This is a genomic window from Tahibacter amnicola (genome assembly GCF_025398735.1).
GTDB classification, from domain to species: domain Bacteria; phylum Pseudomonadota; class Gammaproteobacteria; order Xanthomonadales; family Rhodanobacteraceae; genus Tahibacter; species Tahibacter amnicola.
The window spans coordinates 4,259,116-4,316,786 of the sequence record NZ_CP104694.1; the positions used below are offsets into that span (position 1 = coordinate 4,259,116).

The following is a 57,671-nucleotide window of genomic DNA, read 5'->3' on the forward strand; positions in this document are numbered from 1 at the left end:
AGTGCGCCGGCACCGCTAATCATCCCACCCGGAGCCGCGGGCCATACCGAATGGTACCGGGGCGCCTATGACGTGCTGGCAGGTGGTGGCGTCGCAGACTGCCTGCGGGAGGGCCATACGGTTCACGTTCCGGTGGCGCCGTGGCTGCGTCACCGTCTCCTGCAGCAGGGCGACCGTCTGTACGGCTGGTGCGATCAGATGCTCGACGCCATCGGCCAGCACGGCGGGGACAACTCACCCGCCGTACCACTGGCCCCCTTGGAGAGGACGTTGGTCGACGCGCTGGATGCCTACGCGGCCCTCGACATCCCGCTGGCCCCGCTGGTGACGCCGCGGATCCTCAACTGGCATGCGACGGCGCGACGACGATCACGTGCTTAGGGAACTGGTCGCCGTCATCGAGTCCACTTCGTCGCGAATCAGCATGTAGTCGGCCGGAGTGAGCAGTCCGTCCCGCCACAGGGCGTTCGCGCGTTTGAAGATCTCGTTTCCGACGCGGTACTTCGCGCCTTGTTCCAGTTCCTTGGTCAGCTGGCGTCGCAGCATCATCAATTCCGACATTGTCTGAGCAGTTGCACGTGGCGATTGCATGGCGGCTTCTTCGATTGGATGAAAATTGGTTTCCCGTTATATACAACTACTTTTTTATCACTACTCCAACGTAAACAGCCCCAACACAACTGCAAGATCAATCAGGCCGGCAGTTGGCCGGAGCCAAACGCCGGCTTTCCGGTACCCGGGGAATGCTCGGACTGCAGCAGCAGATAGTCGATCCGGCGCACCATCGCGGCGGCAAACACGTCACCCCGGCTGAGGGCGAGCATCCGATGCAGCCGTGGCAGCATCTCTTCCAGGCCTGCGCGGGTCGTGCAACGGTCAAGCTTCAAGGTGAAGAAGAAGGCGCGCAGCCCCAGTGCCGCGTGGGCGATGCAGCCCATGAACTGCCGCGCCATCTGCAATGGCGTCGCAGTCGGTCCGATCACCTCCGCCACGCCCGCCATGGCGACGCAGGCCGTATCGAATCCGTCGACAAGGCGGACAAGGCCGCGTTTCTCGAGATTTCGCAACGCCTGCTCCACATCGCCCAGAGCCTGGAACTGTTCACGGACATCCTGCACGGTGAGACTGCCCTGCAACGAGAGCAACAGCGCGCGACTGGCCGGACGCAGGCGCTGGCGCCGGTTCATTGCTTCGCGCTGGCCTTCCACGGTGCGGATGGGAATCCACTGGCTGTTCATGGCGTCCTCCTGGCAGATGTCGCGTCGTCGTTCAGTCGGTCGGGAGGGTTTTCCGGCGCCGCCGTGCCGGTTTCCCGTCACCGTCACCCGTCCACCCGCCGAAATAGCCCGTCGTTTCAGCGGTTTAGAACCATCAACCCGACCGGGTCGGAAGGGATAGAGCATCAACAATGCCAACGGCCCAGCCCGCCCCTGGAGGTCCTTGTGGCCCCGCCCTGGGGTGGAGCGCTTCTTGCTCTGGCGGAGGAAGAGGTTCACTCTCGGGCCCGTGTGCGCCGAGTGTTTCGTTTTCCCGTTGTCTCGAATATGCAGGTAGACGATCCCGGAAAATAGCCACGATATGGAACGCCGACTGGTCCGTTTCGCCGCGCGACTGACGCCCGCGAGTGTCCTCGGGATTTCCGTGCCGGTCGCCCTGCTGGTTTTCATTCTGTCCTGGCTGCGTGCCATGACTGCACAGGACGCCATCGAGGATGCGTTGCTGCGCCATCAGCGCCTGATCCAGATCTGCCAGGAAACGGAACTGCAGCTGGTCCGCGCCCATTTACAGGACGCAAGGCCCTGGAATAGCACCACGGATGCCATCGAGCCACCCTCCGAGCGGCGCGCCGCGTCCTTCGCGATCGCGCCGCTGCGAGACGGACTACGGCACGAAGGCGAGTTCGCCACGCTACTGGAGCGACTGGAATCGCAACTGGCCGGTTACGAATCGAGCACGGCCAAGTCTGCTGAACTGTTGGCCCGACTGGGCGGCCGCGAGACGGGCATTGCCCAGGAACTGCGCCTGGCCTACGAGGCGCTGGAGTTGGCACTGCGCAGCGCACGTCACGATCGTCTGCTGCTGGATGCGTATCGTCTGCGCCGGGCCGAGCGCGATTTCGCGACACTGGGCGGCGATGCGTACGTGGAAGTTTTCCAGCAGATGCGGGCACAGTTGCTGGCCGACACCCAGGCCCCGGAGGTGCGCGACCTGGTACCGTCTGGTACGCAGCAGCTGCTGCAAACCTACTCGGATGCATTCGACCGCTATGTCGCTGTTTCTCTGCAACTGGCTGCCACTCGAACGGAGCGTGACGCACACGTCCGGGCTGCGGACGAGACGCTGCAGTCACTGGCTGGCTCACTGCGCGAGCGCGCAGGTGAACTCACCAGCACGCTGGCTCACGAGCGGGCCAATCTCCTGCCGGGTGCAGGGTTCGCCGGTCTGGCCACGCTCTGGGTTGGACTCGCACTGACCGGCCTGTGCGCCTGGGCGCGGCAGCGGGCACCGGCGCGGCGGATCATCGCCAGTGGCGAAGTGGCCGCACTGGGTCCACCACAGCTTGCCCCCCGCCAGGATCGGGACGAACCTCCCGGCAGCGCCAGCCGGGCGATGCAGCTGCTCTCGGAATGCAGCCACGCCCTCGTGCATTCGGTATCCGAGCAGGAGCTCATCACGGCGACGCTGCATCGTATCGTGCATATCGGCGGCTACGTCGCAGCGTGGTCCGGCGAGTGGTCCGGCGAGGGTGGCGCGTTCCGCGCGGTCAGCTACGTTTCTGCAAGCAATGACGCGCTGGCGGCCGATTACACGATCGACGTCCAGGATGACTACAGCACGAGTCCGACGGCCAACGCCATCCGCCGCGGGCAGTTCGTCGTCACCAGTGGCGTCGCGGCAGCAGTCGATACCGAGTCGTGGTTCGAGCGGGCGGCGCAGCACGGCATCCGCGCCGCGATCTCGCTGCCGCTGCGCCAGGCCGGCGCGATCTCCGGCGTGCTGGTGATCTATTCGCGCGACGCCGACGTCTTCACCACGACCGAGATCGAACTGCTCGCGGAACTGGCCGATGACCTGGCGTTCGGCACCCGCACCTTCCGGGAGCGCGAAGACCGCCAGCGTGTCGAGGCACAACTGGACTACCAGTCCCACTACGACGAACTGACCGGCCTGCCAAACCGCAACTCCTATGCCGACCGCATGCGCGAGCTGCTGCGCACCGCGAAAGCGGAAAACCGGCTGGTTGCCCTGCTCAACATGGGCCTGGAGAAGCTCCGCTCCGTCAATGACAACATCGGCGCCGAATCGGGCAACTCGCTCCTTCGCCAGGTCACCGAACGGCTCCGTTCCACGCTCGACCCGGACGCCTTCCTCGCGCGCATCGGGGGCGACCGCTTTGCCGTCGTACTCGACAACGTGCGCGACGAACAACAGGCCGCCGATATCGCGCGTCGCCTGCTGGCCGCCGTCATGGCGCCGATGCACCTGGGCGGTCGCGAGTACTATCCCAACGCCTGTGTCGGTGTCAGCCTGTTCCCGCGCGACGGCGAGGACGCGCAGATCCTGATCCGCAATGCCGCCAGCGCGATGCTCGCGGCACGCGAGATCGGCGGCGGCAGTGTAAGCTTCTACGATCCGCTCAGTGGTGACCGCGAATCCGCCGGTTTCGCGCTGGAAACGGCGCTGCGCGGCGCGATGGAACGGCATGAGTTCGTGCTGCACTTCCAGGCCAAGGCCGATCTTGCGACCGGCCGCATCTGCGGCGCCGAAGCGCTGGTTCGCTGGCAACACCCGACCTGGGGCATCCTGCTGCCCGGCAAGTTTATCGGACTGGCTGAAGAAACCGGCCTGATTGGGCCGCTTGGCGCCTGGATCATCAACGATGTGTGCCGTCAGATTGCCACCTGGCGCCGCATGGGACTGCCGGATTGTCCCATCTCGGTCAACCTCTCACCGCGACAGTTCCGCCAGGATGATCTGGTCCGGACCGTGCGTGAAGCGCTGGCGCTGCATCAGGTCGATGCACACCTGCTGGAACTGGAGCTCACCGAAAGCGCGGTGATGCACGACCTGGGCACGGCCATCGCGACGCTACGCGCGCTCAAAGCCGTCGGCGTGCGCTGTTCGCTCGACGATTTCGGCACCGGCCATTCTTCGCTCAACTACCTCAAGCATTTCCCGATCGATCGGGTAAAGATCGACCAGTCCTTCGTGCGCGACATCACCAGTGAGCCCGGTAGCGCCGCCATCTGCGGTGCCGTCATCGGCATCGCGCACAATCTGAATCTGAAGGTCGTCGCCGAGGGCGTCGAGACCGAGGCGCAGGCGAGCTATCTGCGCCGCTGCCGCTGCGACGAAATCCAGGGTCATTTCTTCAGTCCGGCTGTTCCGCCGGACGATTTCATCCAGCAGATGCGGCGCCGCACCTCGCTCAGCCTCCCGGTCTACAAGCCCGGTCCGCGCACCCTGCTGATCGTTGACGACGAGACCAACATCCTCACCTCCCTGCAGCGCGTTCTGCGCGACGAGGGCTATGACATCCTGATCGCCGACGGGGCTGCCAAGGGACTGGACATCCTGGCAACACGGGAAGTGCACGTCGTACTGACTGACCAGCGCATGCCCGAAATGAGCGGGACGGAATTTCTCTCACGTGTTCGCACGCTGTACCCCGGCACGGTACGACTGGTGCTGTCCGGCTATGCCGACCTCGACACGGTCATCGCCTCCGTCAACCGCGGCACCGTGTTCCGCTTCCTCACCAAGCCCTGTCGTGAGGATGTTCTTCTCAATCACCTGCGTGACGCCTTCCGCCACTACGAGCTGGAAGCGGCACAACGCGCCGTGTGAGCTGGCAACCTCGACAGGTACGGAAACTGCATATCGTCGAGGCCGCTGTCGCCGTATCGCGACCGATGGCCGAACGCCCTTCGATTCGTATAGATTTTGATCCACTGTGTCCTGGCCCTGCTGTCACCGGGTGTCATCGGCGACTGCAGGGGGCGGCGGCCCGCTGCCGAAGTATTCCCGTATCTGCTGTTGAGCACGAACGAACCCTAACCGAGGTCGTTGCATGCATATCTCAGCCTGGCGTGCCCGTCAATTTTCCGCCGCTTTCTGGCTCTTCCTGTTGGCAATACTGATTTTCGGTCCATCCGGTACCGCTTACGCCACGCTCACCGCGTCACCACTCACCTGGAACATCATCGGCCTCGACAGCAACTCGCCAACGAGCGGGCCGCGCCACTTTCCGGTTGGCGCTCGCGTCTGCAGCAATGTCGCAACCACCAATGTCTCGGTGAACTTCGTCTGGGATTCAGCCAACGCCAACGTCAACCTGCGCCCCGGCAGCCTGTCGACGATCAACCTGCCCTCCATCGCTGCCGGCGGCTGCGCTGACGCGTATTTTGAAGTCGAGGTCAACACCGTCGCCGCGGCGTACGACACGACGCGGCGCTACCACATCACCGCAACGGATGGATCCGGCACGGCGTCCACGCCAACGCCGCGCGAGCTGTATGTCGAGCACCTGATCTCTCAGAACCGCAACGCCATCACCGACGTGAAATATGGGCCGAACCCGCTGAGCCTCACCTCGGTGGCAGCGGGTGGCACGATGACATTGCTCGTTGGCAACACCTACACCATCGAGCTCGTCGGTGGCACCGCGACCCAGGGCTACGAACAGTTCGAAGCCTTCATCAATTTCCCGAACACGGTGTTCCAGGTTCTCGCTGTCACCACGACCTACGCCGCCAATTCATCGGTCTATGTCGCGAACCCGAACGACAAGCTGTACGCCGATGCCTGCCTGTGGGAGAACGATCCGAACAGCCCGAACTACCGGGCCTGTGTCGGTGTCGCCGGTAAGACGGGCGGAAGCCCGGTTACGACGCGCTACACCGTGCGTATCATCAGCGGCGGCGGTACCACGCAGACGCTCAATACGCTGCTCTACGATTTCTCGGGTAGCAGCTTCCACTACAACGCCGACTACACCACTGGCGCACGCATCGCTGCCATCGTCGACCCCGCCGCTTCGACGATCAGCAAGAGCTTCAGTCCCAATCCCGCCAATATCAACGGCGTGTCCGTCCTGACGGTCACGCTGACCAATCCCAACGGCGCACCGCTGGGCGGCTACAACTTCGTCGACAACCTGCCCGCCGGGCTGACCATCGCCAATCCTCCCTCGCCAAGCACGGCCGGCTGCGGGACGCCGACGTTCACGCCCGTCGCGGGCGCCTCCAGCTTCAGTTTTGCCAACGGCACGCTCGCCGCGAACAGCAGCTGCGTCATCAAGCTCAACGTCACGCCGTCGATGACCGGCACACTCACGAACACCACGAGCAACCTCTTCATCGGCTCGCTCGATACCGGGCACTCAGCGACAGCGAACCTGACCGTCAACACGGCACCCCCCAATGGTTCCGGCCTGTGCGGTGCATTGATGGCGCGCTGGAATTTCCCGACGGGAATGAGCACTACCGCCCCCGTTGCGACAACAGCCAATGTCACCGCTGCGGCATTTGCGGGCGCCGGAATCGCCCCTGTGTTCAGTTCCAACGACAACACCGTGACGCCAGCCGGAACGGGCTCGTGGGGTTCCAATGGTGCCATCGATACCAATCCCACGTTATCGACCAGCACGAACGACTATTTCGAATTCGCCCTGGACACGACCGGATTCACCTCGGTAAACCTGCAGTTCGACGCCTTGTACAAGACAGCGAATGGCCCGAAGGGACTGGCGGTGTACTACGGCACCTCCCCCACACCACCAGGCGCATCCGTCTTCAGCAACGCCACGGCGCTGTCGACGGCAAACGCCTGGTCGACCTTCGGCGCGGGCGGGACCATCGCCTTCAATTCCGGGCTCAACCCTACCGGCAACACGTACTTCCGGATCTATGCCTTCAATGCCGGCAACTCCAATTCCGGCTCTGATATCAATATCGACAATGTGATCTTCACCGGTTGTGGACCGGCCGTGAAACCCACGCTCAGCAAGGCGTTCTCGCCCAATCCGATCGCGGTCAATGCCGCCACCACGCTCACCTTTACGCTGACGAACACCAACACGACCGCCCTGACCGGCGCCAGCTTCTCCGACACCCTGCCGGCCGGCCTGCAAGTGGCCGCCACACCGGTAGCTTCGACAACCTGCGGCGGATCACCAACCTGGGCGCCGGCCGCCGGCGCAACCACATTGACCTTCGGCCAGCCGACGGGCGCCACTATTCCAGCCGGCAGCTCGTGCACGGTGTCGGTGAATGTCACTGCAACAACCGCCGGTCCCAAGAACAACGTCAGCGGCTTCCTGACCAGCACCGAGAGCGGTACCAACACCACCAGCGTCGCATCAGCCACACTCGGCGTCCTGCTGCCGCCCGTGCTGAGCAAACGGTTCAGCGCCTCGCCGATTCTCGCGGGAACCAGCTCGGTGCTGGTGTTCCACATCGACAATCCCAATCAGGACAGCGCGCTCAGTGGCATTGCCTTCAGTGACAGCTACCCGGCCGGGCTGACCAATGCCGCACTGCCAGCCGTCAGCAACACCTGCGGCGGCAGCGTCGTGGCAAATCCGGGTGGCAACAGCATCGCGCTGTCATCCGCCGGGCCCTTGGCCGGCGGCGCACGCTGCAGCGTGAGCGTGACGGTCACCGCCGCATCACCCGGCACGCTCAACAACACCAGCGGCAATGTCTCGCATGTGATCAACGCCACCACGGTCAACGGCAATACCGCCGCCGACACGCTGGTCGTCACGGCACCGGATCCGTCGATCAGCCTGATCAAGCAGGTGGGCAGCAGCGCTTCGGGCCCGTGGCTGACGTTCCTTCCGGTCACGGCGGGCGCGCCCGTGTACTACCGTTTCACGCTGGAGAACACGGGCGATGTGCCGCTGAGCCCCATCAGTGTCACCGACGACACGCTGGACGTTTCCAGCTGCAATGCGACGTGGGCCGCCGCTACGCTGCCCGTGGCCGTGGCGGCCAACGAAAACCATATCGTCAGCTGCGTCGTGGGGCCGGTGACGAGTACGGCGGGAAGTCACACCAATATCGCCACGGGTTCGGGCACCTACAGCGGCACGCCCTACGCCTCTGCACCCGATTCCGCCACTTACGGCACCACCGGGCTCACCCTCGCCAAGAGCGCGACCCAGACCGACTTCAGCGGCGTGGGCGACGTGCTCAGTTACACCTATCTTGTGACCAATTCGGGTTTTGCCCCGCTGGCGCAGCCGGTCACCATTACCGACGACAAGACCACTGCCACCTGTCCGGCCGTCACCACCGTCGGAGACCTGGATGCGTTCCTGGATCCCGGGGAATCAATCACCTGTACCGCGAGCTACACCGTGATCGCGGCCGACGTGACCGCCAAACAGGTGACCAATATCGCCACGGCCACGGCAGGCGGCGTCACCTCGCCCAGCAGCACCGTCACGGTGCCCCTGCGCCCGGACCTCACCGTCGCCAAGACGAACAACACCAGCGGAACCGGCAGCGTGGGAACGCCGTTCACCTGGGTGGTCACGGTCACCAACGCCGCCAGCGCCGGTGGCGTCACGATTCCAGCCACCACCACGCTTCTGGTCGATGACCTCCCGACCACCGGCGCGACCTATGGCGTCTCACCCACGGCGACGAACGCCGGTGGTACGACGGGAACCATCAGCTGCAGCGGCACGACGACGGTCACCTGCACCGCCAGCACCAGCGTCACGCTGCCCGCCGGCGGCTCCTTCGCCGTCACGATTACCGTCACCCCTTCGGCCACCGGTTCACTGGATAATCCGCGAAGCGGTGGCACCTGCCGGGCCGATTCGGGCTTGGCCGTGACCGAGATCAGCGACGCCAACAACGACTGCCCGCCCAACACCGTCACTATCGCGGCGCTGCCGCAGCTGTCGATCAACAAAGTCGCCAATGCAGCCAATTTCGTGGCCGGAACGCAGGGCAGCTACACGCTAACAGTGCATAACGGAGGACTGGCGGCGAGCAGCGGCACGATCACGGTCGCCGATGCACTGCCAACGGGCCTGAGCGTGCCGGACGGCGCCGTCGCCACCAGCGGCGCCCAGGGCGCAGACTGGACCTGCACCGCCAGCAGCAACGTGATCACCTGCACCAGCACCACGCCACTCGCTGCCAGCGCTGACAGTATCTTTGCATTCACCGTCGACGTGGCACCGGATGCGCCGGCAAACGTCACCAATCCGGTCACCGTCGCCGGCGGCGGCGATCCGGGCTGCCCGCTCGCCACACCGTGTCCGGACCCCACGCCCCCGACCACGCCGGTCACGCGCACCACGGCGTTGAGCGTGACCAAGTCCGACGGCTCGGCCACATATACGCCCGGCGCCGGAGCCACCTATGTCATCACCGTGACCAACCTGGGGCCGTCGAGCGCCGCCAGTCTCTCGGTGAGCGACACCCTTCCCGCAGGTGTCACGCTGTCGGGATCCCCCACTTGCGTGGTCACCGGAACGGCGGCCTGCGGCACGCTTGCCGGTTCCACGGGCAGCGGCACCTTCACGGTCAGCGGCGCCATCCTGGCACCGGGAGCCGGCAACAGCCTGAGCTATTCCGTGCCGGTGAGTTTCGCCGCGGGCCTGACGACAAATCCCCTTGTGAACACCGTGACCGTCAGCGATCCGGGCGACAGCACCCCCGATTCGGCCTCCGACTCGGACGCCCTCGACGCGGTGACAGGCCTGGCCGTGAACAAGACCAACGGCCAGGTGATCTACACGCCAGGCACCACGGCCACCTTTACCGTGACGGTCACCAATGCCGGTCCCAGCGACGCGACCGGCGTGACCGTGAGCGATCCGCTGCCGGCCGGCATCACGCTGACGGCAGCACCCACCTGCGTCGCTGCCGGCTCCGCCAGCTGCGGGACGCTCAGCGGAACCACGGGCGGATCGACGTTCGGCGCAACCGGCGCCAGCATCGCCGCCGGGGCCGGCAACAGCCTGACCTATTCGGCACCGGTGCAGTACGCCTCGGGCATGACGACCAATCCGCTGGTCAACACCGTCACCGTCACCGGCCCTGACAATCCGTCGGCCGTCACCGCCACCGACTCGGACACGCTGCTGGGTGTCAGCGGCCTGACCATCGCCAAGAGCGACGGCAGCGAAACCTACACGCCCGGCGGAACCGCGACGTACACCCTGGTTGTCGCCAACGCCGGACCGTCGGATGCCACGGCAATCAGCATCACCGACACGCTGCCCGGCGGTGTGACGCTCTCGGGCACGCCTTCGTGCTCCGCAACCGGTAGCGCCTTCTGCGGCACCATTACGGCCACCGTCGGCTCGCCGAACTTCGCGGTCGCCAATGCCATCGTCGTGGCGGGTGCCGGCAACAGCCTGAGCTATTCCCTGCCCGTGCAGTTCGCCCCGGACCTCACCACTAACCCGCTGGTCAACAGCGCCACGGTCAGCGATCCGGGCGATCCCACCCCGGACACGGGCACCGACAGCAATACGCCTGACCCGCTCACGGCACTGCAGTTGACCAAATCCGACGGCGCCACGCAGTACACGCCGGGCGCCACGGCAACCTACACGCTGGTGCTGACCAATGCCGGTCCCAGTACAGCCACCGCCGCAACAATTGCCGACAACCTGCCCGCGGGCGTGACCCTGACGGCGCCGCCCACGTGCAGCGCATCGGGCAACGCCACCTGCGGGACGATGAGCGGCACCGTCGGCGGCAGCGTCGTCGGCATGAGCAACGGCAGTGTCGGCACCGACGTGGGCGACCAGTTGACGATCACCGTCCCCGTGGCGTTTGCCGGCAATCTCACCGTCAATCCCCTGGTCAACACGGCGACCGCGACGGACCCGAACGATCCGGACGGCAGCTCCGCCATCGACAGCAATACCTTGCTGGGCCAGTCTGGACTGAGCATCACCAAGGACGACGCCAGCGCGACCTACACGCCGGGCGGCACCGCCACCTACGTGATCGTGGTGGGTAACGCAGGGCCGTCCAACGCCGGTAGTGTCAGCGTCACCGACACACTGCCGGCGGGTGTCGTCCTCACCGGCGCACCGGTATGCACGCCCAGCGGCGCGGCCACCTGCGGAACCGTCACAGGCACCGCTGGCAACACGAGCTTCAGCGTCGCGGGCGCGACGATTCCGGCAGGCGCCGGCAATACGCTGTCGCTCAGCGTGCCGGTCAGTTTTGCCTCGGACCTGACGACCGATCCGCTCGCCAATACCGCCACCGCCAGCGACCCGTTCGATCCGACGCCCGTTACCGCGACGGATTCGGACACCCGCGATGCGTCCGCCGCGCTCACCGTGACCAAGACCGACGGCAGCCTCAGCTATGTACCAGGCGCGACGGCGACCTATACCGTGGTGGTTGGCAATAACGGCCCCACCGACGCCGCGAATACGAGCATGACTGACACCCTGCCGGCTGGCGTCACGCTCACCGGCTCGCCCACGTGTGTCGCCGCGGGTGCCGCGACCTGCGGAACCATTACCGGTTCGGCGGGCGGCAGCCTGGTGGCAATGAACGCCGCGTCTATTCCCGCGGGCGCTGCCAATACGTTGACGCTGACTTTCCCGGTCGCGTTCGACCCGGCCATGACGACCGATCCGCTCGTGAACACAGTCGAGGTGACCGATCCGGCCGATGCCGACGGTGCGCAGGCGAGCGACAGCAACGTGCTCCAGGCGACGGTCGGCTTGACCGTCACCAAGGACGACGGCGTTCCGAGCTATTCGCCCGGCGGCAATTCGACCTACGCCGTCGTGGTGACCAACGCCGGCCCATCCGCGGCCGGCGCCGTCAGCCTTACCGACAATCTGCCGGGCGGCGTGACCCTGACCGGAACACCCACCTGCTCCGCATCGGGTAGCGCCACCTGCGGCACGATCAATGGCAGTGCGGGCGGATCGACGTTTACCGTTACCGGCGCCACCCTGCCACCCGGCGCACCGCACCAGCTGAGCTACAGCGTGCCAGTCGTGTTCAGCAGCAACCTGGCCGCCGATCCCCTGGTCAACTCGGTGACAGCCACCGATCCGTCCGATCCGATTCCCGCGGTGGGCAGCGACAGCAACGGGCGCACGGCGGCAGCGGCGCTGGCCGTCACCAAGTCCGACGGCAGCACCACCTATACACCGGGAGCCGGCGCGACCTATACGATTTCCGTCGTGAACAACGGCGTCAGCGATGCCCTGAACGTCAGCGTGAATGACACGCTGCCCGGTGGCGTCACCTTGTCCGCGCCCGCCACCTGTACGCCCATTGGCACGGCCTCCTGCGGCACACTGACGGGCGCCACGGGTGCGTCGAGCATCAGCATCAGCGGCGCCGGCATTGCGTCCGGTGCGGGCAACCGCATCGACATCACGGTTCCGGTCGCCTTCGACGCGAACATGACCACCAATCCATTGGTGAACACCGTGACCGTGGCCGATCCGGACGATCCCGACGGCGCCACCGACAGCGACAGCAACGGGCTGGATCCCCAGGCAGACCTGGCCATCGTCAAGAGCGGCCTCCCCACCGTGACAGGCGGCGGACCGATCAGCTACACACTGGTGATCACCAACAACGGCGTCAGCCCGGCACACGGCGCCACGTACAACGACCCTCTGCCGCTCGGCATAACGGGTGTGACCGCCAGCTGTGGTTCCGCCTCGGGTGGCGCGGTCTGCGCGTCACCGGGCGTTGCCGGCTCTGATGTCAGCGGCTATACCGTGTCTGGCACAGTTCCCACGTTGCCGCCGTCCGGCTCGGTCACGATCACGATCCAGGGCACCGCACCGGCAGGCCCCACGCAGATGCTCGTGAATACGGCCACGGTCAGCCCGCCGACCGGCACCACGGACCCGGTGCAGCCCAACAACACCTCGACTGTCACCACGTCCACGCCAGTCTCGTTGCTCCACTTCGAGATCCAATAGCCGAGCCCGTCAGCGACGGGACCCGTGGCGTGCAGTCCCTTGACGTTCGGGGATTGCACGCCATAGTGGACGGATCGGCCGGCCTGGCCGATCCGATGAGTTCCGCATGCACGCCGCTTCCCTCGACGCCTTCCATCCTGCCGTTTCCGCCTGGTTCCGCAGCACCTTTCCCGCGCCCACGCCGGCGCAATGCGAAGCCTGGGAGGCCATCGCCGGCGGCCAGCACACCCTGGTAGCCGCCCCCACCGGCTCGGGCAAGACCTTGGCGGCATTTCTGGCCGCCATCGACGAGCTGGTCCGCCAGGGCGTGGAGAACCCGCTGCCGGACGAGACCGTCGTCGTCTACGTTTCGCCGCTCAAGGCACTGTCCAATGACATCCGGGTGAATCTCGAGGCGCCGCTTGCCGGCATCCGCGAGGAGCTGGCACGTCGAGGCGATCCCGACGTGGAAATCCGCACCGCGGTGCGGACCGGTGATACACCCGACAGCGAACGCGAGCGCATGCGGCGCAAGCCGCCGCATATCCTTGTCACCACGCCCGAGTCGCTGTATGTGCTGCTGGGCTCCGAGTCGGGGCGCAGGGTGCTGGCCAGTACGCGCAGCGTCATCGTCGACGAAATCCATGCGCTCGCGCCGAACAAGCGCGGCAGTCACCTGGCGCTGTCGCTGGCGCGCCTGGAGTCGCTCGCCGGACGTCCGCTGCTGCGGATCGGTCTCTCCGCCACCCAGCAGCCCATCCAGGAAGTGGCCCGCTTTCTCGTCGGTAGCAAAGCGATCGATGCGGAAGGAAACGCCACGTGCCGCATTGTCGACCGCGGCTACTCGCGCGAGCGCGACCTCGCCATCGAGTTGCCGGATGCGCCACTGGAAGCGGTCATGTCTGGCGATGCGTGGAGCCAGGTGTACGCCCGCCTTGCGGCCCTCGTCCGCGCCCATCGCACGACCCTCGTGTTCGTCAATACACGACGCATGGCCGAACGTGCCGCCCGCCACCTGAGTGAGGAACTCGGGCATGAGCGCGTCGCCGCGCACCATGGCAGCCTGTCGCGCGATCACCGGCTGGAAGTGGAACAGCGCCTCAAACGCGGTGATCTTGCCGTGCTGGTGGCCACCGCGTCGCTGGAGCTGGGTATCGATATCGGCGACGTCGAACTTGTCTGCCAGCTGGGTTCACCGCGCGCGATATCCACCTTCCTGCAGCGCGTCGGGCGATCCGGTCATGCCGTGGGCGGGACACCGAAAGGTCGCCTGTTTCCGCAGTCGCGCGACGATCTCATGGAATGCACGGCGCTGCTGGATGCAGTCCGCCGCGGCGAGCTCGACACGCTGCAGATTCCGCCGCAACCGATCGATGTGCTGGCCCAGCAGATCGTGGCCGAAGTGGCCTGCGGCGACTGCCAGGAAGACACCCTGTACGCATTGACGTGCTCGGCGTATCCGTATCGCAGCCTGTCGCGTGATGAATTCGACGCCGTCGTGCGCATGCTGGCCGAAGGGTTTGCCAACCGTCGCGGCGCCCGCGAAGCGCTGCTGCACCGTGACGCCGTCAATGGCGAGCTGCATGCCCGTCGCGCATCCCGGCTGACGGCCATCACGTCCGGCGGGGCCATTCCCGATACAGCCGACTACGACGTGGTGCTCGAACCGGCCTCCGTCCGCATCGGCAGCGTGCACGAGGACTTCGCCGTGGAAAGCCTGGCGGGCGATGTGTTCCAGCTGGGCAATGCGTCCTACCGCATCCTGCGTGTGGAACGGGGACGCTTGCGCGTGGAGGACGCCCAGGGACAGCCGCCATCAATTCCGTTCTGGCTAGGCGAGGCGCCCGGCCGCACCGATGCACTCTCGACAGCGGTGTCTCGCCTGCGCGAGACGCTCAATCACCTGCTCACCGATGACGCCACGGCGGCCGGGCGGCACCTGGTCGAAGCCATTGGCCTGGACGAAGCCGCCGCCCTGCAGCTGGCCGATTACCTGGGCCGGTCACGCGAAGCGCTGGGCACCCTGCCGACGATGCGCGAGATCGTGATGGAGCGCTTCTTCGATGAATCCGGCGGTACCCAGCTGGTGATTCATTCCCCCCTGGGCAGCCGCATCAATCGCGCCTGGGGCCTGGCGCTGCGCAAGCGCTTCTGTCGCAAGTTCAATTTCGAGCTGCAAGCGGCCGCGACGGAAGACGCGATTGTGCTGTCATTGTCGACCAGCCACAGCTTTCCCCTGGAAGACGTCGCGCGCTACCTGCATTCCGCCAGCGTGCGCGATGTGCTGACTCAGGCCGTGCTGGATGCGCCCCTGTTCGGCGTGCGCTGGCGCTGGGTGGCCACCACCTCGCTGGCGCTGCCGCGTTTTCTCGGCGGATCGCGCGTCGCACCGCAACTGCAGCGGATGAAGTCCGAAGACCTGCTCGCCACGGTCTTTCCGGACCAGGTCGCCTGCGCGGAAAACCTCGTCGGCGAGCGCGAAATCCCCGACCACCCACTCGTCGCCCAGACCTTGTACGACTGTCTGCACGAGGCCATGGACCTGGACGGCCTGGTCACGCTGCTACGCCAGCTGGAGCGCGGCGAAGCCCGCGTCATCGCGCGCGACCTGCCCGCACCATCGCCACTGGCGGCGGAGATCCTGAGTGCCCGCCCCTATGCGTTCCTGGATGATGCTCCCCTGGAGGAACGCCGTACCCAGGCCGTGCAGGCAAGACGCTGGCGCAATCCCGAATCGGCCGAGGAGATCGGCCAGCTCGACGCCGAAGCGATCCGCGGCGTGGTCACCGAAGCCTGGCCAGATGCACGCGATGCCGAGGAACTGCATCACGCGCTGCAGATGCTTACCTTCCTGACGGCAGAGGAGGTACGCGCACAGGCCGGATGGCCCGCGTTCGCCGAGGCGCTGATACAGCGGCACCGCGCCGCGTGGCTGGAACGGCCGGGCGTGCCCTCGCCCCTGCTCGTCCCCAGCGAGCGCATTCCGTTGCTGCGCGGCGTCTTCGGCAACTGGGAGCCGCCGCACAGCCGCCACCTTCCTGCCGAATTCTCCGGAGCCGCCCCGGAGGACGAGGCACTGACAGAGATCATTCGCGGACGCCTTTCCGGTCTGGGCCCGGTCACTGCCGCCTCGCTCGGATATCCACTTGGACTGCCCGCCGAGATGGTCCTGACAGGGCTTCTGCGCCTGGAAAACGAGGGCTATGTCATTCGCGGCCGCTTCAGTGCCGATCACGAGCAATGGTGCGAGCGCCACCTCCTGGCCCGAATCCATCGCTACACGGTCGCACGCCTGCGCCGTGAGATCGAGCCGGTGGAGCCGCGCGACTTCCTGCGTTTCCTGTTCGACTGGCAGCATGTATCGCCGCAGTCCCGCCTGGAAGGACCCGACGCCGTCGCCGCCGTCCTGGCACAACTGGAAGGTTTCGAAGCCGGCGCCGGCCAATGGGAAGGCGAATTGCTGCCCGCACGCATCAATGGATACGAGATCGCGTGGCTTGACGACCTGTGCCGGGCTGGCCGCGTAGTCTGGGCGCGCCTGCGCGCCATGGCCGACAAGAGTCACGGCCGCGGCGGCCCCTTGCGCACCACGCCGATCAGCCTGCTGCAACGCCGCCAATTGCCCTTGTGGAAACTGCTCGCCCCACCGCCGGACGAATCAGCGCCACTCAGTTCGCGGGCCGAAGCAGTGCTGTCGCATCTGACGTCACACGGCGCTTCGTTTTTCGAAGAGATACAGGACGCCACGCGCCTGCTGCGCACGGAAGTGGAAGACGCCCTGGGTGAACTGGTCGCAACCGGCCGGATCAACGCCGACAGCTTTGCCGGGCTGCGCGCCCTGCTGGCACCGGCGGCAAAGAAGGCGTCGCCGCTGCGCCGACGGCAGCGTCCATCCTGGATGGGCGTGGAGGACGCGGGCCGCTGGGCGCTGGTGCGGTCCGCGCCGGCCGCTGACAACTCGCAAGCCCGGACGGAGGCAATTGAACATGCCGCGCGCACCCTGCTGCGCCGCTACGGCGTCGTCTTCTGGCGCCTGACCGAGCGCGAGGCCGATTGGCTGCCGCCCTGGCGCGAGCTGCTGCGCGTCTACCACCGCCTGGAAGCCCGCGGCGAAATCCGCGGCGGACGCTTCGTCTCCGGTTTCACCGGCGAGCAATTCGCCCTGCCCGAAGCAGTCGCCGCGCTGCGGGCGGTACGCAAGCGCCCGCACGACGGCACTACAGTCGTTGTCGCAGGAGCTGATCCGCTCAATCTGGTGGGGGCTGTGACGCCCGGAGAACGTGTCCCGGCCGTCGCCGGGTCACGCGTGCTCTATCGCGATGGCATTCCGATTGCCATCCATGCAGGTGGGAGTCTGCGGGTGCTGGCTGCCTCGCCCGGCGAGTCGGAAACCGAACTCAAGCGGCAGCTGCTGCGTGATCCGCGGCAGCCGCCCGCGACCGTCGGCGCGCTTCCATCCACCAGGCGGACCAGCGCCAGACCACCGGCCAGCCCGGACGCGCAGCTCGGCGCGGGACGAGTGGTCAAATAGACCGTCCATCCCAAAAATCGTACCGCCTGTCTGCAGAATACTACCACCTGTCGACATTTTTCCTCCTTGCTGGCACGGCGAGGGACAGTACACGGCAATCGATACCGACGCTCCGTAAAAGGGCAAGGCTTCCGGGCCGCGCAAAACCCATGGGCTGGTGCGACCAGCAGCCGGGTCGCCGCGACGTCGCAATCGGGAGGTGGAGGGAGCTCCATCGGCCGGTTGATTGACGGGGGAATTCCAGGGTTTTCCGCAGAGAGCGGCATCCCGTCGCTCGTCTCCGCAAACGATCGAAACCGTTGAGGCACAACCCTTCGAGGGCTCTCGTCAAGGGCACACCCGGTGCAAGCCGGCGTCGCAAAGCTTCGGATCCCACAGGGGGGATGGCCGAGCCGCCGAGTGCGACTGTCATGGGTCCGCGAGCTTGCAGTTCGCAAGACACGGACTCCATCCAGAGGGGACGGTCATGCGCACTCATCGTTCTGCAGGAGCACTATGCCCAGGATGGCTGTTGGCGCTGCCACTGCTTTCCATCAGCGGACTCGCCTACGCCGTTGATCCCGTATTTGTTCCGGGAAATCCGACCTGTGCCAACATCAGCGCCGGTAGCGTCGGGTTCTCCATTCCGGGACCGGACACCGCCGGTGTCCACACCAATCCGGTCGACGGCGCCACCATCACCATCACCAACAACGGCGACCCACGCAACATCAGCTGGAGCGCGGCCATCGGCAGCGAGCCGCTGGGCCTTGACGCGATCATCGTCAAGGCCGGCAATGGCGCCAATGTGTATTTCTACAATCCGGAAGCCACATCAGGCGCGAACCTCGTGACACCTTCCATCTGCGGGCAGAACAACAACTGGTGTGCCTTGAGCCACCTGGTGATCTGCTACGACTACGAGGTCTACGCGTCCAAGACGGCGCAAACCACCTACGACCGTCGCTTCGAATGGAGCATCGACAAATCCGCAACACCGAGTTCCCTCAACTTCTTCGTCGGCGACACTGGCGAAGTGGGCTATTCGGTATCCGTCCAGAAGAGCGCGCCGATCGACTTTGGTTTTACCGTCAGCGGCGATGTCACTGTCTACAACCCGTGGCCGGTCAGCGCCACGATCAGCAACATCAACGATGCCATGGACGGGGACTTCGTCGCGCTGGAATGCGGCGTTTCGTTCCCGTACGCCCTGGGCGCAGGCAGCAGCCTGACCTGCACCTACTCCACCACCGTGGAGGACAAGTCACAGCGCACCAATATTGCCACCGTCATCGCCAGCGGACAGGTCGGTGGCGCAGAAGCGACTGCGGACGTCATCTTTGGCGAACCGGCGAATGTTGAACTGGACTCGGTAAACGTCAGCGACACGAACGGCATGAGCTGGTTCTTCGGCAACAGCGGACAAGTGCAATACACACGGCTGTTTGATTGCGCCGATGTCCCTGGTCACGACAACACCGCCACCATCACCGAGACCGGAGCCAGCGACAGCGCCGGCGTCGGCATCGCGTGCTACACGCTGAGTGTCGGGAAATCGGCAACGACGGGCTGGCGCCGCACCTGGAACTGGGATCTGGCCAAGGCCTACATCTCGCCGGCACTGAACGCCGACACCAACAATGACCAGATACCCGACGCATTGCTGGTGGCGAGCGGGCAGACGGTCATGCTGGGTTACACCGTCACAGCCAATGCCACCTCCAGCGGCAGCGACTATGAGGTCAGCGGCATCATCACCGTGAGCAACAACAACCCGGTGCGCCAGGCCGATCTGATCAACGTCACCGATACGCTCAGTGGTGCCGGATCCCTCGCAGTAAATTGCCCGTCGCTGGTGGTACCGGCCGGAGGATCCCTGGTGTGCACGTACTCGGGCTTTGCGCCGGATGCATCCGAACGCACGAATGTCGGCCAGGCGTTGCAGCAGAACGTCCACTTTGCTGCTAATGGCGCGGGAACGGCGGAAGGATCGACCGCCTACTCCGGTACGGCAGCAGTGAGTTTCTCGGCCAACCCCAGCACCGAAACCGACGAATGTGTAAGTGTCTCCGACGGCTTCAACGGGCAGCTGCCCGTGACACTGGGCCAGGCCTGCGCCGGCCAGCTGCCCAGGACATTCACCTTCAGCGGAGCCTTCACGTATGAGGTGAGCATGCCGCTATGCACCACCTTTGGCGTGCGCAACGATGCCTTCGGTGCAGCGAACGACAGCGGGCGCACTGCGGGTGCGGATGCAACCGTCGTCATCACCAACCGGGATTGCACATCCGGTTGCACGTTGACGCCCGGCTACTGGAAGACGCATTCGAACTACGGGCCGGCACCGTATGACCCGGCCTGGGCGCTCGTTCTTCCCGGCGGCGCCAACACGACGTTCTTCCTCAGCGGCAAGAGCTGGTACCAGACACTGTGGACGGCGCCTGCGGGCAATGTGTACTGGACGCTGTCGCGTGCCTACATCGCTGCGGCGCTCAACCAGCACAATGGCGCCACTGTTCCCACCGGGGTGCAAGCGGCGCTTGACCAGGCCTCCGCCATCTTTGCGGCCAACACGCCCGCACAGATCGGCACGCTCAAGGGCAACGCCCCCTTGCGCAGCACCATCATCAACCTCGCGGCGACCCTGGACATGTACAACAACGGGCTGAACCCGGATGGTCCGGCCCACTGTACGGAGGACTCAACGTCCGGGAACTGAGCCCGGACGGTGACGGCACGGCACACGGACGTGCCGTGCCCGATTGGCGCCAGTGCCTGCCTACCCCTCGCACGCAGATACTGGTGCGCTGCAGCAGCGTTCGCGCCGCTTCACGGCGGCGCGACGTTGTTGAACGGCTCGCTAACAATCGCACGATGGTTGCCTTTTTCCCTCCGCCGGGCCATACACTTGGCACGGAGGCGAAAGGATGCCATGACCGATACGCTGACTCCGGAAATCGCGCGACGCGACGCTCCCGCCCGCTTGGCCGATCGGCGCGATCTCCCCACGCGCGTGGCCGTCAATCTCCAGCACCTGCTCGGATTGAGCACAACCGCACTGGAGCGTTCCGTGCGCGGCATGCTCGATGAGTTCGAGCGCCAGATCGTGCGACTGGCGGACAAGGCGCTCAACAACGAACAGGAAAATGCGTATTTTGACACTTTGTATATTGTCAAGCGTGGCCGTGAGGAATTCCTGTCGCGATTCATGGGTGTGATCGAAAGCGCCATCGCACGCTTTGACCTGCCGGTTCCGTTCAAGATCACCGCGTCTGCATCGCCATCCATCTCACGCAACACCTTGCGACTCATTGATGCCGACGACCTCGAAGGCGCCGTGGTGCTGGACGACGTCGCCACAAAGGCCGCCGTACGCTTCAGCGGCGAGCTCTACGAGCTGGGCCACCGCATGGGCGTTCTTGCCGGCTCGCCACGCATCTATGCCGAGCGCCTGCCGCTGGGCCCGGCATGCCTGGTGGAAGGGCTGCGCCACGCGGCCGAGCCACTGGCCCTGAGTGTCGAACACCGCAGCCTGCTCTACCGGGCCTTCGAACGCCTGGTCATGAGTGATCTCGGCGCGCTCTACCAGGTCCTCAATCGCAGCCTGATTGAACAGGGCGTGCTGCCGCGGCTGCATGGGCTCGTCGCGGCGGCGGCTGGTGACGGCGTGGAGTCGCCCAAACGTCCGGCCTCGCTCTCGCCCGTTCCGAGGCCCCGACCGGCCGACGCGCCGACGGTACCGCAGCCGGCGCCGGCCGCCGAGTCCGCACGCTCGCGCCCGATGGACGATTCGCGTTTGCAGGAGAGCCTGCAGACCCTGCGCAAGCTCCTCAAACAGCGACGCCAGGCGACTGTCCATTGGGTCGATCGCGTCGAGCTCGACCAGGCCCTGGCGGACCTGCAGCAGTCGCCCAATACGAGCAGCGACATCCGGCGCCTGGGTCACGCCAGGCTCAAGCGCATTGTGACCGAACAGCTGCGCGCGCGCGGCTGGGACAGCGGTATGCGCCTGCGCGGCGAAGACAGCGACCTGATTGAACTGTCGAGCATGCTGTTCGAGTACCTGTCGCGGGATGCGATCGAGGACGGCGTGACACGGCCGGTACTGATCAAGCTGCACGTTCCCTATACGCGACTGGCCCTCCATGATCCCCAGCTCTTTCTGCGCCGCGCGCAACCGGCCCGCCTGCTTCTGAACGGCATCATCGAGGCGTGTCGTTTCGGCATCGACGAGGTGGAAGGCGAAGTGGATTTTACCCTTAGTGGTCAAATCCACATGCTGGTTGATCGCATCGCCCGCGAGTACACCGGCAATCCCCATCTGGTGGACGAGCTGCTCGAAACCCTGTCGATGTACATGGCCAACCAGACCAAGCGCACCGATGCCGCGGAGCGTCGCCACGTCGCCGCCGCTACCGGCCGTGCCAAGCTCACTATCGCCACCACCCAGGCGCGGGAGGCAGTCACCGAACGATTGGCCGGGCGCCGCCCGACAAAACTCTTGCGCACGCTGATCGACAAGGCCTGGATCGATGCGCTCGCCCTGGTGCTCCTGCGCCAGGGCGACGCCAGCGAAGCGTACCGACGGCGTCTGGCCGTCGTGGACGAACTGCTCGCACTGACCGACGCGACGCAGCCGGCTCCGGGGCTCCTTTCCCCTGCCGACCTGCGCCAGGAAATCGAGGAAGGCCTCTCGCAGATCGGCTATCACGCCGACGACATCCCGCTGGTGGTGCAGAAGTTCCTTTCGCCGGAGGCGGCCGCCCAGGAAGAAAACCCCAGCTCGCAGGTGGAGCTGGCCATCAAGCTCAAGAACCGGGCACGCCTGGGCGCGGAGGCCAGCCCCGCCGAGGCCCCCATCATCACCGTGCAGGCGGACGATTCCCCCCTCAATGCCGCGGAGGAAGCCGCGCTGGAAAAGCTCAAGTTGGTCGCCCATGGCACCTGGTTTGAGTTCCTGCATGGCGCGCACGGGGTAAAGGCGCGGCGAAAGATGCTCTGGTCGTCCGTGGCCACGGGCACCTGCATCTTTACCAATCTGCGCGGTGCCGTCGTCGCCGAACAGTCGCTCAAGCAGGTGGCTCGCGCCATGAGCCGCGGCGAGGCGCGCATCCTAGACCTGGACAACGAGGCACCGGTCGAACGGGCCTGGGCACAGATTCTGCGCGAGCTGAAAGCCGACACGCCACGCCCATAGCGACGTACCACCGGATGGCGGGGCGACTAGCCGTCCAGGGCGAATGCCACGCAGGCATTGGCGTGCAGCGACGTCGTGTCAAACAGCGGCAACGGCGCCTGCACATCGCGTAGCAGCATCATGATCTCGGTACACGCCAGCAACGCCGCCTGGGCACCGCGCCGGGCCAGTGCGTCGAGGATGTGCAGGTAGGCGTCACGGGAGGAGGCCATGATCTTCCCCGCGCAGAGCTCTTCGTAGATCACGCGATGGATTTCCTGGCGCTCGGCCAGTTCCGGCGTGACAGTCGCGATGCCGAAGGTCCGCTGCAGGCGCGCGGCGTAAAAGTCCTGTTCCATGGTGAAACGCGTGCCCAGCAGGCCCACGGTCGTCACGCCGGCCGCCTGAAGAGCGGCACCGGCGGCATCCGCGATATGCAGGAATGGGCGTGCAGTCGCCTCTTCGATGGCGCCGGCGACCCGGTGCATGGTGTTCGTGCACAAGGCGATCGCCTGCGCACCCGCGGCGTCCAGGCGCTGTGCCGATGCCGCGAGCAGCCTTCCCGCCTCGTCCCAGCGCCCTTCCCGCTGCAGGCGTTCCACGGGCTCGAAATCCACGCTGTGCAGCAGCAGGTCTGCTGAACAGAGCGGACCGCGCAGCGCCCGCACGCGTTCGTTGATCAGCCGGTAGTACCAGGCCGTCGATTCCCAGCTCATTCCGCCAATGAGTCCGATGGTGCGCATCGTTTTCCGCCTTCATGGATGACCCGGCCAGTTTCCCTGGGCATACTGGCCTTCGCTATCACGAAATTTCCGTTTGCGCGTGCCTGCCATGATCCGCACCGTCGACCTCGGCCCGTTCCGCCTGTCGCTGCTGCCATCCGCGCCGTACTGCGTGCACGGCGCCAGCCCGACGGACACCGTCGGCATCGCGCTCGAACGACAGCGCGGCGTCCATGCCATCGCCAGCGACCGGCGCGTCGATTTCGATACCCTTCCCTACACGCTGGCCGTCACGCCGGCGGGAATGGCGGTGTATTCCGAGTCCGACGTCGGCGGTGAATACCTCTTGCTCAGCCTGCCGACGGATGCCCGCGACAAGGCAGCCGTCACGTCGACCCGTTGCATCACAACGGGTAGCAAGCCGGTGGTCGCCGCGGCCCGCCAGGCCCGCCGGGCGATGCTCGCCGGCAGCGACGCGACCGGCCTGGCACTGGTCATCGAACAGCTCGCGCTTCTGGCGCAGCCGGCTCCCACCGCTGCGCAGCGCCGGGCGCTGCAAATAGCACCGCAGATCCTTGATCTCATCGAAGACCACCTGGCGCTGCCGTCGCTGACGCTCGCCTTTCTGGCGTCCCAGTCGCAGCTCAGACCGCTCGACTTCCTTCGCGCCTTTGTCGCCCGGTTCGGTATCACGCCGCACCAATATGTGCTGGAGCGCCGTATCCAGCGCGCACGACGGCTTCTCCAACACACACGCCTGCCCATCGCCCAGATTGCAGCCGACTGCGGATTCGCGCAGCAGTCGCACCTCGGCATGCACTTCCGCCGCGCCTTCGGCCTCACCCCTGACCGGTACCGTCAATTCTGGCGCTGACGTCCCACCGTGTGAGCCGGTCCCCTGCTCCATTCCGAGTTAATCCCCGTGGCGCGAAGGGAACTTTCTTGCAGGCCTGGCCTGCTGACGGATCTGGCGCCGCAACCCGTGCGGTAAGGGCAACGCCCGATGCGATTCCAGCCTGCATCGGTGTCATCAGGAGTGCCTGTGTGCAGGCGCCGCGCCCCGAGATCCGACGTGCTCATACTTTCCGTGCGTACCGGGCCAACCCGGAACGTGCCGACCGGCAGAGGGCTTGAATGGTGCGGACAGCCGTGACAATGGCAGCCATGGGCCTGATGGCATCCGCGTGGGCGTACACGGGCCGCGAGGGCGACAGCCTCTCGCCACCCCACGTATGCAGCACCTGCGATGGCGCCGACTGGACGCCCCCAATCCCCTCAACAACGCCGGTGACCAGCTCCGTCCCGGGACTGGCCGCGAATGCCGCCACCGCACTGACGCCACGTCCCACACCGCAGTCGCCGGGCCGTGTTGCCGACGACTGGCACCTCGCGCCCGGCCGCTACCAGTCGGCCAATCCATTGGCCGGCAGCGGGAGTGCGCCATGAATACCGTCAGGGCCTTATTCCCTGTGAAGAGATCAACGCGCGCGCCGGCAAACAGCACTCGAACAGCGCCTGCAAGCACGGCGTGCCTGCGCGCGCAACGACGACTCCACCGTCCCGTGCTACGCGAATAGAGGCACTCCCGCCCAGCCGCCCCCGCAGCACGCGCATCGGATTCACGCCAAAGCCCCGCCCAAAGACGGCGGCTGACTTCTCGCGCGCGAACATCCAGCCAATGCGACATCACTATTTTTCCACATCGCCCATCCGTGCATAGTAAACGTCCCGCACAACGTCGAATTGACGACGCTACGCGCTTTGTGCACGTTGTTATATCGTTATACTCGGATCTTTGTTTGTCCCGGTCGTCGCGCGACCGGGGAAGGTGTCGCGGTGCTCGCGCCGCGACGAAGTGGGCAATGTTGTTTCGTAGAAGGGAGAACGTTGTGCGAAAACACGTATTCGCCAGTTTGGCACTGGCAATTGCCTGGGGTGCGGTCTGGGGTGGTGCAACAGCGGCGGGCCTGTCCGCCGACAAAAACAAGCTCACGTTTGATGAGCTGGATATGCAGAGGGTCGCTCAGGAAGACGCGATCACCGATAACAAAGGCGTGGCCGCTTATCGTTTCGCGGTGGGTCACGAGGTGAAGATCAATCCGGCCGCCCATGGTGTCTGGGAAACCAGATCCAACGGCGAGCTGGCCTGGCGCTTTGAAGTTGAAACACCGGACGCCGCACACCTGAACTTCGGCTTCCGGCCGTTCCACCTGCCGCCGGGCGCGTCACTGGTGATCCGCGCCAAGGACGGCACCAGCAAACTGGCGCCGCTGACGTCGGCCAACAACCTCAGCAGCGGCCAGTGGTGGACGGAAGTCCTGCTGTCCAACTCCGCGGTGCTGGAACTCACCGTGCCTGCCAATGTGCGCGACCAGGTGCAACTGGAGCTGGTCAAGGTCGGCCAGGGGTACCGCGGTTTCGGCGCTACCGCCAAGCACTGCAAGTCCGGCGCGTGCAACATGGACGTGGCTTGCCTTGCCAACGGCGATCCGTGGCAGAACCCACGTCGCTCGGTCGGCGCGTATACCGTCAACGGCACGGATACCTGCACCGGCTCGCTGCTCAACAACACGGCCAACGACCGTCGCATGATCTTCGCCACGGCCGGTCACTGTGGCGTGAGCAGCGATTCGGTTGCCGCCACCGTCGTGAGCTACTGGAACTACGAGTCGGCCACCTGCCGCGCACCGGGTTCGCCCGAGAGCGGTACCCCGGTGGCGCGCCCGACCACCACCTCCAACGGTGCCCGCTTCCTGGCACGCACCGGTTCCACCAGCACGGCCGACTTCACCCTGATCGAGTTCCTGCAGGCGGCCAATCCGGCGCACAACCTGTACTGGGCCGGCTGGGACCGTCGCGACCAGGGCCAGACCTGCGCCGCCACCGGCGGCACCACCTCGACAGCGGGCCTGTGCGCCTCGATCCACCATCCGGGTGTGGATGAAAAGCGCATCACCTTCGTCGAAGTGAACATGCCCATCACGGGCTACAACACACAGACGGGCACCACCCACCTGCATGCCAACTGGGATCCGACACCGCCGATCCTGCCGGGTATCCAGCCGGCGCCGGGTGCGGTCGTGCCGGGCGTCACCGAGCCGGGCTCGTCGGGTTCACCGTTGTATGAGTCGAACCAGCGCCTGGTCGGCGTGCTCAGCGGCGGCCCGTCCGCCTGCGGTTCGACGGGCGCCAACCTGTCTGACTACTACGGCCGCCTGGCCGTGGCCTGGGAAGGCGGCGGCACGACCACCACCGGCATGAAGACCCACCTCGACCCCGTGGGCGGTGGCACCGCCAATACGGTCGACGGCCTGGCCCAGTGCACGCAGCCAGCCGCACCGACCGATATCCAGGTGGCCGCGGGTGGCGACAACACCATCAACGTTTCCTGGACCGGTGTTGCCAGCATCACCAAGTACCGCATCCTGCGTTCGATGGGCGCGTGCCCGGGCACCGGCTACACGCAGATCGCCGAAGTGGACAATGCCACGTCCTACAGCGACACCACCGTCTCGGGTGGTTCGACCTACAGCTACAAGGTCGTCTCGGTCGACACCGCCCAGCCGTGCGAATCGGTGCAGAGCAGCTGCTCCAGCGCAACCGCAAGCGGTGCGTGCACCCTGGCTCCCACCTTCACCGGTGCGATGACGGCCAACAGCGCCGGCACAGCCGCCTGTGGCGTGAACGTGAACTGGTCCGCGGCCTCGGCCAACTGCGGTGCGGGCGGTCAGATCCGCTACAACGTGTTCCGCTCGACCACGCCGGGATTCACGCCGTCGGCAGACAATGCCGTCGCCACCTGCGTCAGCGGCACCAGCTTCGCTGACACGGGTCTAGCGCCGGCGACGCAGTACCACTACATCGTCCGTTCCGAAGACTCCACCGGAACCGGCGGCGGTCTGTGCGGCAGCGGCCTGCAGGACACCAACACCATCGAGCGCGCCGTGACCCCCGCAGGTCCGGATACGAACGCGTTCGCCGATGATGGTGAAGCCGGCCCGGCACCCTGGACGGTCGCAGGTACCGGCTCGGTCGGTGCGAACTTCTCGCAGGTGACCACCCAGGCGAACTCGGGCACGTATTCCTGGTTCGTTCCGGATCCGGCCAATGTCAGCGAGCGGACGCTCACCACCACGGCGCCGATCGCGGTTCCGAGTGCACCGGGCACCACGCTGGAGTTCTACATCCGCTACGCCACGGAAGCGCGCTACGACGGCACCCTGCTGGAGTACTCGCTCGACGGCGGCACGACCTGGACCGACATCCTCGGTGCCCAGGGCAGCGTTCCGGCCAACGCCAACCGCTTCCTGAGCGGCGGCTACAACGCGGCGATGCAGTCCGGTGGCGTGTTCGGCGCGCGTACGGCCTGGCACGGCGATTTCAACACCGCATGGATCCGCTCGCGCGTGGATCTGTCGGCCTTCGCCAATACGAACGCGCTGTTCCGCTTCCGCTTCGCCAGCGACACCTCGGTAGCTTCTACCGGCTTCTGGGTGGATGACGTCCGTGTGTTCTACGGCAGCACCTGCACCTCGACGCTGCCGGAAGTGATCTTCGCGAACGGCTTTGAACCCTGAGCCGCCCGCTGACCACACGCCGTTTGTGTGGTTGACGCGATGATCCGAGGGACGCCCCGCCCGGGGCGTCCCTTTTTGTTGGAAACGTCCGCACCGCCGGGTGAGAAGAATAGTCGCGCGCTACGGCGACCGTAGTACGCAGTTCAACGCAGCAATGCCACGCTCTTGATCTGGGCCCAGAGCCGTTGCCCGGGCGCCACGGCAAGATGATCACGCGACCGGGCGGAAATCCGCGCAATCAGCGTGGTTTGCCCGAGGTCGAGTTTGACCAGCACCTGCCCCGGGACGGGACTGTCAGCCAGCTCGACCACCTGGGCGGGCAACACGTTCAGAATGCTGGTGCCCTGCGGCTGCTGCAGCGAAAGACTCACGTCGCTGGCGTGTACGCGCACGCGCACGCGGTGCCCGATGGCTTCCGGTCGCCGGCTGACATACAGGCACGCCGCGCCGACGCTCAGCTGCGTCAGATGATCAGCGTCATCGTGCTGCGCGATTGCCGCTTCGATCACGACACCGACATCGTTGGCGAAGGTGCCTGCCAGATCCAGCCGCGCCAACGTCTCGCGCAGATCCCCCTGGGCAACAACCTGTCCCTCCGAGAGCACCACGATGTGGTCGGCGAGCCGCGCGATTTCGTCCGGCGCATGGCTGACGTACAGCACCGGAATATCGAGGTCGTCGTGCAGGCGTTCCAGGTACGGCAGGATTTCCTGCTTGCGCGCGAAGTCGAGGGACGCCAGCGGCTCATCCATCAACAGCCAGCGCGGACTCACCGCCAGCGCACGGGCGATCGCCACCCGTTGACGCTCACCCCCGGAGAGCCCTTCCGGGCGCCGGTCGAGCAGCGGACCGATGCCGAGCAGTTCCACCGCGGTATCCAGCGCAACGCGGCGTTGCGCGGCCGGCACGCGGCTCTGCCCGTAGGTGAGGTTTTCCCGCACCGACAGGTGCGCGAACAAGCTGGCCTCCTGGAAGACGTAACCGAGCGGCCGGCGGTGTGTCGGCCGCACCATGGCACCCTTCTGCCATACATCGCCCGCCACCCTGAGATATCCGCCGGGTACGGCCACCAGACCCGCCAGGCAGCGCAACAGCGTCGTCTTGCCCGACCCCGAATGGCCGAACAGCGCCGTCACACCGCGACTGGGGATTTGCATATCCACGTCGAGCGCAAACGTGCCCAGACGCAGGGCGAAGCGGGCATGGATAGCGTCGGCGGAATTGGCGGTCATGTCGTCACCTTCGGCGGCGACGGCGAAAACGTGTACAACGCCAGCAAAACCAGAAAGGAAAATATCACCATGCTGCCGGCCAGCCAGTGCGCCTGGGCGTATTCCAGGGCTTCCACATGGTCGTAGATCTGCACCGATACCACGCGCGTCTTGTCGGGAATATTGCCGCCGATCATCAGCACCACCCCAAACTCGCCGACGGTATGCGCAAAACCCAGAATCGCGGCGGTGATGAACCCCGGCCTGGCCAGGGGCAGCATCACGCTGAAAAAGCGGTCAATGGGCCCCGCACGCAGCGTGGCGGCGACTTCCCACGGCCGCTGGCCAATCGCCTCGAACGCATTCTGGATCGGCTGCACCACGAAGGGCATCGAGTAAAACACCGAAGCCACCACCAGGCCCCAGAAGGTGAATGGCAGAAGCCCCAGGCCCAACCACTGCGTCAGATGGCCCACGACGCCTTGTGGCCCCATGGCCAGCAGCAAATAGAAGCCGATCACCGTAGGCGGCAGGACGAGTGGCAACGCCACCACGGCACCGACCGGGCCTTTCCACCGTGACCGGGTACGTGCCAGCCACCACGCGACAGGCGTGCCGATCAGCAGCAACAGCAAGGTTACCGTCGTGGCCAGCCGCAGCGTCAGCCAGATTGCGCGAAGGTCGGTGTCGCTCAATCCCATCGTCAGCCCGGTGCTTCAGAAGGTGTAGCCGAAGCGGCGGATGAGGGCTTTGGCCTTGTCAGTCCTCAGATAAGCCAGCAGGGCGGCCGCCGCAACGTTGTCCTTGCCGGTATTGAGCAGCACCGCATCCTGCCGGATCGGCGCGTGCAGCTCGGCAGGAACAATCCAGGCGGAGCCTTCCGTCACCTTGCCCTCTTTCATCACCTGCGATAGCGCCACGAAGCCCAGTTCGGCGTTGCCGGTCTGCACGAACTGGAAGGTCTGGGCGATGCTTTCGCCCTGTACGAACGTTGGCTCGACCGCGGCCAATGCGCCAAGCGTTGTCAGAGTCTCGATGGCAGCGCGTCCATAGGGCGCCGTTTTGGGATTGGCGATGGCCAGCCTGGTGAAGGCGCCCGTCTTGAGCACCGCTCCCCGGGCGTCCACCACATCGGCCTTGGCCGACCACAGCACCAGGCTCCCGATCGCATAGGTAAAGCGGCTCGAAGCGTCAGCCAGGCCGTCCTCGATCAGTTTCGCCGGCAGCTCCGCATCCGCGGACAGAAAGACCTGGAACGGCGCGCCGTTCGTGATCTGTGCGTAGAACTTGCCGGAGGCGCCGAAGACCAACTTGGCCGTGTGGCCGGTTTCCGCGTGGAAGGCCTCGGCGATTGCGTTCATCGGCGCCGTGAAGTTGGCGGCAACGGCCACGGCGACGTCGTCCGCCAACGCCGGTGACAGAGCGGCGACATACAGCGCGAGTACGCGAAGCGGTCCAATCCAGCGCATGCACGACACTCGGGAGCGTTAGGAACGACAGAATATAACGGGTACCCCTGTGGCACCACCCGACAAGCCTCGCCGGCAGAAGCAGTCGGGCAATCTGGCCGCACCAGGACACCCCGGTGTTGCGCCATCATGGCGCGCAGCTTGCGCCGGGCGCGACGCTAGGCCGCGGCATGACCCAGTCTGGATCCGGCGCGGAACAACACGGCGCGGAACTAGCGCGGTTGGCGTGCGTGCGGCGCCTCGCAGTCACCGGGCGCTGGTTAGAATCACCGGGACGCGGCAAGCGGAAACCCATCACCATGCAATCGATCACAATGACCGAAGCAGAAACCCGCCTGTACACCACAGGCGCACCACACGATCGCTTCAGCATCGAAACGCGCCTGCGGCGGCGTGCGCAGTCGCTGGCTGACGAATCCGGCGAGCCGGCAACGATCTACACCTGCAAGGGTGAGCACGTCGTCGCTGTCTGCCGTCCCGGCGAAGCCGAACCCCGGCAGGAAGCCGGTGCACCCGGCCCGGACGATGATGGGCCGGGGCTCTAGTGCCACAACCGTTCAACCCGGCTTTCTCACACCGACATCCCTTCAAGACGACGCAGCCCCATGCAACAGACTGTCATTCCGCAACTTCGCATGACCGACGCCACGCGCAGCCTGCCGTTCTATATCGACGGGCTCGGTTTCAAGGTGGACTGGGAACATCGCTTCGAACCCGGATTCCCGCTTTTTGCCCAGCTGACACGCCGCGGGCAGACGATCTTCCTCACCGAACACACGGGCGACTGCGCGGTCGGCGGAGCCGTCTATTTCATCGTCCCGGATACGGACGAGTTGGTCCGGGATGTACGGCAGCGCGGTGTCCTGGCCATTGGCGATCCCGAGGACATGCCCTGGGGTACGCGCGAAGTGCTCATCACAGACCCCGACGGCAACCGTCTTCGCTTCGCCAGCGACAAGGCCGACGAAGACGAGACAGGCGCACCCGGCGCATGAACGCCCGATTCCGGATACCGCCTGCCCTTCCTGACGACGCCTATTACAGCGTCTTCGGCGACCCGGTCATCCGTTGCAGCCGCGTCGCGGAGCCCACCGCGGCAATACGGGCGCATCAGGCCAATCCCACAGCGACCATCGGTATCGAAGACGAATCCGTGGCTGACCTGCGCGCGCTCCAGGCGCTGCCCACATCCCTCCAGGGCCTGATTCTCGGACCGACGACGAAACCCAAGACGCACCTGGACGCCCTCGCCCACTTCGACCAGCTGGATCGTTTGCTCATCAGTGGAAAAGTAAAGACGGTCGACCCCGTCGGCAACCTGGTAACGCTCAGGCACCTGCGTTTCCACCGCATCCGCCTCCATTCGCTCACCTTTCTCGACCGCCTGCACCACCTGGAGACCCTGGTGCTGGATCTGTGCAAGCTCGACGAAATCGGTTCGCTGGAAGGTCTGGGTGGGCTGAAGCAACTGGTCATCCATTCGGAAGTTGCGCAGCCGGAATCACTGCTTGCACTGGCACGACTGCCTGGCCTGGAGCGGCTCAGCCTTTGTTGCGACACGCCGGTGCACCTGCCCCCAATGGAACACTTTCCCGCGCTTCGCGCTTTGCGGCTGACGGCGCCGGCGATATCGCCCGGTATTGAAGCCATCATCGAGGCGCCGGCGCTGGAAGTGCTGTGGATGGATGTATCCGATCGCAGGGGCGACACGGCCTATCGCCAGTGGTTACGCTCGCTGCTCGCCGCGGCGAAAGGCACAGCGCGTCCACCGCCGCCGCACCTCAAGCGCGCGTGGCTGGGCTGGATGGACGGCGCAGAACGCCAGGCACTGGCCAATTGGCTGCAGATCGCCATCGTCGAGCAAGGCGGCCATCTGACAATGGCAAACGCGAAGATGGCGGTCCCTGGAACGCATCCCGTCGCTCTTCCAACGCACGCGCCCGTCGAGGAGGCTGACCCACACGAAGCCATCCAGGCGCGCGTCGAAAAGGCGATTCGCGGTGAATGCCTGGTTCGCTACGCGGCGTATACGGAAAGTGACACCGGCGAGCCCATCGACAATCTCGATGAGATCGCCTGGCGCGGAACCTGCCGTTTCGTCAGTCCACCGGACACGGTTCATGGCCTTGGTTCCGCCTACCGGAGCCCGCCCGTCACCGACCCGACCTGGCTGGACGTTGCCCGTATGGCCAACCAGATGCTGAAGAAGACGCAGGACGAAGACCACTGCTTTCTCGAAGGCGTCACGCTGCTTGAGCACGACGGCGATGTCGCCATCCTGGGGTTTACGATGGGTTCGTGACGCGTTTGCGGCTACGGCTGGACGCGGTCTTTTTCGCCGCGGGGGCATTGCGCGCCCGCGCAGGCACCGACAGCTCCACCCACACCGGCGCGTGATCGCTCGCGCCGGGCTCGCCGCGCACCCACGTATCCACGCCAGCGCGTTTCAGGCGGCGCTTCAGCGACGGATTGAGCAACACATGGTCGATGCGCAGCCCCGCGTTTCGTTGCCAGTGCTGGCGGAAATAGTCCCAGAACGTGTACACCCGCGCATCCGGATGACAGTGACGCAACGAATCGCGCCATCCCTGCGATAGCAAGCGTTCATAGCACGCACGACTCTGCGGCTGCAGCAAGGCGTCGCGCCGCCATGACTTGGGATCATAGATATCGAAGTCCGTCGGCACGACGTTGAAATCACCGACCAGTGCCGCCGGATGACCGCTGCTGTAGAGCCCCTTGGCGTGCCGGATCAGGCGTTCGAACCAGGCCAACTTGTAATCAAACTTTGGTCCCGGCTGCGGGTTGCCGTTGGGCAGGTACAGGCAGGCGACGATGAGCCCCTGCACTGCCGCTTCCAGATAGCGTGCCTGCGCGTCGTCCGGCGCCCCGGGCAGCTGTCGGCGAATCTCGACCGGCTCGATGCCCTTGGACAAGATCGCTACACCGTTCCACGACACCTGCCCCACCCACACTGCGGCGTAGCCGGCCTCGGCGATTGCCTGCCGCGGAAAGGCGGCGTCGGTCGCCTTCAGCTCCTGCAGGCACACGATGTCCGGCGATTCGCGCTGCAGCCAGGCCAGCAGGTTCGGCAGCCGTGCACGGATGCCATTGATGTTGAATGTCGCCAACCGCACCGTCTTGGCAGATGTCGCTGGACGCATGCCGGAGATCCTCCATGACCAGGCTGGACAGGCCGCTACGCCGGGAGCTCTTGATCAGCAAGACCCTTTATACGCTGACGATCGATCAAACAGGTTTGAAATTGGTGGAGAAAGGCCACCGCAAGGGCATCACATTGCGGTGGCAGGATCTGCTCGACGGCGATGCGGCGATTGCCGCCGCGCTGCAGGCGTCATTGCAACCGTAGCGCTACAACGTGGGCAACTGTTTCTGATAAGTCCCCATCAGTTCCGCTTCGCCCAGCAGGTGGCCTGCCATCGCAGAAACAACGTCAGCCATGGTGGGTCGTCCGAGGTCACCCAGGAGCGTGTCGAGCGCGTAGAGCCGGTGGTAATAGCGGTGGCGCCCGATCGGCGGGCACGGCCCGCCGTAGCCGGTCCGCTGCCAGTCATTGATGCCTTCCCGCGTACCCGCCGGCAGTGCCGTGCTGGCAACACCTTCCGGCAATCCGGTGCAATCAGCAGGCAGGTCGTATAGCACCCAGTGGACCCAGGTCATCTTCGGAGCCGCCGGATCCGGTGCATCCGGATCGGAAACCAGCAGCACGAGGCTACGCGTTCCCGCCGGCACGCCCGTCCAGGCCAGCGGCGGCGAGCGGTCGTCGCCCTCACAGGTATAGCGGACGGGAATGGCGCCATTGTGTTCGAAAGCGCTCGAGGTCAGTTCAAGTGGCATGGCATCGCTCCTTGCGGTGTGGGGTCCCGTCGATAAAGGCCTGCGGCCTCGACCGGTCAATGGACTTCCGGGATGGTCGTTGCTAGAACTTCCGCCCGCCACACCGGGTGGCTCGAGGAGAAATCCATGCATTCAACAGGAACCGCATTCTGGCACACGCGTGCGCTGCGATGGGTCGCCTTTCTGATAGTCGGGCTCGGCCTGACGGGCTGCCAGTCATCGATGATGGTCAAGGCCAATCGCGAGCCAGAACCGTCCGCCGACAAAGCCCTGGTGGTCTTCATGCGTCCATCGTCATTCGGCGGCGCGATCCAGTCGTCCGTGTACGACACCGGCGAGGCCAAGGACACCTTCATCGGAATCGTCTCCACCGGCACCAAGGTGGCTTACCTCGCCGAGCCGGGGCAGCACCGCTTCATGGTGGTCGCCGAGAACGCCGATTTCCTGGAAGCCACGCTGAACGCCGGCAAGACCTACTACGTGCTCGTCAGCCCCCGCATGGGCGTATGGAAGGCGCGATTCTCGCTACTGCCCATCCGCAACAACGCCTCGGCCGAGCACAACGTGAAGTCCGGCGACTTCGCGAAGTGGCAATCCAAGACACACTGGGTCGGCGTTTCACCGGAAGCCGAGGCCTGGTATCGCGAGCACGAGTCCGCTATTCGCGAGAAGAAAAACGACTATCTGAAGAAATGGAAGGTCATGGCGCCGGCCGACAAAGCCGAACTGACCTTGCATGCTGAAGACGGCATCTAGGGTGCGCATCTGACGCTGTCGCCGCCCGCGGGGCCGACGACTCCGCGGGCCGGTTCCACCCGACGACACAGTACACTTTCCGCGCCGACGCCATCGTGGGGGAACGATGAGGCCCATGTACAAACTGATCATCGGCCTGTTCGGAGTCCCCGGCCTGATCATGCTCTTCGCCAGCCTTTCGCTGACGTACGCCACGCTGAGCTTCCGCGTGAATGCGACGCGCACACCCGGGGTCGTGGTCGACCTGGAGCCCCGCAGCGGAAGCAAAGGCCGCTCCACCTACGCACACGTCTTTGAATTCACCGATGCCGGTGGCACCGTGCGTCGGGTTACGTCGTCTTCGTCCTCGCGACCACCCGCGCACGAGGTCGGCGCACCCGTCGTCGTCTACTACGATCCGGCCAACCCCAACCGGGCACACACCGCCGGCTTCATGGCCAACTGGTTCCTGCCCTGCCTGATGGGCCTGTTCGGAATCGTCTTCGGCGGTATTGGCGCCGCCTTTCTCGTCAGCGAAATCCGACGCCTGCGTCGCCGCGCACTGATGCGCCGGATCGGTCGCCGCGTCCGCGGTGAAGTGAGCCGCACTGTGATGAATAAGAACCTCAAGATCGGCGGCAAGCATCCGTGGCGTCTTCACGTCCGCTGGCACGACCCGATCACCGGCAAAAACCACACTTTCGTCTCCGAAGATCTTTTCGTCGACGTCAATGGCCTGGCCGGCGAAGCCATTGACGTCCTAATCGACTCCGATGATCCCACGCGATACTGGGTGGATGTTTCGGCGCTGGAAAAGAGCGCCCGTCTCAATCGGAAGGCTGGATAGAACGCGGCGAATCCCCGCCACGGGTGCTATGGGTCTTCGCTGCGCGCGGATACGGCGACCCGCCCGCTGCGACGCGGCTGCGAGGACAGTGGCGCAAGGTCGACCAGCACGTCGAGCATCACCTTGGCCAGCCGGTCACGCGAGTAATGGGCGGCGCTCGCGGCGGATGCCGCGGCCATCGTGCGATGACGCGCCGGATCGTCGGCCAGTTGCTCGATTGCTTCGGCCATGCGCGATGCGTCACCGGGAGGCACGCAGACACCGCAGCCCGCCGACCGTACGATGGCGGTTGCCTCTCCCTCCGGGAGACTCATGAGCACAGGAACGCCCATCCCCATCGCCTCGAACAGCTTCGACGGGATGACGGTCGCGAACACGGGCGAGTCGCGTAGCGGGATGAGCGCAAGGTCGCACAGGCTCCACAGGGCCGGCATGGCGGACTTAGGTTGCCGCGGAATCATCGTCACGTTGGTAAGCTGCAGCGCCTCGACCTGGTGCGCGACCCGGTCGCGCTCGGCACCCGCGCCCGCGAAGAAGAAGCGAATGTCGTCGCGGTGTTTCAGCGCACTCGCCGCTTCCAGCACACGATCCAGACCATGCGCCATGCCATGGGTGCCCATATAGCCGACCACGAAGCAGCCATTGAATCCGTAGCGCGATGCCAGTTCCGCATCGCGCGGCGCCGGACGGTACGCTTCCTGGTCCACGCCATTCAGTACCACGCGGATCTTGTCACCGGGAATGCCCCGCGCGACCAGGTCGGCGCGGAAGGAATGCGTCACCGTGACGATGCGCCGCGCACGCCGGTAAAGAAACAGCTCGATGCATTCCAGCCAGCGGATCACCGGGCTTTTCGCCATCGCGCCAACAGCGACGATGGAAGCCGGCCACAGGTCGCGCAGCTCGAAGACAAATGGACGCCAGCGCGCCACCGACAGCGCCCAGCCCGCCATCGCGCAGAAAAACTGCGGCGACGTCGCAACGACGACGTCGGGTCGCGGCTCGCGCAACCCGCCGATGAACCCCGTCACCATGAAACTGAGATAGTCCAGGCTGCGCTTGATCAGCCCTTCATTGGCTGTGATGAAGGTTTTCACCCGCACGACGCGTATACCGTCGCGGGTCTCCACCTGGCGCCACCGATTGACATAGCCCGGGTATACCTTCCCTTCCGGAAAATTCGGCGCACCCGTAATGACGGTGACGTGGTGGCCATCGCGCACCCATCGCACGGCATGCTCATAGACGCGCGTCGCCGGCGCGTTGCTTTCCGGCGGAAAATTGTCGGAGAGAAACAGTATGCGCATCGTCCTGTCCGTCAGCTCCAGCTCAGGTCGGTGATCGCGGTGGCGGCCGCCAGGTCCAGCGCCAGCACGCTGCAGCGCTCACTTTGCCCGAAACCCGCATGCCAGGTGCTGTCTTCGATACGGCATTCGCGGACCCCGTGCCAGCGTACATGGACGTTCGCAGCGCGTATGGCTACGCCCTGCTCCTCGCTCGCCGCGTGAAGCGTCGGTGCCAGGCGCAGTCGGGCTGTCGCCGTGTGCCAGCTGCCCTCGAGCTGGTCGCAGATCGTCAGCCCGTTCGATGTCAGCCGCCAGATCCGTTCGTGCAGCACGCGGCCCGGCAACCGGTGATATCCGTCGTGTGTCGCACGCAGCCACGTCGTCTCACGATCATTGCCCCAGCCGCGGTCGAACACGCGCGCCCGCCGCGCCACGCGAAAACTGCTCCAGACCTCGGACGAATCCGCACCGTCGACCTGCACGGTATTGTGCGCGGCCGTGCTGCGTTCCCACTCCCGTTGCCGCCCGGTGGCGTAACAGGAGGTTCCCGCATTGACGAACAGGCGGTGGCCGCGCAGAGAGAGTTCGAAACTCAGGGTTTCCGCGTGCGCGTGACCAGGCAGGTAGTCGGGGCCGATGTCGCCGATGTCCGTCAGCACCACGGCATCGCCGCGCGTCATGCGGGCATAACCGGAAGACTCGAGCACCTGCAGCGGCGCCTCGGCCAGCGGATGCCATTGCACGCCGATTGCAGCCGCCGACGCCTGCAGATCGTCCAGTCGCGGCGCACCGTCCAGGGCGGCATCGTTGAACTGCGCGACCGCGCCGTCGGGATGAGTCATCACCGCCAGCCAGGCAAACATCGCGCGCGCAGTGTCCTGCCATTCGCGGATGTCGGTATCGGGCAGGCGTCCCGGATAGGCCCTTGCCAGCGCCAACAGATCCAGCAGGTCCGCCAGCACGACGGCGTGATACATCGGACTGCGTTCGAAATGTCCGCCGTCCGGCAGAATCTGCTCGCGGCGTTCTGCGCGAAGGATACTCAGGCCCTGCTCCAGCCACCGGTCCGCTTCAGCGCCGTCGAAGTAGACGCCGGCAAACGCCAGGGCTTTTCCGTTGGCCCACAGGTGGTTCCCCAGCAGATGCCGTTCCAGGTGATGCTGCAGATAGCGTAGCTGCATGGCCAGGCTCGACTGCAGCAGGGGATCCAGCTGACCACCGGCCAGCGCCCAGATGATCCAGTTCACGCTGCGCAGGGAGATGGGATACGGTTCCCAGCCGTTGCCATGACCGATGGCGTTCTCGTCCACCCACCGGTGCATCAGCTGCAGGTGCCAGTCACGGCGGTCCTCTGCCTGCAACGCGGTCACGTCATCGAAATAGTGCAAGCCGTAGAGCCGCAGCTTGTCCTGGTCCACATCGTTCCACTGGGACGGTGAAATGATCTCGCATCGTTTGGCGTGAATGCGCAGCGTCGTCGCATCGATCATCAAGGGCTTGCGCCACGCCGGCAACAGCCAGCTTCCCGCCGCCGCGCGCACGCGTGGCGCCGGCGCGATCGGAATCGACGGGTGATACACGGCCTGCCAGACTCGCCCGGCGATCTGCACCGGCCTGAGCCAACGCACCGTGTGATAGAGACGCAACGCCGGACCAATCATGACGATGGCTCCGCCAGGCGCAGGCACCAACGCGCCACTTCCAGAACCTCATCCTGCGGAATTGGCGCTGCCTCGCCCTGCCGGAGCGCTGCGACCACAGCGGCCGCGCAGGCGCGTTGTCCCTTGTCCTGGCGCCATCCAAAACCGCGTAGTCCGGCCGTGTCGCCCCACGCCCGCAGTTGGCGGAAGTTGTCGAGCTGGTAGACACGTCCGCCAGTGAAGACCTCGATCCGCTCCTTCGGAAACCGGTGATGCCCACTGGAAAGGTAGTGGATGGTCCCGATCGAACCATCCGCCAGGGAAAGCGTGATTGACGCGTTGTCCGCACGCGACTGCGCGGCGGCAGGACGCACCGCGATTACCGAAAGATCGACGATTGGCGCGCCGCAGAGAAAACGCAGAAGGTCGACGAAATGACAGGCTTCGCCCAATAGACGGCCGCCGCCGCGCTGCGGATCCTGCGTCCAGTGATCTGCCGGCAACATACCGGCATTGATCGTGACGACCACGCTCTTGGGCGCAGAGATGGCGGCCAGTGCCTGGCGCAGCTGCACCAGAAGCGGCGCGAACCGGCGATTGAATCCCACCATCAACCAGGGCGACGCGACGCCTGCAAGCGTGGCTTCTATCCGCGCCAGCTCTTCCACTGTAAGGCAAAGCGGTTTTTCCACAAAAACCTTCTTGCCATAGGAAAGCGCCTTGCACACGAGATCCGCATGCGAATCGTGCGGCGTTCCGATGATTACGGCATCAATGGCCGGATCGGCCATCAGCCCCTCGGCGTCAGTCGTGGCGACCGAAAAGCCATACCGTCGGCCGTAGTGCGCGGCGGAAACACCGTTGCGCGAAGCGATGCCGTGGAATCGCACGCCTGTGCGGGCGAACGCCGGCAACAGCACGCGTCCCACATAGTTCCCCGCACCGATGACTCCCACCGTGGGACGATCTATCCGCGCCGATGGCGCGAGTCGTACCGTGCGTCGCAGCGCTGCCATGTCATTGGCAGCCGGCGTCGGATACGTCAGCAGCAGGCCCAGCACGTCGTTGCGACCGGCGAGTTGTTCGTAGGCGGCCGGCGCATCCGCAACCGCGAAGCGGTGACTGACGAGTGGACGTACATCCAGCTGCCCGGCCGCCATCAGGTCCAGCACGGCTTCGAAATTGCGCTGTTGCGTGAAGCGGACGTAGGCCAGCGGATAATCCTGGCCCCGCTCCTCATAGTTCGGATCGTAGCGGCCGGGCCCGTAGGAACAAGCCACCTGGAAACGCAGTTCCTTGGAGTAGAACAGATCGCGCGACAACGCCAGCCCTGCCACGCCGACCAGCACGATCCTTCCGCGCTTCCGGCACATCTGCGCGGCATGCAGAACCGGTTCATTGCTGGCTGTCGACGCAGTGATCAAGACGGCGTCCATGCCCCGTCCCCGGGAGAATCGCTCCGCGGCGACAACGACGTCATCCGCCCCCGCCTGCACGGCCTCCACGCCCATCGACCGCGCCAACGCGACGCGTTGCGGATTCACGTCGATACCCAGCACGCGACACCCGTTCGCGCGAAGAATCTGCACCGCCAGCAGGCCGATCAATCCCAGCCCCGTCACGGCAACCGCCTCGCCCAGCACCACGTCCGCCAGCCGGATTCCATTGAGCGCTATGGCACCGACTACCGTGAATGCCGCCGTCTCGTCATCCACTGCATCGGGAATCCGCGCGCACAGCATTGCCGGCACGGCCACCACTTCCGCATGCGGCCCATTCGAAACGATGCGATCGCCGGCCGCGATCCCCGAAACGTCCGAACCCACCGAAACGACGCGTCCCACATTGCAGTAGCCCAGCGCTACCGGCTGGTCCAGCTTGCTGCGCACCGCTTCGATCGTGGCCCACAGACCATCCGTCCTCAGCTTCCCGAGCACCTGGCGCACCTTGTCCGGTTGCTGCCGCAGTTTGCCGAGCCACCCCCCGCGACCAAACTCCACCAACATGCGTTCCGTGCCAGCGGAGATCAACGAACAGTGGCTCTGCACGAGCACACGCCCGGTAGAGGCAATGGGTGCGGGAACGTCGGCCACGTCGGTGCGGCCATTGCCGAGGTGTTGGAGGACCTGTTTCATGGGGTGCTTCCCGCGCCATACCGTGCCAGTCGCTCGCGCGGTATGGCAACCGTATCCCAGGTCGCACGTACCAACGCCTCGTCGGAACGCCAGGGATAGTGCGTTCCACCGAACAGCACGTAATCGTGATGATGCAGATGCCGGGTCACCTCGTCGGCGGCTGATTCCGTTACCTCGCAGAAGATCGCCGGGCGCACAGACCTCAGCAACAACTGCGCGCCGCGCAACACCAGGGCCTCGGCTCCCTCCACGTCGATCTTCACCACGTTCGGCGGCGTGAAGAAACCCAGGAGATCGTCGATATCGAACGCCGGTATGCGACGAACTTCCGAGTAGCCGCCCGTCTGCGTGGAACCGAAACCCGCCAGCGCATTTGCCGAACGTGCCCGGCGCGCGATCTGGAATTCAACGAATCCGATACGGTCGGCCACCGCGATCGGAACGACGGTCATCGGCGCATCACTGGGCCGCTGCAACCGTTGCGTCTTGCGCAGAAGGCTCACCGCGTCCGCATCTGCCTCGAATGCGAACACCGCACCGGCAGCGCCGCACAGATGAGCCGCCGCCACGCTGAACAAGCCCACGTTGGCGCCCACGTCCCACACGACGTCGCCCCGGCCGACAAGATATTCGGCGACCTTGCACAAGGTCGGGTCGAGTGCGTCAGAACGGCGGAACAGATAGCGCAGTCCACCAACGCCCGCCGAGGCAAACAATGCCCCGCCGCCCACCGCCTGGGGCGCGTGGCGAAGCACGCGTACATCCGCCAGCACCGCCTCGGCAATCCGTCGGATCATGCCGCCTCCCGCAGTCCCGTCGGCGGTGCGTCGAGGAACAGACGGCACCACCATTCGATGCACATCAGGCTCAGCAGGACGTAAGCCGGGTCACCCCGGCCCTGGTCCAGGTCACGCAGGTGGCGCGCCACCGCCGCCGGCGAAAAGATGCCACGCTGCCGAAGCGATGCGGCACCCAGCAATTCGTGCATCATCTCGCGCAAAGGACCGCGCAGCCAGTGTCTCACCGGTGCGCCAAATCCGGTCTTGCTGCGCCGGATGACCAGGTCGGGCACTAGTCCGCGAGCAGCCTGCCGGAGCATCCACTTCGTGGTCAGGCCACGCACCCGGCAACGATCAGGCAGCAATGCGGCAACGACCATCAGATCCGGGTCGAGAAACGGCACGCGGACCTCCACGCCGCACGCCATGCTCATCTTGTCGGTGTAATTGAGGTTGTGTTCGGTCAGGAAATACCGCTGGTCCAGCAGCAGCATGCGTTCCAGGTCGCTCAGGTGGGCAGGCATGTGATCGAGCGCTTCCACCAGCGCAGAAGGCCGGACTGTGATGCCACTGGCCGGCTCGAACAGGTCTGCCAGGTCGTTCTCGGATTCGCACCAGTCGAAGTACGCAGCTACGCGGGCATTGCCTTCCAGCTCCGCAGTGCGTAGCACTTTGCCAATCCGCCGTGCCGGTGACGGGTTTGCGGGCATGGCACGTCCTGCCCTCGCCAACCAGCGCCGAAGTCCGGGCGGCGTGCGTGCCCACACACCATCCAGCCGCATTGCCAGGTGCCGGCGGTAGCCGCCAAAGATGTCATCGCCGCCCGTTCCCGACAGCAGCACGGGAATACCCTGGCGCCGCGCCTGCTGGCAGATGAAAAACGTGTTCAACGCGGCCGGATCCGCCTGGGGCTCGTCCAGGTGCCAGACCATCTTGGGCAACTCCTCCAGCATCTCCGGCCCTATCCGGGTGACATGCAACTCAAGGTCGAGCTGCTGGGCAACCAGGCGGGCATAGGGAAGATCTGCCTCAAATCCATCATGCGACTTTCCGTCACCTGCTGCCGTATCGATGGCGATCGTGAAGCACGGCATTCGACCAGACAGCTGGCGGCGCGCCAAAGCAACGATCACGCTCGAGTCAATTCCGCCGGAAAGAAAGGCGCCCACCGGAACATCGGCAACCAGTTGGCGCTGCACGGCCCGCTCCAGCGCCTCGCGAACATCGTTCACCGTGGGCGGCACCTGTGTGCCAGCCGCATCACGGGAAGGGATAGGCAGGCCCGCAAAACGCCAGCGCCGCCTGATGCGTCCGTCACTGATCCACAGTGCCTCACCCGGTTCCATCTTGTATACGCCGCGAAGCGGGCTACGCGGTCCCGGGCACCACAGCCACCGCACGTAGCAGCTGATCGCCTGCAGATCCGGTTCGCGCGCTACGAACGGAAAGAGCCGAAGCGTCTTCAGCTCGCTGGCGAATGCCACTCCTTTGGCGTGTTCGACGTAGTACAACGGTTTCACGCCAACGCTGTCGCGGGCCAGCAGCAGACGCCGGGACCGTACGTCCCACAATCCCAGGGCGAAGATGCCGTTCAGCTGCGACAGGAACGCTTCGCCATGCCGCCGATAGAGCGCAAGAATCACTTCCGTGTCCGAGTGCGAGCGGAACACGTCTCCTTCGGCCATGCACTGCTGCCGCAGCTCTCGGAAATTATATATTTCTCCATTGAACACAATGACGACGCTACCGGACGCGTCGGTCATCGGCTGTGCGCCAAGCACGGATGTGTCCAGGATGGCCAGGCGCGTGTGGAACAACGCTATTCCCGCATCGGAATCGACGTGTCGGCCGGAACCGTCCGGCCCGCGATGCGCCAGCTGCGCCAGGATCGCATCGCCCAGTGAATCGATTCGTTCGGATCCCTGGTAGCCGGCAATGCCGCACATGGTGCGCAGGCACCCGGCTAGTACTGCGCGACGCGGGGATCGGCGTCGCCGACGCCATGGGCGCATTGCACCGGCAAGCGGCCACGCAGAAAGATCTCCCGGACTTTGTACTCGGTCATTCGGTACACCTCGCAGCGTAGTCGCGACCAGGCCAAACCGACCCGCCCTGCGCGCCAGGCGCCAAGGGCCAGGTAATGATACAAAAACAGCAGCCAGTAGCGGCAAGGCACCCGATAGAAGTACTTCTTGAGCCACATCCTCCGCTGAAGAGGCGTTCCGCGCCAGCGCGCTTGTTCCGCCAACGGTGACGCGCTGGCCATGGCGATAGCCTCTGCCGAGGAATAGCGATTCTGCTTGTCCAGCCAGTGCGCAAGATCCGGACTGTCGTAGTGCTCCAGCTCGCCAGTCACTGGCGAGATGCGGCCACTGACGATGGGATGTTCGTTCACGGTAACGTCACTGAAGCGACAAGTCCCAGTCCGCCACAAACGCAGCAGGCGTTGTCGCACCGGCAGTGGTCTGCCCATGAACCACAGACGTCGCGTCACTTCCAATCCGTCGCACGTACCGCTCCCGATCGCCTTCGCGATGGCGATCTTCAACGCATCGTCCAGGCGCTCGTCCGGGTCCAGTTTCATCGTCCACGGCGCTGTGATCGGCAGTTGTTCCAGCGCGAAGTTCCATTGGTCGCCGAATCCACGAAACGGACGCTGCACGACGTGCACGCCATGACGCAGCGCGATATCTACCGTGTCGTCGGCGCTGCGGCTGTCGACGAGAAACACTTCCTGTGCCCAGCCCGCGACATTGCAGCAGACAGCATCCATGTTGTGTGCCTCGTTGAGCGAAAGCATCACGACAGCGACAGGCACTTTCGCGCTGTGGTTATCAGTAGGCATCATGCGAGCGCTACCCACTCCGGCGCCGTCCCGCCATCACGAATCCAGCGGTAGCTTTCCACGAGGCGTGCGGCGACGATAGGCCAGCTGAAGTCTTCCGCCATCCAGGCACGTCCGGCGCTCCCCATCTGCCGCAGCGTGCCGGGCGAACACCGCATTGCCTCATCCAGCGCCGTGGTGATGCCGTCCGCAGAAACCCACCATCCACAGCCGCGCTCAGCGAGCCCGGACCAGGGCGCACCGTGCGTCGTCACCACGGGAACACCACTGGCAAGACTCTCGGCCACGACCATGCCGAAGTTCTCGCTGGCAGAGGGCAATACCAGCAAATCGCTGCCCGCCAACATTCTGTTCTTCGCCGGACCGATCACCGGACCGGAGAAGTGGCACCGCAAGAGTCCACATCGAAAGGCCTGGCGCTTCAGTCCCTCGATGTAGGCCGGTGCGCCCTTTCCGGCGATCACCAGTTCCCAGTCCGGGTGCGCAAACTGCAGCTGCCTCCAGCTTTCCAGCAGGCGATCCAGCCGCTTGATCGGGTGGATGCGCCCTAGGAAGAGCAGACGGCGCATGGCCGCATCCTCCTTCGCGACCGAAAGCGCGGGGATGTCGATCCCATTGGGAACCACCGCCACGGGCCGGCGCCATCCCGCCCGCCGGATGTCCTCGTACTCCATCGGACTGGTGGCATGCAGGAGGTCGGCGCGGGCCAGCGTCGGCCGCTGAAGGGGGCCGGCCAGCAGCTTCTTGAACCGTGACCTGGCCAGCGCGGCCGGCGCGAGTGTACCCCGCGGCGAAACCACCAATGCAGCCCGGCCAAGCCGCGGCCTGCGCCATCCGCAGACCATGTTCGGAAATGCCCACAGACTGTGATTGTGCACAATATCGCATTCTGCATAAGCACGCCCGAGGGCCGGCCACCAGCGCGGCGTGAAACCGAAGGTGCCCAGCGCGCGCCACTGCGTCATCAGCGATAAGGTCACGTTCCGCAGCGGCTCGTCCACGGCAAGGCACAGCAGGCTCGTCGCCACGGATTCGTCCGCCATGGATTCGCACAGGCGCCGTACCGAAAGCGACGGCCCGGATACGGGGTCGTCCATGTGGGGAATGACGTGAGCTACCCGCACGGGGAAACGCTCCGGTCGTAGGATGCAGCAACCCACCTCGCCCAACCGCGCAGGCCACCGCCCGATGCGCGGGCATTGGCGTCCATGGCGCCCAGCCATTGCTCGACGGGAATGCAAAAGCCGGTCTTTCGACGTCGCCACACACACGACGGTAGCGGCCGCACCGGCGTTTGTGCGAGATAGCGCTTGCCGCGCGATCCGCTGAATGCAGCGAGGAGCGGCTGCAGTTCGCGCAGCAGAACGGCATCGACAAATGGCGTGCGCAGCTCAACGCCGTGGCTCATGCTCGCCCAGTCGCTGTCGCGCAGCAGTTGGTTACGCAGATAGGCCATCGATTCCAGCTGGCCTACGGCCAAGCGCGGGCAGGCAGCCAGCGGACCCGCGAGCGCAGCCACCCACCCGATGGGATCCACGCAGTGATCCGCATCGGCGAGGTGACGCGGCAACAGCTGGGCCAGCTCGCCGGGCGCAAAGACGCTGCGGCGCACGAACCACGCGCCCCGAAGGTCATGCGCGACGCGCGGCAGCAGAGCCCAGCGGGGATTGCCGCTGCGACGGCTTTGCCGCTTTCCCAACCATTCCGCCAGCGCCGCAGCCCCCGGAATCCGCTCCACTGCACGCCAGGCGCTGACAAGGCCGGGAACTTCGCGAAAAAGCGAGTACCCCTGGAACAGCTCGTCCGCGCCAACGCCGGACAAAACCACCTTGAGCCCATTTTCCGCCGCCGCTTTGGTGGCGTACCAGGTGTTGACCCCATCGATCGAGGGTTGGTCCATCGCGACCAGCAGTGCCGGGAGATCCCGCTCAAATTCGGCCCGATCCACGCGACGGATGACGTGGCGAATACCATAGACACCGGCGACCTCCGCTGCGCGGGCCGACTCGTCTTCGGGGCGTCCGAGGAACTCCGCAAACTGCAGAGTGATGCCACACGCCGCCGTTCCGACCTGCTGCATCACGGCGGCGAGGCAACTGGAGTCGACACCACCGGAAAGCAGGATGCCAACCGGAACATCCGCGACCATGTGCGCGCTGACACTGCGCGTCACGGCCTGCCTGACGCTCCGCGCTGCACAGAGCGGCGTCGCAGATGCGCTGTCAGGTAGCTGGTTCCAGCTGCCGCCAATATTCCAGAACGACTGGACGGCGAGACCACCACGCGCCGTCGCGTAGCCGAAATGCCCGGCCGGCAGCGCTCTGACAGCGCGAAACCACGTATAGGGTTCAGCCACGCTGCCGAGCATCCAGAAACTGGCCTGCCCCTGCGGACACCCTTCACGATCGACCTTTCCGCTGGCAATGATCGCCCTCACCTGCGAAGCAACGAGGAGACCATCTTCCGTTGATGCGTAGTAAAGCGGCTTGATGCCGTAGGGATCCCGTGCCAGGAACAGGCGCCGACGCCCGGCATCCCAGATGGCGATGGCAAACATGCCACGCAGGCGCGACAGCATGGCCTCACCGTCGCGAACGAACAGCTCCAATAGCACTTCCGTGTCACTGTTTGTCCGCAGCCGGACGCCACGCCGGATCAATTCCTGTCGCAGCGTCTCGTAGTTGTACAACTCTCCGTTATACACAATGGCGAACTGACCACAGCCCGATACCATCGGCTGGGACGCGCGCGCATCAAGATCAATGATCGAAAGGCGGCGGTGCCCCAGACAGACGCCGCTAAGCGGATCCTGCCAGAAGCCCTCGCCGTCCGGACCGCGCGGACGCAGCGATTCGCACATGCGACGCACCACCGATGTCATGGCATCCGAATCCCTTCGCCCAGGCCATGTCAACAGGACCGCCAATCCGCACATTGCAGAGGCCTCAGTCGCGATGAAAGTGCCGGCTGCTGTTCGGTGACCGGAACAGGACGAAACGCATGACCAACAACAAGGGTACGTAGCGCGCGATCGCGATGAAGAACGCGTAGAACACACTGTCGACGTGCCCCAGCGCCCCTGTCAATCCGACAATCAGGAAGGACGCGGCTCCACCGGACAGCAACAGTGCCCGGAAGATGGCTGACTGGAAGAGCCCGACGACCAGGAATCCCAGCGCGACGGCCCATGCGCCTCCAGCGAAGTTCAGGTAGGTCACAGGAGACATCCCTGTCGACGACAGGGAATTCATTCCCAGTACCACCTGGGTATACCACACGCCAAGGTCGTTGATCGGCTTGCCTTGCCAGATGGCGCGCGGAACAAAGCTGTACAGCGGCGAGTAGAAAATGTCTGCCAGAAACTGCGGGGATCCGGCGGGAAGGATATCGGTCTTTGCCGCATATTCGATGCCGGCAGCAGCTGTGGTGACGTCCTGCACCCGGTTGAGGAAATTTGTCGCGGTCTGGGTCAGGTTGTTGTCGAGGTTCGACGACTTTCCGCCGGCCGAAAACGCGTTGACGATGGCGGTGACACTGGTGCCTTCGAAACTGGATTCGCGGTTGCGGTACTCGCGGAACGGCTCAATCACCATGTACGCCAGCAGCAAGGCGGTCAGCGATACGGGCAGCAGCCACAGCGGCAGCCGGTTGCGCTGGACATAGTAGGCCATGCCGACGACAACCACGGGCGCCACTACCGCACTCTTGAATCCCGACATGAAACCGAACAGTTCTTCGGTTGCCCACACAGCAATCAGCAACCATACGGAGCATCGGCCGCTGAAGTACGTTAACGACACCGCGACCAGGACAATGATGCCCAGATCGTCAGCCAATGCCAGGTACTGGTTGTACGCCGATGCTGCGATAGCTTGCTCATAGCTGGATGAGTAACCATATAGCCCGAGGCTGATGGCCAGCAGCCGCGCGCCCACCACGAGAGCCAACACGGCAGCCAGGCCACTGCGCCGGAGCTGCGGAACGGTTTGCGATGCTCGCGCCAGGACAGGCGTTCGTGCCAGTACCTCTGCCAGCCAACGTGACGTGCCGGACCAATGCCCGGTCCACAGCGCGCTGGCGCCGATGAGATTGAGCCATTCGTACTGGATCCGGTAGATGTCCGGTGTCGGATCAAAGCGGACCTGCCGCTGCAGATCATCGGGCCACATCGACAGGAGGATGAAGGCGGTAGCGGGAAGTAGGTTTCCCAGGAGCGCGAACTGCACGGAAGGATTGAGCGCCCAGTGCGTCAATCCACTGGCGCGGACCAGGACAATCTGAGCAAGTCCGTACGCGATGAGGAGACCGACAAGTCCGTACAAGCGAAACCCGACGGCGCTGTTCTCGCTACTCCAGCCAAACGCTAGAAAGGTACCGACACTGATGACCGGTAGCGTAAGCAGGACGTGAACCACGCCCGGGTGCTGTGACCGGAAATGCAGGTGCTCGCGGGGATAGCCGGAAACGGCCGCACTAAGCATGGGGATCCCCGCTTGGCCATCGCCGCAGTGGCGTCGTGTCGGCTAGCCCTGTTGCATTCCCTTTGACACGTCCGGTGCGTCGTTTGCGCAGGATCGTGCTCATCCTTCGCAGAACGACAGCCCGCTCCGCGTCGCTGAACAAGACGAAGAAGAGGAGCCCGCCCAGTATTACCTCAAGGACAAGCGCGCTGATTGCCACCGCAGCAGCACCTGACGGAAACCACAGCGGTGAGGTCGCCAACAGTGCGGTCAGGACGATGCAGGCCGCCAGCGCCGACCGACGCCCCTTGTACCGGGCTCGTTGTTCAACAAGGACAGCAACTAGCACGCATCCATGAGCCGCGAGCTCGGCGATCGCGTAGCCGAACAGGAGATTTTCCGGAATCAGCGCAACTCCGAGAAGCAGAAACACGATGGCATGAACGACGGCCATCTTGAGCACGATGCCAAAGCGTCTTGCGGCCACCGAATCCTGTATGCCGACCTGCCCCACCGACGCGAAAACCGCCGCGACGCACGCCACACGGGCTGGCCCTGTCGCCGGCAGGTAGGGCGCGCCGAATAACAGACCGATCAACCACGGCATTGCGGCAATGACAGCGATCGCCACGATCACCGTAGCCAGCCAGATCAGCTTCAAGGTGATCGCGGCCTGACGGTCGATGGTATCTGTCGGCTGTCCATGACCGCGCGCAGCCGCCAACGAGGACACGACCACGCCCGCTATGCTGTGCGGCAAAAAGCCCACGACACTGCACATGGCGATCAGAATGCGTTGATAACCCACCGCCTCAATGCCGCCGGCCTGCCCCAGCATGCCCTGGAGTCCATAAGTCACCGGAATCAGGACGAAGCCCGACGCGTAGTACGGAAGACCGGTCCTCAGCAACGTCCGCGCAGCGGCGAACACCACCGACACCGACAGCGACGGAATACCTGCCTTCCAGTCAATCAGCACCGTCAGTACGCGCAGCAGCACCACCGCATTGATCATCTGCGTTACGACCATGACCATAAGCACGAGCTGCAGGTTGCCCCACCATGCCGCAGCACCCGAGGTGATCAGTCCAATCGTGGAAACCGCCATGGTCCATCGGGCATAGATGTCAAACCGGTTGGCTCCAGCCAGCACGGCGTAGACGAACTGGCATAGGCACTGGGCGAAAACCAGAGGTCCTGCAAACTGGAGCATTGGCGCTATCGGCGCGCTGCCGTAGACGCTACCAGCGACCCATTTAGCACTCATCAGAACGGCCATCCACGCCAATGCACCGGCGATGCCCAGCAACACCATCCCGGCGAATACATAGGGCAAAGTCTGCTGCACACGATCCGGCCGGCTGGCAACCTCGACCTGGAGCGATGCGTCGACGCTGAGACGGAATAGCCCGTAGGCGCTACTTGTCGTGGTATTGACAATCGTCAGGACACCAAAGTCCGTTGCCCCCAGAGTCCTGGCAAACAGCGCGCTGCCCAGCGTACCGATCACGCGTTGGTAGATCGCCAGCCCGCCCATCCAGCCGATGTTTGCCAGGTCGCTCATGGACGCCCAGCCGGAACGCCCGCGCAATGCACGCACACTGTCCCCGTCGGCGGGTACGCGTTCATGCTGCGGATCTCGCGTCAACGGCAGACAGCTGTCCGTTACGCGCCAGCAGATCTAACAGAAACTCCGCAGTGCCCTCTGCTCCCAACGGACGTGCGATCGCCCGGTTCAGATGCGCATGCTGCGCGATCAGCGCTGGCGATCGCAGATAGCGCTCGATGCGGTCGACGAATGCTTCGACAGTAGGTTCGCACCGGAAGCCATTGACCCCCTCTTCGATAAGGTTTCCGATACCAAGGATGCGATCGCTGATGACGATACCAAGACCCGACGCCATCGACTCGATGATGGTGAAGTTGCCGTTGCTGAATGTAGCAGGCAGGATCATCACGTGAGCGCGCGCGTACACATCGGGCAGTTCATTCCACTGCCGGATATCTGCGAGAAATTCCACGGCCGTTTCCAGGGTCAGTTCGGCCACCCGGCGCCGGCACGCGGGACCGAGCTCGCCGGCAGCGTTCATCAGCAGCCGGGCATTCGGATATCGGCGGCGAAGCACGGCGAAAATGTCCAGCGCCAACAGTGGCGCATAGATGGGCGTCATCCGGTTCGGATACAGCAATACTGGACTATCCCCCGGCTTCCTCGCGGGATGCCCTAGATAGCCGTCGATATCTGCCGCATAGCGACCTGCGACAACTTTCTGCCCAAAGCCGAGTACGTCACGGAACTGCGCGACCGCATCGTCGGCGCTTACGATCACCAGATCGACATGCCGATACAAATTTCGTAGCAGCCACCACGCGGGGCTCGCTCCGCGCAGGTTTCCGTGCCGGTCGCGCGAACGTTCGGTGAACACGACCACACGCTTTCCGTTGCGACGCGCCCAGCGATACGCCAGATAGTTTCCGGGGATCGAGAACCCGCCCAGAATGACGATATCGGGATCGAAGGTATCTAGCTGGCGGGTCAGCTCAAGGGAAAGATAGCGGCCGTTCAAAAGCCACGTATCCGGAAGAATGCGGCAGGAATCGCCGCCATCGATTCGCCAGAACGTCCCGCGCGTCCGCTCCGGCCCTTCGTAAAACCAGAATTGCGCATCGACGTGACGCCGCCGGAGCGCGACGCACAGCTTGACCTGCGGCGGCACCATGACCGAACTCAGGTAAAGAAGGCGTGTCATGGCGATCGGTAGACGGCGAGATAGTCAACGGCAATCCGGGCAGGCTGAAATCGGCGGACATTATCCAGCCCGTCGCGCACCAACTGGTCGCGAAATGCGGAATCTTCGATGGTACGGCGAATCGCGACGCGGATGGCCTCAATATCGGTAGGGTCGACCACGCAAGCCCCTTTCCCAGCCACTTCAGGCATGGCCGTGACATGGGAGGTCACTACTGGACGCCCCATGGCCTGGGCTTCGATAATCGGCATTCCAAAACCTTCGGAAAGCGATGCAAAGGCGATGACGTCGGCACGCCGATAGAGCTCAGGCACTGCCTCCTCGGCGACCCAACCGTGGCAGTAATAGTCCACTCCCGAGTTTTCGAGCAACTGTCGCGTGACCTCGTCCGGATTACCGAGTATCTCCAGGCGCCAGCCTGTTCCCTTGAGCGCTTCGACGATCCGCGTCAAATTCTTGTGAGGCTGCGCGCCGACCTGGAGCACTGTCGGCACCGACTGGCGCGTACCATCTGCATCCGGCGTGAACCTGTCGGACACGCAATTGTGTACGACAATCGTCTTTCGACGCGTCGCCGGACAGTGCTTCGCCAATTGCTCCTGCGTATGTGTCGAGATCGTCGTCAATCGCCATGCGAGACGATACGGCAGATCCATCCACAACCAGCGATAGACAGCACGACGCCACCCGCGCAACGTGTAGAGGTAGTGGCCGATGTCGTGGACAGTGAGCACCACGCGCAATCCCACCAACAAGGGCAGAATGTGATTGGCAGCGCCGGTCACGTGCACGATATCCGGCCGCAGCCGGCGTATTCGCCAGATGTCACCCAGCAACCGCCAGCCACCGCGAAGGACGTAGGTGCTCACTTCACAGTGAGTCTGCATCGCCGTCGCAATGGAACGGAAAAGCCCCTCGATACTATGCCCGCCGGCGCACGGCGCGCGGAACACATATACCACCCGCAGACGCCCGCCGGCATCGACCGAGGTGACCGCGGGCGCCGGTACACTCATTCCGGTTCCACCACCAGCGACAGATACACTTTCTTCCCGCTGTCCGGATCGCGCACGTAAGCATTCCGGTAACCCATGAACGAAAGGGCACGCAGACGATCATAGAAGTCGCGGAAACTGCCACGCTGGTCGAGATCGATCTCGCACAGACGGTCAAAATCGGACTTGCTGTGCATGTTTCCCTCCTCACTCATTGGCTGCGATTCACCGTCAGCGTGAATCAACGCGTGCAAGTTATGACGCAGATAGCGTTTCTCAGCATCAATGACACGCCGGTACGCCGTATACGATGTGTCGGAGAACAACACCGGCACTTCTTCGCGATACAAAATGTCGCCGTGATCCAGCGCCTCATCCATCCGATGCACTGTCATGCCCAGCTTCAGCCCACGGAGGATGGCAAAGACCTGCGGAAACCAGCCGCGCGTGTCCGGATTGTGGCCCGGGTGGATATTGACGCAGCGGACAGCCCGCACCAGTGCAGACGGAAATCGCTGCTTGGAGTGCAGCGAAACAATCAGCCGATATCGCGCGATCAACGCGTCGCATCCGGTGCGCACATCGACCACGTCGATGTCGGGACGGGCGGCAAGCGGACCCTGCCGGGAACAACCGAACGTCACGTCCGCGATACCCTTTTCCACTACCAGGGCCTGCACGAACTCAAAGAGCTCGACGTTATCGGTCAATACCAAGCTGCGGAACGGATCAGCCATTCGGCCGCGCCCCGTCAATCAGGCAACCGATAATGTCGCACACCATGTGCACGGACGGCAGGTCCGTGCCGGTACCCGTGGGCAGCACCATAACGTGCTGCGCGACGGCTTCCGTGTTTGGCAACAGCAGGCCGGCGTGGGGATACAAATCGCGATAGGGTTGCATGCGATGGCAGCCCGGCCAGAAGTACTTCCGCGCCAGGACATTCTCAGCGTGCAGGCCGCTGACCATTTCGTCGCGCGTCACCGGGCACTCCGGCCCCACTTCCACGACGACATACTGGTAATTGGGCGTATCCCGATCATCGTAGGAAAGCACGCGCAGGCCCGGCAAGACACCGAGACGTTCCCGGTACGCACGGTGGTTACGCCAGTTCACTTCAACCACATAGTCAATGTAGTCAAAGTTCGTCAGCCCGATAGCAGCCGCCACCTCGGTCATCTTTCCATTGGTACCTGGATAGATGACGTTATCGTAGCCGGCGAATCCGAAGTTGCGCATCAGGCGCATCTTCTGCGCCAGCGCGGCGTCGTTGGTGACAACCGCCCCCCTCGCCCGTGTTGAAGAATTTTGTCGCATGGAAACTCAGCACCTCGCAGGCACCGAGCCCTCCCAGACGACGCCCCTTGTAGCCGGCACCAAAAGCGTGGGCGGCGTCGTACATGAGTTTGAGGTGATGTTCGTCGGCGATTGCCTGCAAGGCCTCGTGCGGCGCTGCGCGTCCCCACAGGTGCACGCCGATGATTCCCGTCGTCCGCGGCGTGATCATCCGCTCGACGGCAACGGGATCGAGATTATGTGTCTCCGGATCGATGTCGGCGAATACGGGCGTGATCTCCTGCCAGTGCAGCGCATGTGCCGTCGCGACGAAAGTGAAGGACGGAATGATCACCTCGCCGGACAATCCCAACGCCCGGATCGCGATCTCCAGGGCGACCGTGCCGTTGCACATGGCGACGCAATGGCCGACGTCCAGGTGAGCCGCGATATTCGCCTCAAGCTCCTGCACCATTGGGCCGTTATTGGTGAGCCACTTGTTGTCGAGCATGGTGATCATGCGCTGGATCAGCACATTGCGATCACCAAGATTGGGACGTCCGACGTGGAGCGGCTCGCCAAACGCGGGGGCGGCACCGTGGATGGCCAAGTCCGCCGGCCGGCGTACGGATTTGGTCAGCACGTTGCTGATATTCGGATTCAACAGGGCAACGGTCATGGCGTCGTCCCTTTCGCGGAAACGCTGCGTCGAAAGCCGGACAGTGGGGTCAGCAAAGAATACTGCACGGCCCCGTAGCCGGCAGGGGTGGCTGACGTCCAGACACGTTCACGGCGACGTCGAAAACCGCCTAGCGCTGTCCGCCGACACGACAACTGCCGGAGCGCCTCCAACGTCGTGAGATCGGTCACCGGGAACCCCCGCCAGCACACAACCACCGCGACAGATCAGCCACGATACGCTCCGCCGCATGGCCGTCCCATTTCTCCGGCACGCGCCCACGCTTCCCGCCGGTTTCCAGAATATCGCGGACACATTGCCGAATCACCCGGGCGTCCGTGCCGGTCAAGGTGTTGGTACCCTGTTCGATCGTGACAGGACGTTCCGTGTTTTCACGCACCGTCAGGCAGGGAACACCCAGCGCGGTGGTCTCTTCCTGGATGCCACCGGAATCGGTAAGCACGAATGTGGCGTCTGCCATGAGCCCGAGCATCTCGAAGTATCCCAGCGGGGCTAGCGCAACGACGTCGGGCTGGTCGAGGAACCCCTGCAGGCCAGCAGCCTGCAACGCCTGGCGCGTGCGCGGATGGACCGGGAATACCAGGGGGATATCGTGCGCAATCTGGTCCAGGACCTGTACCAGCCGCGACAGGGCCCCGCCGTCGTCCACGTTGGACGGTCGATGCAGGGTGACCACGGCGTAGCCGGCTTCCGCCAGCGGGCCTGCACCTGCGGCAGCCAGGGTCTGGGCCGCCGGAACGGCACGGTCACGATGCGTGAGCAGGGTGTCGATCATCACGTTGCCGCTGAACACGACGCGATCGTCGGGAATGCCTTCCCGGCGCAGATTGAGGCAGGCGGCGGGCTCGGTGACGTACAGGCGATCACTCAGCTGGTCGGTCAGCAACCGGTTCAGTTCTTCGGGCATTGCGCGGTCACCCGAACGCAGCCCGGCCTCCACGTGCACGACCTTGATCTGCTTCTTCGCCGCCACCAGGGCGCAGGCAATGGTGGAATTCACGTCACCGACCAGCAGGATGCAGTCCGGCGCCACCTGGTCGAGCACCCGCTCGAATCGCAACATGATGGTAGCGGTCTGCACAGCGTGACTGCCGGAACCGGCCTGCAGGCAGATGTCCGGTTCCGGGATACCCAGTTGCGCGAAGAATTGCGTGTTCATTGCCACGTCGTAGTGTTGACCGGTATGCACCAGCACGACGTCGATGGCTACTGCGGTGGAAGTCGACGACAGCGCGCGCAGCAACGCAGCCATCTTGACGAAATTAGGCCGTGCCCCAACCACGGCGACCAGCTTCACACGCGGCGTCGATTGACCGGCACGCGGCCCGGCCGGGCGGATCATTGCAGGAACATCGGTCGATTCGACTGCACGCATGGGCGCCACCTCGAAAACCCGACGGGACGACAGCTGCCTACCGCATGGTATGCAATTCACCAGAACGCTGGGAAGTATCAGAAGATACTTCCGGATAATGCCGTAGCACACCCGGTGCCGGCGGCGGACGGGTCAGAAGGCCCGCCAGCACGGCGGCGACCATTGCCGCGAGCGGCGCGCGCGCCGGGAAATCCACCAGCCCGTGCAGGAGAAACAGCGCCAACCCCAACGCACAGGGCCACTGCAGGGCACGAAATCCGTCCGACACGTTGCGTCGCCAATAGCGCCACAGCGCATAGCCAACACCTCCTGCGACGGCCAGGTACAACAGTGGACCAAGAATGCCGATCTCGAAGGTCAGTTCAACCAGATCGTTGTGGGCCCGATTGACGTAATAGGGCTTGAGCGATGCCACCGTCTCGAACGTGGCGAAAATGTCCGCGAACGTGCCAGGACCGCTCCCGAACGGGAACATCGCCAGTGCCGCACGCCAGCCTCGTCCGAGCAACGTGAAGCGACCGTCGGCGAACCCGTCTTCGGTAAAACGTTCCAACGCATGCATCCAGGCGTACTGGGACACCACCGCCACCAGCACCAGCAGACTCAACGCAATCGACAACAATCCGCGATGACGTTGCCGCGCCAATGCCAGCCATCCGGCAGTCAGCAGCACGGCGAGGAAACCCAGGCTGATGCCCGCGCGTGAGCGCGAAGCGACGAGCCCCGACAGGCACACCAGCAAGGCAAGCGCATACAGCCACCGCCACGCCAATACGTGGACGTCGGCATCCCCGGCCGTGCCACGCGCCGCCAGGACACAGAGCACGGGCAAGCTCATGACGATCAGCGACGCCAGGTGATTGCGATTGGCGAATGCCCCGGTCGCGCTGTAGAGGTCGGCAGGTCCGAACAGTCGCAGCGGGCCATCAGCACCGCCCTGCAGCTGCGCCAGACCCCACAAGGCCTGCAGCGTCGCCAGCGCAACCAGGCCAATAATCACTGCCGTGCGCTGCTCCCCGGGCAAGCGACACGTCGCCACGAAGACGGCCACCACCGGCACGCACTTTAGCCAGGCACGCCAGGTTTCGTCGGTGGCCAGCGACAGGGGCAGCGCCGGCACCTTGCCAGCCGTGTCCGCCAGGAAGGGTTCGAGCAATACAGCACGTCCCGGCAGCGCAGCGATGAAGTCAATCGGCCATGGAACCAGGTAAAGCCCCGGAACGAGCGCCGCGAAGACGCCCAGGCAGATCCAGGCCGTCGTGCCCCGCCACTCCAGCGCCGGCCGACGCCAGGACGCCAATGCAAGGCACGGCAACGCCGCCAGCGCCAGCACGCTGTCGCGCCACGAAAAGAACGACCAGCCGCCCATCACGGCGGCACACGTCAGCACCACGCCAACAGACA

38 protein-coding genes, 1 pseudogene and 1 riboswitch (2 of these 40 only partly in view) are annotated in these 57,671 nt (G+C 64.8%); of the genes and pseudogenes, 15 read left to right on the forward strand and 24 right to left on the reverse strand.

All coding sequences use genetic code 11. The annotated features are described in order from the left end of the window. Nucleotides 1-381: the 3' portion of a GIY-YIG nuclease family protein gene (locus tag N4264_RS16545; protein ID WP_261693342.1), read on the forward strand. Its footprint begins 258 nt before the window's first position; 381 of the gene's 639 nt are visible here — the last part of the coding sequence; its start codon lies off the left edge, out of view; it ends in the stop codon at nt 379-381. Here N4264_RS16545 and N4264_RS16550 read toward each other — a convergent pair. Further along, nucleotides 370-561 (reverse strand): hypothetical protein, encoded by a 192-nt coding sequence (locus N4264_RS16550; RefSeq protein ID WP_261693343.1) that lies wholly within the window; start codon nt 559-561, stop codon nt 370-372. The two genes, N4264_RS16545 and N4264_RS16550, sit on opposite strands and share 12 nt — an antisense overlap. Nucleotides 562-692: 131 nt before the next feature. Then, on the reverse strand, nt 693-1,238 hold the full coding sequence (locus tag N4264_RS16555) for a hypothetical protein (protein ID WP_261693344.1): 546 nt from the start codon (nt 1,236-1,238) through the stop codon (nt 693-695). Nucleotides 1,239-1,578: 340 nt separating this feature from the next. Here N4264_RS16555 and N4264_RS16560 point away from each other — a divergent pair, with 340 nt between their 5' ends. From N4264_RS16560 to N4264_RS16580, 5 genes are all read left to right on the forward strand, one after another. Continuing rightward, nucleotides 1,579-4,848, forward strand: a complete 3,270-nt coding sequence (locus tag N4264_RS16560; protein WP_261693345.1) for an EAL domain-containing protein — start codon at nt 1,579-1,581, stop codon at nt 4,846-4,848. A gap of 223 nt (nt 4,849-5,071) precedes the next feature. Next, a complete protein-coding gene (locus N4264_RS16565) occupies nt 5,072-12,943 on the forward strand; it encodes a DUF7933 domain-containing protein (protein WP_261693346.1) in 7,872 nt (2,623 codons plus the stop codon). A 106-nt stretch (nt 12,944-13,049) separates the two neighbouring features. Then, on the forward strand, nt 13,050-17,453 hold the full coding sequence (locus N4264_RS16570; protein ID WP_261693347.1) for a DEAD/DEAH box helicase: 4,404 nt from the start codon (nt 13,050-13,052) through the stop codon (nt 17,451-17,453). A gap of 322 nt (nt 17,454-17,775) precedes the next feature. Continuing rightward, nucleotides 17,776-17,853, forward strand: a riboswitch (cyclic di-GMP riboswitch). A gap of 66 nt (nt 17,854-17,919) precedes the next feature. Then, a complete protein-coding gene (locus N4264_RS16575) occupies nt 17,920-20,151 on the forward strand; it encodes a hypothetical protein (protein ID WP_261693348.1) in 2,232 nt (743 codons plus the stop codon). Nucleotides 20,152-20,364: 213 nt separating this feature from the next. Next, on the forward strand, nt 20,365-22,629 hold the full coding sequence (locus N4264_RS16580) for a DUF1631 family protein (RefSeq protein WP_261693349.1): 2,265 nt from the start codon (nt 20,365-20,367) through the stop codon (nt 22,627-22,629). Between the two features lie 26 nt (nt 22,630-22,655). Here N4264_RS16580 and N4264_RS16585 read toward each other — a convergent pair whose 3' ends face one another. Continuing rightward, the gene (locus N4264_RS16585) at nt 22,656-23,351 is read right to left on the reverse strand and encodes an aspartate/glutamate racemase family protein (protein WP_261693350.1); all 696 of its coding nucleotides are present in this window, start codon (nt 23,349-23,351) and stop codon (nt 22,656-22,658) included. An 88-nt stretch (nt 23,352-23,439) separates the two neighbouring features. Here N4264_RS16585 and N4264_RS16590 point away from each other — a divergent pair, with 88 nt between their 5' ends. The 3 genes from N4264_RS16590 (at nt 23,440) to N4264_RS16600 (ending at nt 27,907) form a co-directional block, all read left to right on the forward strand. After that, complete coding sequence (locus N4264_RS16590) at nt 23,440-24,204, forward strand: helix-turn-helix domain-containing protein (RefSeq protein WP_261693351.1); 765 nt, start codon at nt 23,440-23,442, stop codon at nt 24,202-24,204. Nucleotides 24,205-24,617: 413 nt separating this feature from the next. Continuing rightward, nucleotides 24,618-24,776 (forward strand): hypothetical protein, encoded by a 159-nt coding sequence (locus N4264_RS16595; protein ID WP_261693352.1) that lies wholly within the window; start codon nt 24,618-24,620, stop codon nt 24,774-24,776. 443 nt (nt 24,777-25,219) lie between these two features. Next, nucleotides 25,220-27,907 carry a fibronectin type III domain-containing protein gene (locus N4264_RS16600; RefSeq protein ID WP_261693353.1) on the forward strand — a complete coding sequence of 896 codons (2,688 nt, stop codon included), beginning with the start codon at nt 25,220-25,222 and terminating at the stop codon, nt 27,905-27,907. Between the two features lie 143 nt (nt 27,908-28,050). Here the strand turns inward: N4264_RS16600 and modC are convergent, their stop codons facing one another. Genes modC through modA form a run of 3 tightly spaced genes read right to left on the reverse strand, consistent with a single transcriptional unit; the run spans nt 28,051 to nt 30,587 of the window. Next, nucleotides 28,051-29,139: a molybdenum ABC transporter ATP-binding protein gene (modC, locus tag N4264_RS16605; protein ID WP_261693354.1), complete on the reverse strand. Its 1,089-nt coding sequence runs from the start codon at nt 29,137-29,139 to the stop codon at nt 28,051-28,053. Continuing rightward, nucleotides 29,136-29,819, reverse strand: a complete 684-nt coding sequence (gene modB / locus N4264_RS16610; RefSeq protein WP_261693355.1) for a molybdate ABC transporter permease subunit — start codon at nt 29,817-29,819, stop codon at nt 29,136-29,138. Before modB ends, modC begins: the two co-directional genes overlap by 4 nt. 15 nt (nt 29,820-29,834) lie before the next feature. Next, nucleotides 29,835-30,587, reverse strand: coding sequence for a molybdate ABC transporter substrate-binding protein (gene modA, locus N4264_RS16615; protein WP_261693356.1), 753 nt, complete (start codon nt 30,585-30,587; stop codon nt 29,835-29,837). A gap of 314 nt (nt 30,588-30,901) precedes the next feature. Here modA and N4264_RS16620 point away from each other — a divergent pair, with 314 nt between their 5' ends. The 3 genes from N4264_RS16620 to N4264_RS16630 are packed head-to-tail and all read left to right on the forward strand — an operon-like array spanning nt 30,902 to nt 32,889. Next, nucleotides 30,902-31,132 (forward strand): hypothetical protein, encoded by a 231-nt coding sequence (locus N4264_RS16620; RefSeq protein ID WP_261693357.1) that lies wholly within the window; start codon nt 30,902-30,904, stop codon nt 31,130-31,132. Nucleotides 31,133-31,192: 60 nt separating this feature from the next. Next, a complete protein-coding gene (locus N4264_RS16625) occupies nt 31,193-31,582 on the forward strand; it encodes a bleomycin resistance protein (protein ID WP_261693358.1) in 390 nt (129 codons plus the stop codon). Beyond that, nucleotides 31,579-32,889, forward strand: coding sequence for a leucine-rich repeat domain-containing protein (locus N4264_RS16630; RefSeq protein ID WP_261693359.1), 1,311 nt, complete (start codon nt 31,579-31,581; stop codon nt 32,887-32,889). The genes N4264_RS16625 and N4264_RS16630 overlap by 4 nt, the downstream gene beginning before the upstream one ends. Here N4264_RS16630 and xth read toward each other — a convergent pair. Next, nucleotides 32,873-33,751, reverse strand: a complete 879-nt coding sequence (xth, locus tag N4264_RS16635) for an exodeoxyribonuclease III (RefSeq protein ID WP_261693360.1) — start codon at nt 33,749-33,751, stop codon at nt 32,873-32,875. The genes N4264_RS16630 and xth overlap by 17 nt on opposite strands. A 14-nt stretch (nt 33,752-33,765) precedes the next feature. On the opposite strand from xth, the gene N4264_RS16640 reads away from it, so the two are divergent. Further along, nucleotides 33,766-33,957 (forward strand): hypothetical protein, encoded by a 192-nt coding sequence (locus N4264_RS16640; RefSeq protein ID WP_261693361.1) that lies wholly within the window; start codon nt 33,766-33,768, stop codon nt 33,955-33,957. Between the two features lie 2 nt (nt 33,958-33,959). Here N4264_RS16640 and N4264_RS16645 read toward each other — a convergent pair whose 3' ends face one another. Beyond that, nucleotides 33,960-34,445, reverse strand: coding sequence for a YbhB/YbcL family Raf kinase inhibitor-like protein (locus N4264_RS16645; RefSeq protein ID WP_261693362.1), 486 nt, complete (start codon nt 34,443-34,445; stop codon nt 33,960-33,962). A 126-nt stretch (nt 34,446-34,571) separates the two neighbouring features. On the opposite strand from N4264_RS16645, the gene N4264_RS16650 reads away from it, so the two are divergent. Together N4264_RS16650 and N4264_RS16655 are read left to right on the forward strand one after the other, a co-directional pair. Further along, entirely contained in the window at nt 34,572-35,201 is a 630-nt protein-coding gene (locus N4264_RS16650; RefSeq protein ID WP_261693363.1) for a DUF2846 domain-containing protein, read from the forward strand. A gap of 115 nt (nt 35,202-35,316) precedes the next feature. Continuing rightward, entirely contained in the window at nt 35,317-36,027 is a 711-nt protein-coding gene (locus tag N4264_RS16655; RefSeq protein WP_261693364.1) for a DUF3592 domain-containing protein, read from the forward strand. A 26-nt stretch (nt 36,028-36,053) separates the two neighbouring features. On the opposite strand, the gene N4264_RS16660 is transcribed toward N4264_RS16655, so the two are convergent. From N4264_RS16660 to N4264_RS16740, 16 genes and pseudogenes are all read right to left on the reverse strand, one after another. Then, nucleotides 36,054-37,334, reverse strand: coding sequence for a glycosyltransferase family 4 protein (locus N4264_RS16660; RefSeq protein ID WP_261693365.1), 1,281 nt, complete (start codon nt 37,332-37,334; stop codon nt 36,054-36,056). Between the two features lie 11 nt (nt 37,335-37,345). Then, a complete protein-coding gene (locus N4264_RS16665; RefSeq protein ID WP_261693366.1) occupies nt 37,346-38,974 on the reverse strand; it encodes a heparinase II/III family protein in 1,629 nt (542 codons plus the stop codon). Continuing rightward, nucleotides 38,971-41,088 carry a bi-domain-containing oxidoreductase gene (locus N4264_RS16670; RefSeq protein ID WP_261693367.1) on the reverse strand — a complete coding sequence of 706 codons (2,118 nt, stop codon included), beginning with the start codon at nt 41,086-41,088 and terminating at the stop codon, nt 38,971-38,973. Before N4264_RS16670 ends, N4264_RS16665 begins: the two co-directional genes overlap by 4 nt. Continuing rightward, nucleotides 41,085-41,885: an FkbM family methyltransferase gene (locus N4264_RS16675; RefSeq protein ID WP_261693368.1), complete on the reverse strand. Its 801-nt coding sequence runs from the start codon at nt 41,883-41,885 to the stop codon at nt 41,085-41,087. The genes N4264_RS16670 and N4264_RS16675 overlap by 4 nt, the downstream gene beginning before the upstream one ends. Next, complete coding sequence (gene asnB, locus N4264_RS16680; protein ID WP_261693369.1) at nt 41,882-43,813, reverse strand: asparagine synthase (glutamine-hydrolyzing); 1,932 nt, start codon at nt 43,811-43,813, stop codon at nt 41,882-41,884. The genes N4264_RS16675 and asnB (N4264_RS16680) overlap by 4 nt, the downstream gene beginning before the upstream one ends. Before the next feature lie 17 nt (nt 43,814-43,830). Next, entirely contained in the window at nt 43,831-44,715 is an 885-nt protein-coding gene (locus N4264_RS16685; protein WP_261693370.1) for a glycosyltransferase family 2 protein, read from the reverse strand. Further along, nucleotides 44,712-45,935 (reverse strand): glycosyltransferase, encoded by a 1,224-nt coding sequence (locus N4264_RS16690; RefSeq protein ID WP_343231964.1) that lies wholly within the window; start codon nt 45,933-45,935, stop codon nt 44,712-44,714. Before N4264_RS16690 ends, N4264_RS16685 begins: the two co-directional genes overlap by 4 nt. Then, nucleotides 45,827-47,647, reverse strand: a complete 1,821-nt coding sequence (asnB, locus tag N4264_RS16695) for an asparagine synthase (glutamine-hydrolyzing) (protein ID WP_261693371.1) — start codon at nt 47,645-47,647, stop codon at nt 45,827-45,829. The genes N4264_RS16690 and asnB (N4264_RS16695) overlap by 109 nt, the downstream gene beginning before the upstream one ends. Nucleotides 47,648-47,657: 10 nt before the next feature. Continuing rightward, the gene (locus N4264_RS16700) at nt 47,658-49,193 is read right to left on the reverse strand and encodes a DUF8712 domain-containing protein (RefSeq protein WP_261693372.1); all 1,536 of its coding nucleotides are present in this window, start codon (nt 49,191-49,193) and stop codon (nt 47,658-47,660) included. Continuing rightward, complete coding sequence (locus N4264_RS16705) at nt 49,186-50,736, reverse strand: lipopolysaccharide biosynthesis protein (protein ID WP_261693373.1); 1,551 nt, start codon at nt 50,734-50,736, stop codon at nt 49,186-49,188. Before N4264_RS16705 ends, N4264_RS16700 begins: the two co-directional genes overlap by 8 nt. Nucleotides 50,737-50,797: 61 nt before the next feature. Then, the gene (locus N4264_RS16710; protein WP_261693374.1) at nt 50,798-51,922 is read right to left on the reverse strand and encodes a glycosyltransferase family 4 protein; all 1,125 of its coding nucleotides are present in this window, start codon (nt 51,920-51,922) and stop codon (nt 50,798-50,800) included. Next, complete coding sequence (locus tag N4264_RS16715; protein WP_261693375.1) at nt 51,919-52,875, reverse strand: glycosyltransferase family 4 protein; 957 nt, start codon at nt 52,873-52,875, stop codon at nt 51,919-51,921. The genes N4264_RS16710 and N4264_RS16715 overlap by 4 nt, the downstream gene beginning before the upstream one ends. Before the next feature lie 59 nt (nt 52,876-52,934). After that, a complete protein-coding gene (locus N4264_RS16720; protein ID WP_261693376.1) occupies nt 52,935-53,654 on the reverse strand; it encodes a formyltransferase family protein in 720 nt (239 codons plus the stop codon). Then, a pseudogene (locus tag N4264_RS25895) lies at nt 53,647-54,871 on the reverse strand (DegT/DnrJ/EryC1/StrS family aminotransferase). Before N4264_RS25895 ends, N4264_RS16720 begins: the two are co-directional and overlap by 8 nt. A gap of 187 nt (nt 54,872-55,058) precedes the next feature. Next, nucleotides 55,059-56,267: a non-hydrolyzing UDP-N-acetylglucosamine 2-epimerase gene (wecB, locus tag N4264_RS16735; protein ID WP_261693379.1), complete on the reverse strand. Its 1,209-nt coding sequence runs from the start codon at nt 56,265-56,267 to the stop codon at nt 55,059-55,061. Nucleotides 56,268-56,304: 37 nt separating this feature from the next. Beyond that, on the reverse strand, nt 56,305-57,671 hold the 3' portion of the coding sequence (locus N4264_RS16740; protein ID WP_261697645.1) for an O-antigen ligase family protein. It continues 1 nt past the right edge of the window; 1,367 of the gene's 1,368 nt are visible here — the last part of the coding sequence; its start codon straddles the right edge of the window (only 2 of its three bases are visible, at nt 57,670-57,671); the stop codon is at nt 56,305-56,307.

Coding starts and splice junctions, on each gene's coding strand:
- N4264_RS16550 (WP_261693343.1), bottom strand. CDS start 561: ATGTCGGAATTGATGATGCTGCGACGCCAGCTGACCAAGGAACTGGAA.
- N4264_RS16555 (WP_261693344.1), bottom strand. CDS start 1,238: ATGAACAGCCAGTGGATTCCCATCCGCACCGTGGAAGGCCAGCGCGAA.
- N4264_RS16560 (WP_261693345.1), top strand. CDS start 1,579: ATGGAACGCCGACTGGTCCGTTTCGCCGCGCGACTGACGCCCGCGAGT.
- N4264_RS16565 (WP_261693346.1), top strand. CDS start 5,072: ATGCATATCTCAGCCTGGCGTGCCCGTCAATTTTCCGCCGCTTTCTGG.
- N4264_RS16570 (WP_261693347.1), top strand. CDS start 13,050: ATGCACGCCGCTTCCCTCGACGCCTTCCATCCTGCCGTTTCCGCCTGG.
- N4264_RS16575 (WP_261693348.1), top strand. CDS start 17,920: ATGCGCACTCATCGTTCTGCAGGAGCACTATGCCCAGGATGGCTGTTG.
- N4264_RS16580 (WP_261693349.1), top strand. CDS start 20,365: ATGACCGATACGCTGACTCCGGAAATCGCGCGACGCGACGCTCCCGCC.
- N4264_RS16585 (WP_261693350.1), bottom strand. CDS start 23,351: ATGCGCACCATCGGACTCATTGGCGGAATGAGCTGGGAATCGACGGCC.
- N4264_RS16590 (WP_261693351.1), top strand. CDS start 23,440: ATGATCCGCACCGTCGACCTCGGCCCGTTCCGCCTGTCGCTGCTGCCA.
- modC (WP_261693354.1), bottom strand. CDS start 29,139: ATGACCGCCAATTCCGCCGACGCTATCCATGCCCGCTTCGCCCTGCGT.
- modB (WP_261693355.1), bottom strand. CDS start 29,819: ATGGGATTGAGCGACACCGACCTTCGCGCAATCTGGCTGACGCTGCGG.
- modA (WP_261693356.1), bottom strand. CDS start 30,587: ATGCGCTGGATTGGACCGCTTCGCGTACTCGCGCTGTATGTCGCCGCT.
- N4264_RS16620 (WP_261693357.1), top strand. CDS start 30,902: ATGACCGAAGCAGAAACCCGCCTGTACACCACAGGCGCACCACACGAT.
- N4264_RS16625 (WP_261693358.1), top strand. CDS start 31,193: ATGCAACAGACTGTCATTCCGCAACTTCGCATGACCGACGCCACGCGC.
- N4264_RS16630 (WP_261693359.1), top strand. CDS start 31,579: ATGAACGCCCGATTCCGGATACCGCCTGCCCTTCCTGACGACGCCTAT.
- xth (WP_261693360.1), bottom strand. CDS start 33,751: ATGCGTCCAGCGACATCTGCCAAGACGGTGCGGTTGGCGACATTCAAC.
- N4264_RS16640 (WP_261693361.1), top strand. CDS start 33,766: ATGACCAGGCTGGACAGGCCGCTACGCCGGGAGCTCTTGATCAGCAAG.
- N4264_RS16645 (WP_261693362.1), bottom strand. CDS start 34,445: ATGCCACTTGAACTGACCTCGAGCGCTTTCGAACACAATGGCGCCATT.
- N4264_RS16650 (WP_261693363.1), top strand. CDS start 34,572: ATGCATTCAACAGGAACCGCATTCTGGCACACGCGTGCGCTGCGATGG.
- N4264_RS16655 (WP_261693364.1), top strand. CDS start 35,317: ATGTACAAACTGATCATCGGCCTGTTCGGAGTCCCCGGCCTGATCATG.
- N4264_RS16660 (WP_261693365.1), bottom strand. CDS start 37,334: ATGCGCATACTGTTTCTCTCCGACAATTTTCCGCCGGAAAGCAACGCG.
- N4264_RS16665 (WP_261693366.1), bottom strand. CDS start 38,974: ATGATTGGTCCGGCGTTGCGTCTCTATCACACGGTGCGTTGGCTCAGG.
- N4264_RS16670 (WP_261693367.1), bottom strand. CDS start 41,088: ATGAAACAGGTCCTCCAACACCTCGGCAATGGCCGCACCGACGTGGCC.
- N4264_RS16675 (WP_261693368.1), bottom strand. CDS start 41,885: ATGATCCGACGGATTGCCGAGGCGGTGCTGGCGGATGTACGCGTGCTT.
- asnB (WP_261693369.1), bottom strand. CDS start 43,813: ATGTGCGGCATTGCCGGCTACCAGGGATCCGAACGAATCGATTCACTG.
- N4264_RS16685 (WP_261693370.1), bottom strand. CDS start 44,715: ATGATGCCTACTGATAACCACAGCGCGAAAGTGCCTGTCGCTGTCGTG.
- N4264_RS16690 (WP_343231964.1), bottom strand. CDS start 45,935: ATGGCTGGGCGCCATGGACGCCAATGCCCGCGCATCGGGCGGTGGCCT.
- asnB (WP_261693371.1), bottom strand. CDS start 47,647: ATGTGCGGATTGGCGGTCCTGTTGACATGGCCTGGGCGAAGGGATTCG.
- N4264_RS16700 (WP_261693372.1), bottom strand. CDS start 49,193: ATGCTTAGTGCGGCCGTTTCCGGCTATCCCCGCGAGCACCTGCATTTC.
- N4264_RS16705 (WP_261693373.1), bottom strand. CDS start 50,736: ATGAGCGACCTGGCAAACATCGGCTGGATGGGCGGGCTGGCGATCTAC.
- N4264_RS16710 (WP_261693374.1), bottom strand. CDS start 51,922: ATGACACGCCTTCTTTACCTGAGTTCGGTCATGGTGCCGCCGCAGGTC.
- N4264_RS16720 (WP_261693376.1), bottom strand. CDS start 53,654: ATGGCTGATCCGTTCCGCAGCTTGGTATTGACCGATAACGTCGAGCTC.
- wecB (WP_261693379.1), bottom strand. CDS start 56,267: ATGCGTGCAGTCGAATCGACCGATGTTCCTGCAATGATCCGCCCGGCC.